The 57392-nt window shown below is 41.6% G+C and carries 60 protein-coding genes and 1 tRNA gene (2 of these 61 cut by a window edge); 26 read left to right on the top strand and 35 right to left on the bottom strand.

Annotated features, from left to right (window positions below):
• Positions 1-67: the 5' portion of an ABC transporter permease gene (locus KJK34_RS13540; protein ID WP_223054430.1), read on the bottom strand. It extends 1169 nt beyond the left edge of the window; the window shows 67 of its 1236 coding nt (coding positions 1-67); its start codon is at positions 65-67; its stop codon lies beyond the left edge, outside the window.
• Positions 68-73: 6 nt separating this feature from the next.
• On the opposite strand from KJK34_RS13540, the gene KJK34_RS13535 reads away from it, so the two are divergent.
• Both KJK34_RS13535 and KJK34_RS13530 read left to right on the top strand, forming a co-directional pair.
• Positions 74-1342, top strand: coding sequence for an exo-beta-N-acetylmuramidase NamZ family protein (locus tag KJK34_RS13535; protein ID WP_223054429.1), 1269 nt, complete (start codon positions 74-76; stop codon positions 1340-1342).
• An 87-nt stretch (positions 1343-1429) separates the two neighbouring features.
• Positions 1430-1642 (top strand): hypothetical protein, encoded by a 213-nt coding sequence (locus KJK34_RS13530; protein WP_223054428.1) that lies wholly within the window; start codon positions 1430-1432, stop codon positions 1640-1642.
• Here KJK34_RS13530 and KJK34_RS13525 read toward each other — a convergent pair.
• The 3 genes from KJK34_RS13525 to KJK34_RS13515 are packed head-to-tail and all read right to left on the bottom strand — an operon-like array spanning position 1632 to position 2839.
• Positions 1632-1889 (bottom strand): hypothetical protein, encoded by a 258-nt coding sequence (locus KJK34_RS13525; RefSeq protein WP_223054427.1) that lies wholly within the window; start codon positions 1887-1889, stop codon positions 1632-1634. The two genes, KJK34_RS13530 and KJK34_RS13525, sit on opposite strands and share 11 nt — an antisense overlap.
• 51 nt (positions 1890-1940) lie before the next feature.
• Positions 1941-2351: a PH domain-containing protein gene (locus KJK34_RS13520; protein ID WP_223054426.1), complete on the bottom strand. Its 411-nt coding sequence runs from the start codon at positions 2349-2351 to the stop codon at positions 1941-1943.
• Positions 2348-2839, bottom strand: coding sequence for a YkgJ family cysteine cluster protein (locus tag KJK34_RS13515; protein ID WP_223054425.1), 492 nt, complete (start codon positions 2837-2839; stop codon positions 2348-2350). Before KJK34_RS13515 ends, KJK34_RS13520 begins: the two co-directional genes overlap by 4 nt.
• 39 nt (positions 2840-2878) lie before the next feature.
• Here KJK34_RS13515 and KJK34_RS13510 point away from each other — a divergent pair, with 39 nt between their 5' ends.
• Positions 2879-3589 carry a class I SAM-dependent methyltransferase gene (locus KJK34_RS13510; protein WP_223054424.1) on the top strand — a complete coding sequence of 237 codons (711 nt, stop codon included), beginning with the start codon at positions 2879-2881 and terminating at the stop codon, positions 3587-3589.
• A gap of 45 nt (positions 3590-3634) precedes the next feature.
• Here KJK34_RS13510 and KJK34_RS13505 read toward each other — a convergent pair whose 3' ends face one another.
• From KJK34_RS13505 to KJK34_RS13470, 8 genes are all read right to left on the bottom strand, one after another.
• Complete coding sequence (locus KJK34_RS13505) at positions 3635-4039, bottom strand: DUF2059 domain-containing protein (RefSeq protein WP_223054423.1); 405 nt, start codon at positions 4037-4039, stop codon at positions 3635-3637.
• Between the two features lie 20 nt (positions 4040-4059).
• Positions 4060-4692 (bottom strand): 7-carboxy-7-deazaguanine synthase QueE, encoded by a 633-nt coding sequence (locus KJK34_RS13500; RefSeq protein ID WP_223054422.1) that lies wholly within the window; start codon positions 4690-4692, stop codon positions 4060-4062.
• Positions 4693-4789: 97 nt separating this feature from the next.
• Positions 4790-6493, bottom strand: a complete 1704-nt coding sequence (locus KJK34_RS13495) for a tetratricopeptide repeat protein (protein WP_223054421.1) — start codon at positions 6491-6493, stop codon at positions 4790-4792.
• 28 nt (positions 6494-6521) lie between these two features.
• A complete protein-coding gene (locus KJK34_RS13490) occupies positions 6522-7466 on the bottom strand; it encodes a PstS family phosphate ABC transporter substrate-binding protein (RefSeq protein ID WP_223054420.1) in 945 nt (314 codons plus the stop codon).
• Positions 7467-7721: 255 nt separating this feature from the next.
• Positions 7722-8555: an energy transducer TonB gene (locus KJK34_RS13485; RefSeq protein ID WP_223054419.1), complete on the bottom strand. Its 834-nt coding sequence runs from the start codon at positions 8553-8555 to the stop codon at positions 7722-7724.
• A gap of 33 nt (positions 8556-8588) precedes the next feature.
• Positions 8589-9155: an ExbD/TolR family protein gene (locus KJK34_RS13480; RefSeq protein WP_223054418.1), complete on the bottom strand. Its 567-nt coding sequence runs from the start codon at positions 9153-9155 to the stop codon at positions 8589-8591.
• A gap of 20 nt (positions 9156-9175) precedes the next feature.
• Positions 9176-9826 (bottom strand): ExbD/TolR family protein, encoded by a 651-nt coding sequence (locus KJK34_RS13475; RefSeq protein WP_223054417.1) that lies wholly within the window; start codon positions 9824-9826, stop codon positions 9176-9178.
• Between the two features lie 90 nt (positions 9827-9916).
• Entirely contained in the window at positions 9917-10759 is an 843-nt protein-coding gene (locus KJK34_RS13470; RefSeq protein WP_223054416.1) for a MotA/TolQ/ExbB proton channel family protein, read from the bottom strand.
• A gap of 433 nt (positions 10760-11192) precedes the next feature.
• Between KJK34_RS13470 and KJK34_RS13465 the strand changes: the two genes are divergently transcribed.
• A complete protein-coding gene (locus KJK34_RS13465; protein ID WP_223054415.1) occupies positions 11193-11558 on the top strand; it encodes a cupin domain-containing protein in 366 nt (121 codons plus the stop codon).
• 8 nt (positions 11559-11566) lie between these two features.
• Here the strand turns inward: KJK34_RS13465 and KJK34_RS13460 are convergent, their stop codons facing one another.
• Complete coding sequence (locus tag KJK34_RS13460; RefSeq protein ID WP_223054414.1) at positions 11567-12910, bottom strand: FAD-dependent oxidoreductase; 1344 nt, start codon at positions 12908-12910, stop codon at positions 11567-11569.
• A 184-nt stretch (positions 12911-13094) separates the two neighbouring features.
• Here KJK34_RS13460 and KJK34_RS13455 point away from each other — a divergent pair, with 184 nt between their 5' ends.
• Entirely contained in the window at positions 13095-13253 is a 159-nt protein-coding gene (locus KJK34_RS13455) for a lmo0937 family membrane protein (protein ID WP_223054413.1), read from the top strand.
• A 54-nt stretch (positions 13254-13307) separates the two neighbouring features.
• On the opposite strand, the gene KJK34_RS13450 is transcribed toward KJK34_RS13455, so the two are convergent.
• On the bottom strand, positions 13308-14906 hold the full coding sequence (locus tag KJK34_RS13450; protein WP_223054412.1) for a T9SS type A sorting domain-containing protein: 1599 nt from the start codon (positions 14904-14906) through the stop codon (positions 13308-13310).
• A gap of 187 nt (positions 14907-15093) precedes the next feature.
• Here KJK34_RS13450 and KJK34_RS13445 point away from each other — a divergent pair, with 187 nt between their 5' ends.
• Entirely contained in the window at positions 15094-16494 is a 1401-nt protein-coding gene (locus tag KJK34_RS13445) for an exonuclease domain-containing protein (RefSeq protein ID WP_223054411.1), read from the top strand.
• A 4-nt stretch (positions 16495-16498) separates the two neighbouring features.
• Here the strand turns inward: KJK34_RS13445 and KJK34_RS13440 are convergent.
• The 15 genes from KJK34_RS13440 to mraZ all read right to left on the bottom strand — a co-directional run bounded on the left by KJK34_RS13440 (position 16499) and on the right by mraZ (position 32847).
• Positions 16499-16571 (bottom strand) — tRNA-Arg (locus KJK34_RS13440).
• Positions 16572-16592: 21 nt separating this feature from the next.
• The gene (locus tag KJK34_RS13435; RefSeq protein WP_223054410.1) at positions 16593-17045 is read right to left on the bottom strand and encodes a GatB/YqeY domain-containing protein; all 453 of its coding nucleotides are present in this window, start codon (positions 17043-17045) and stop codon (positions 16593-16595) included.
• Positions 17046-17135: 90 nt separating this feature from the next.
• Positions 17136-19085 carry a cell division protein FtsZ gene (gene ftsZ / locus KJK34_RS13430; RefSeq protein ID WP_223054409.1) on the bottom strand — a complete coding sequence of 650 codons (1950 nt, stop codon included), beginning with the start codon at positions 19083-19085 and terminating at the stop codon, positions 17136-17138.
• Positions 19086-19098: 13 nt separating this feature from the next.
• Entirely contained in the window at positions 19099-20499 is a 1401-nt protein-coding gene (ftsA, locus tag KJK34_RS13425; protein ID WP_223054408.1) for a cell division protein FtsA, read from the bottom strand.
• A 3-nt stretch (positions 20500-20502) separates the two neighbouring features.
• Positions 20503-21225 carry a cell division protein FtsQ/DivIB gene (locus tag KJK34_RS13420; protein ID WP_223054407.1) on the bottom strand — a complete coding sequence of 241 codons (723 nt, stop codon included), beginning with the start codon at positions 21223-21225 and terminating at the stop codon, positions 20503-20505.
• Positions 21212-22564 carry a UDP-N-acetylmuramate--L-alanine ligase gene (gene murC / locus KJK34_RS13415; RefSeq protein WP_223054406.1) on the bottom strand — a complete coding sequence of 451 codons (1353 nt, stop codon included), beginning with the start codon at positions 22562-22564 and terminating at the stop codon, positions 21212-21214. Before murC ends, KJK34_RS13420 begins: the two co-directional genes overlap by 14 nt.
• A gap of 19 nt (positions 22565-22583) precedes the next feature.
• Complete coding sequence (gene murG, locus KJK34_RS13410) at positions 22584-23678, bottom strand: undecaprenyldiphospho-muramoylpentapeptide beta-N-acetylglucosaminyltransferase (RefSeq protein ID WP_223054405.1); 1095 nt, start codon at positions 23676-23678, stop codon at positions 22584-22586.
• A 54-nt stretch (positions 23679-23732) separates the two neighbouring features.
• Positions 23733-25040, bottom strand: coding sequence for an FtsW/RodA/SpoVE family cell cycle protein (locus KJK34_RS13405; RefSeq protein WP_223054404.1), 1308 nt, complete (start codon positions 25038-25040; stop codon positions 23733-23735).
• Between the two features lie 77 nt (positions 25041-25117).
• Complete coding sequence (gene murD / locus KJK34_RS13400; RefSeq protein ID WP_223054403.1) at positions 25118-26455, bottom strand: UDP-N-acetylmuramoyl-L-alanine--D-glutamate ligase; 1338 nt, start codon at positions 26453-26455, stop codon at positions 25118-25120.
• Between the two features lies 1 nt (position 26456).
• On the bottom strand, positions 26457-27683 hold the full coding sequence (gene mraY, locus KJK34_RS13395) for a phospho-N-acetylmuramoyl-pentapeptide-transferase (RefSeq protein WP_223054402.1): 1227 nt from the start codon (positions 27681-27683) through the stop codon (positions 26457-26459).
• 6 nt (positions 27684-27689) lie between these two features.
• Positions 27690-29150, bottom strand: coding sequence for a UDP-N-acetylmuramoyl-L-alanyl-D-glutamate--2,6-diaminopimelate ligase (locus KJK34_RS13390; protein ID WP_223054431.1), 1461 nt, complete (start codon positions 29148-29150; stop codon positions 27690-27692).
• The gene (locus tag KJK34_RS13385; protein ID WP_223054401.1) at positions 29150-31150 is read right to left on the bottom strand and encodes a PASTA domain-containing penicillin-binding protein; all 2001 of its coding nucleotides are present in this window, start codon (positions 31148-31150) and stop codon (positions 29150-29152) included. Before KJK34_RS13385 ends, KJK34_RS13390 begins: the two co-directional genes overlap by 1 nt.
• Entirely contained in the window at positions 31141-31488 is a 348-nt protein-coding gene (locus KJK34_RS13380; RefSeq protein WP_223054400.1) for an FtsL-like putative cell division protein, read from the bottom strand. The genes KJK34_RS13385 and KJK34_RS13380 overlap by 10 nt, the downstream gene beginning before the upstream one ends.
• A gap of 2 nt (positions 31489-31490) precedes the next feature.
• Complete coding sequence (gene rsmH, locus KJK34_RS13375) at positions 31491-32399, bottom strand: 16S rRNA (cytosine(1402)-N(4))-methyltransferase RsmH (RefSeq protein ID WP_223054399.1); 909 nt, start codon at positions 32397-32399, stop codon at positions 31491-31493.
• Positions 32377-32847: a division/cell wall cluster transcriptional repressor MraZ gene (gene mraZ / locus KJK34_RS13370; RefSeq protein WP_223054398.1), complete on the bottom strand. Its 471-nt coding sequence runs from the start codon at positions 32845-32847 to the stop codon at positions 32377-32379. The genes rsmH and mraZ overlap by 23 nt, the downstream gene beginning before the upstream one ends.
• 392 nt (positions 32848-33239) lie before the next feature.
• Between mraZ and KJK34_RS13365 the strand changes: the two genes are divergently transcribed.
• The gene (locus KJK34_RS13365) at positions 33240-34001 is read left to right on the top strand and encodes an alpha/beta fold hydrolase (RefSeq protein ID WP_223054397.1); all 762 of its coding nucleotides are present in this window, start codon (positions 33240-33242) and stop codon (positions 33999-34001) included.
• A gap of 39 nt (positions 34002-34040) precedes the next feature.
• Complete coding sequence (gene yihA / locus KJK34_RS13360) at positions 34041-34658, top strand: ribosome biogenesis GTP-binding protein YihA/YsxC (protein WP_223054396.1); 618 nt, start codon at positions 34041-34043, stop codon at positions 34656-34658.
• A 3-nt stretch (positions 34659-34661) separates the two neighbouring features.
• On the opposite strand, the gene KJK34_RS13355 is transcribed toward yihA, so the two are convergent.
• The 3 genes from KJK34_RS13355 to gldB are packed head-to-tail and all read right to left on the bottom strand — an operon-like array spanning position 34662 to position 36464.
• Complete coding sequence (locus KJK34_RS13355) at positions 34662-35129, bottom strand: GNAT family N-acetyltransferase (RefSeq protein WP_223054395.1); 468 nt, start codon at positions 35127-35129, stop codon at positions 34662-34664.
• Between the two features lie 28 nt (positions 35130-35157).
• The gene (gldC, locus tag KJK34_RS13350; RefSeq protein WP_223054394.1) at positions 35158-35502 is read right to left on the bottom strand and encodes a gliding motility protein GldC; all 345 of its coding nucleotides are present in this window, start codon (positions 35500-35502) and stop codon (positions 35158-35160) included.
• Positions 35502-36464 (bottom strand): gliding motility lipoprotein GldB, encoded by a 963-nt coding sequence (gene gldB, locus KJK34_RS13345; RefSeq protein ID WP_223054393.1) that lies wholly within the window; start codon positions 36462-36464, stop codon positions 35502-35504. Before gldB ends, gldC begins: the two co-directional genes overlap by 1 nt.
• A 117-nt stretch (positions 36465-36581) precedes the next feature.
• On the opposite strand from gldB, the gene nadE reads away from it, so the two are divergent.
• The 6 genes from nadE to KJK34_RS13315 all read left to right on the top strand — a co-directional run bounded on the left by nadE (position 36582) and on the right by KJK34_RS13315 (position 41956).
• Complete coding sequence (gene nadE / locus KJK34_RS13340; RefSeq protein ID WP_223054392.1) at positions 36582-37388, top strand: NAD(+) synthase; 807 nt, start codon at positions 36582-36584, stop codon at positions 37386-37388.
• 86 nt (positions 37389-37474) lie between these two features.
• Positions 37475-38104, top strand: a complete 630-nt coding sequence (locus tag KJK34_RS13335; protein ID WP_223054391.1) for a response regulator transcription factor — start codon at positions 37475-37477, stop codon at positions 38102-38104.
• A 90-nt stretch (positions 38105-38194) separates the two neighbouring features.
• A complete protein-coding gene (locus KJK34_RS13330; RefSeq protein WP_223054390.1) occupies positions 38195-38698 on the top strand; it encodes a DUF6702 family protein in 504 nt (167 codons plus the stop codon).
• A 5-nt stretch (positions 38699-38703) separates the two neighbouring features.
• Positions 38704-40956, top strand: a complete 2253-nt coding sequence (locus KJK34_RS13325; protein ID WP_223054389.1) for a M1 family metallopeptidase — start codon at positions 38704-38706, stop codon at positions 40954-40956.
• Between the two features lie 92 nt (positions 40957-41048).
• Positions 41049-41342 (top strand): Sec-independent protein translocase subunit TatA/TatB, encoded by a 294-nt coding sequence (locus KJK34_RS13320; protein WP_223054388.1) that lies wholly within the window; start codon positions 41049-41051, stop codon positions 41340-41342.
• The gene (locus KJK34_RS13315) at positions 41342-41956 is read left to right on the top strand and encodes a phosphatase PAP2 family protein (protein WP_223054387.1); all 615 of its coding nucleotides are present in this window, start codon (positions 41342-41344) and stop codon (positions 41954-41956) included. Before KJK34_RS13320 ends, KJK34_RS13315 begins: the two co-directional genes overlap by 1 nt.
• Here KJK34_RS13315 and KJK34_RS13310 read toward each other — a convergent pair.
• Positions 41915-42556, bottom strand: a complete 642-nt coding sequence (locus KJK34_RS13310) for an O-methyltransferase (RefSeq protein ID WP_223054386.1) — start codon at positions 42554-42556, stop codon at positions 41915-41917. The genes KJK34_RS13315 and KJK34_RS13310 overlap by 42 nt on opposite strands.
• Before the next feature lie 132 nt (positions 42557-42688).
• Between KJK34_RS13310 and KJK34_RS13305 the strand changes: the two genes are divergently transcribed.
• The 10 genes from KJK34_RS13305 to dnaG all read left to right on the top strand — a co-directional run bounded on the left by KJK34_RS13305 (position 42689) and on the right by dnaG (position 54890).
• Positions 42689-44305 (top strand): T9SS type A sorting domain-containing protein, encoded by a 1617-nt coding sequence (locus KJK34_RS13305; protein ID WP_223054385.1) that lies wholly within the window; start codon positions 42689-42691, stop codon positions 44303-44305.
• A gap of 33 nt (positions 44306-44338) precedes the next feature.
• Positions 44339-45391 carry a dual-specificity RNA methyltransferase RlmN gene (gene rlmN, locus KJK34_RS13300; protein WP_223054384.1) on the top strand — a complete coding sequence of 351 codons (1053 nt, stop codon included), beginning with the start codon at positions 44339-44341 and terminating at the stop codon, positions 45389-45391.
• 81 nt (positions 45392-45472) lie between these two features.
• Complete coding sequence (locus tag KJK34_RS13295; RefSeq protein WP_223054383.1) at positions 45473-46450, top strand: polyprenyl synthetase family protein; 978 nt, start codon at positions 45473-45475, stop codon at positions 46448-46450.
• A gap of 210 nt (positions 46451-46660) precedes the next feature.
• Positions 46661-48484: a T9SS type A sorting domain-containing protein gene (locus KJK34_RS13290; RefSeq protein ID WP_223054382.1), complete on the top strand. Its 1824-nt coding sequence runs from the start codon at positions 46661-46663 to the stop codon at positions 48482-48484.
• 218 nt (positions 48485-48702) lie between these two features.
• Positions 48703-49263, top strand: a complete 561-nt coding sequence (locus KJK34_RS13285) for an RNA polymerase sigma factor (RefSeq protein ID WP_223054381.1) — start codon at positions 48703-48705, stop codon at positions 49261-49263.
• Entirely contained in the window at positions 49244-50065 is an 822-nt protein-coding gene (locus KJK34_RS13280; protein WP_223054380.1) for a hypothetical protein, read from the top strand. Before KJK34_RS13285 ends, KJK34_RS13280 begins: the two co-directional genes overlap by 20 nt.
• Before the next feature lie 37 nt (positions 50066-50102).
• Positions 50103-51125, top strand: a complete 1023-nt coding sequence (locus KJK34_RS13275) for a hypothetical protein (RefSeq protein ID WP_223054379.1) — start codon at positions 50103-50105, stop codon at positions 51123-51125.
• Positions 51126-51296: 171 nt separating this feature from the next.
• Positions 51297-51722: a hypothetical protein gene (locus tag KJK34_RS13270; protein ID WP_223054378.1), complete on the top strand. Its 426-nt coding sequence runs from the start codon at positions 51297-51299 to the stop codon at positions 51720-51722.
• 68 nt (positions 51723-51790) lie between these two features.
• Entirely contained in the window at positions 51791-52876 is a 1086-nt protein-coding gene (locus KJK34_RS13265; protein ID WP_223054377.1) for a hypothetical protein, read from the top strand.
• Between the two features lie 34 nt (positions 52877-52910).
• Positions 52911-54890, top strand: coding sequence for a DNA primase (gene dnaG / locus KJK34_RS13260; protein ID WP_223054376.1), 1980 nt, complete (start codon positions 52911-52913; stop codon positions 54888-54890).
• A 2-nt stretch (positions 54891-54892) separates the two neighbouring features.
• On the opposite strand, the gene KJK34_RS13255 is transcribed toward dnaG, so the two are convergent.
• Positions 54893-55603 (bottom strand): hypothetical protein, encoded by a 711-nt coding sequence (locus KJK34_RS13255; RefSeq protein ID WP_223054375.1) that lies wholly within the window; start codon positions 55601-55603, stop codon positions 54893-54895.
• Between the two features lie 23 nt (positions 55604-55626).
• Positions 55627-56316 carry a peptidase associated/transthyretin-like domain-containing protein gene (locus tag KJK34_RS13250; protein WP_223054374.1) on the bottom strand — a complete coding sequence of 230 codons (690 nt, stop codon included), beginning with the start codon at positions 56314-56316 and terminating at the stop codon, positions 55627-55629.
• Positions 56317-56418: 102 nt separating this feature from the next.
• Here KJK34_RS13250 and pepE point away from each other — a divergent pair, with 102 nt between their 5' ends.
• The gene (gene pepE, locus KJK34_RS13245) at positions 56419-57126 is read left to right on the top strand and encodes a dipeptidase PepE (protein ID WP_223054373.1); all 708 of its coding nucleotides are present in this window, start codon (positions 56419-56421) and stop codon (positions 57124-57126) included.
• Between the two features lie 108 nt (positions 57127-57234).
• On the top strand, positions 57235-57392 hold the beginning of the coding sequence (locus KJK34_RS13240) for a BlaI/MecI/CopY family transcriptional regulator (protein WP_223054372.1). 214 nt of this gene lie beyond the right edge of the window; 158 of the gene's 372 nt are visible here — the first part of the coding sequence; it begins with the start codon at positions 57235-57237; the stop codon falls past the right edge of the window.

Below are 57392 nucleotides of genomic sequence, written 5' to 3'. Positions count from 1 at the left end.
CCGATATACTACTTTTATGGTTTTTGGCAGAAACCAGCCTGCGGGCAATAAAATATTCTAAATTCAACTTATTATGAGGTCTTTTTCGTTATTCAAAAATACATTATTATTCTCATTAATATTAATGACATCGTGCGGAATTTCGTCTAAGAGCCTGAAGAATTCGGCAAACTCTGCTGATTATGAAGACCCTGTTACAGATGTAAGGGCCGCTATAAAAACCGGCGCGGATAATTATGAACAGTACCTACCCCTGCTAAAGGGAAAAAGGACAGGCATTGTTACTAACCAAACAGGCATCATTAAATATATCGCCAAAGATGAAGATACCATCAGGACAATAAACATTGTTGACTTTTTATACACGGTGCAAACGGAGAATGGGGAAATAAACATTACTAAAATTTTTGCCCCTGAGCATGGCTTTCGCGGTACTGCCGATGCCGGAGAACTTATCAAGGACGGAAGGGATACTAAAACAGGTTTGCCCATAATATCTTTATATGACAATAATAAAAAACCTAAGCCCGAACATTTACAGGATATCGACATTATGGTTTTTGACCTGCAGGATGTTGGGGCGCGCTTTTATACTTATATATCTTCTTTGCATTATGTAATGGAAGCCTGTGCTGAAAATAATATTCCGCTTATTGTTTTAGACAGGCCTAACCCCAACGGGAGGATTATAGATGGCCCGATACTGGAGCCGGAGTTTCAGAGTTTTGTAGGGATGCACCCTATACCTGTTTTACATGGCATGACCATTGGTGAATATGCCAGGATGATAAACGGGCAAAACTGGCTTGCCAATGGTGCGCAGTGTAACCTTACAGTAATATCCTGCAGCAACTACAAGCGCACCATGCAATATAACCTGCCCGTAAAACCCTCGCCTAACCTGCCGAACAGCCAGGCAATAAAGCTATATCCAAGCCTGTGCTTTTTTGAAGGTACAGATGTAAGTGTGGGCCGTGGTACAAACATGCAGTTCCAGATTTACGGGGCACCTTTTTTACCGGACGATGGCTTCAGCTTTACACCCGCGCCAAATGAGGGTGCAAAATCGCCGAAGCATAATGGTGTTACCTGCTATGGTGAAGATCTTACAGATGTAAGAAGAGTAAAAAGGCTGGAGCTGAAATGGCTGCTAAAAGCGTATAATGATACTAATGACAAAGCAAATTTCTTTACTCCATTCTTCACGAAACTTGCCGGCACCAAATTATTGCAGCAGCAAATAGAATCGGGCATGAGCGAAAGCGAAATACGCCGGACATGGGAAGACGGACTGGATGCCTTTAAAGAAATGAGAAGGCAGTACCTTATTTATCCCGAATAGTAAAATTCTTAATATTTATACAAAGTGTTTCGGGTTGTAAAGCTGCTTTTGTAATTTCACTCTGTAAACATAATAAACACCGTTACCATGAATATTACAGAAAAAATAGACAGCCTGATACAGTATGTAATTTCTTTCATCGAAAGAATTAAAGGTTACATAGAAGATGTTATCGACTTTTTAACCGACCTTAAAGATAAAATAGAAGGTTTACTGGATTATATACAGGATAAAATTCACAGTATAGAAAGTTTAGTGGGCGAGCTTAAACAACATAACGAAGAAGAAGCTACTGCTTAATTTCTGTAGAGCCTTCCGTACCGGAGGGCTTTTTCTTTTTAACCGCCTTCAGCGTTTTTACCACCAACCTGTTAACTATATATAGCAAGCTTAGTACCAAAAAAACCGGTATACTTATTAAAGCTGCTTCTGCCAGCCTGTCTTCAAGGCGATAATTTACAACAAGGGTGTCATTAATAAATGTACTGCCCACTGCTGTAATAAATGACAAAATGTAAATCAGGAAAAGGTTTCTTACCGTTTTCATTATGATTAAAATTATGCGCGGTAAAACTACAAAATTTTGCTTCCGGAAATATTACACATCTACTTTTATAGACGGATTAATTTTGAGGAGATCTTCTATAAAGGCATCCCTGTCTTTCGGAGAAATCAGGATGTAATCAAAACTTTTGCCATACCGCACTTCAAGACGCTTTAAAGAAAGTGCAGGCGCGCTAAGCGGGTTATTTGTTTTTCTTACGGCGGTAATGTTGCTTATTTTTATATGATAATAACGGATAAAACCAATATTAACCTGTAATGAATTGTTATCGATTACATATTTAGTGGTTGTAAACATATATACCATTACAGCAATAATGACTGCAATTAAAGCAACCAAGCCCCACGTGAATGTAACTAATACCTGCACTAAAACAGCAAGCAGAGGAACAAACACCACTGCTAAAAGCCATATATCAATTTTTGATTTATATACCTGCCTCATGATATCTTCTTTTTCATTTCTTCCACAATGTTATAGGCAGCCGGGCAAATAGCAACATTCTTTAAAGTAAGATTGCTTATCTGCTGGAACTTCTTCCTGTCGGTGTGCGGGAACTCCCTGCATGCCTTTGGCCGCACGTCATATATCATACAGTAGTTTTCATTATCAAGGAAAGTGCACGGCACGCTTTGCAGCACATAATCATTATCTTCATCAATGCGCAGGTAGTTTTCTATAAACTGTTGCGGCTTCATCCTGAAATGCTTTGCAATACGCTCTATATCGGCTGTTGTAAAAAGCGGGCCGGTTGTCTTGCAGCAGTTGGCACAGCTAAGGCAGTCTGTTTTTTTAAACTCCGCCTCATGCAGGTCCTGCATAATGTAATCCATGTTTTTAGGGGCTTTCTTTTTAAGCCTGTCAAAAAACTTTTTATTCTCGTTATGCTTATCTTTGGCCAGCTTTGGGAGCTGCTTTAAAAAATCATCCATTACTATCCATTTCCTCTCAGGCTGTAAAAGTATAAAATAATGAAAGACCTTTTCGGAAAAGCCATACTCGATTACCAAACAGGCAATGCCCCTGAGAATTTAGTTACAGAAACTTCTATATCCGAAGAAGATGAAATGAGCGTTGCCTACCTTTTCAGGAGTTATGAAGAAATGCCCGAGATAGAGCAAAAAGCATTGCAGCTTGCTAAGGGTAGAGTGCTCGATGCCGGATGCGGGGCGGGCAGCCACAGCCTGTACCTGCAGAACGAGCGAAGTTTAGCGGTTACAGCGATAGATAAATCAGCGAAAGCAATTGAAGCCTGTAAATTAAGAGGTTTGAAAGATGCACGCAACGCTGATATCATGGCACTTGAAGGTGAAAAATTTGACACTATACTTTTGCTGATGAATGGTGCAGGCATGTGCGGCAGGCTAAACAACATAACTGCTTTCCTGCAAAAAATGAAATCCTTACTTAATCCCGGCGGACAAATACTGGTTGACTCCAGCGATATTATCTATATGTTTGACGAAGATGAAGATGGCGGAAAGTGGATATCGGGTGATGTTGACTACTATGGAGAGGTAACTTTTACTATTAGCTACAAAGGTGAAACAGAAGAGCCTTTTGACTGGATGTATATAGATTACAACACACTGCAAAATGCGGCGCATGCTAACGGGCTTGACTGTGAGTTAATAACCGAAGGCGAGCATTATGACTATCTTGCTAAACTGTCTTTAAAATAAAAACCCGGCTTTAAGCCGGGTTTTTATTTAGTAAGCATGCTGCTGTTACTGCATGTATTTCATCATTAGGCCCTGAAGCTCCATGCTCCACTCCTGCATTGTCTGGATGTTTGCTTCTGCCAGCTTTGTGTTTTTCTCAGCGAATTTTTTACCAACCGGAGATTCGTAGAATTTGATTATCTGCTTTATCTCATCATGAGTAAACTCAGTAAGATAAAACTTTTGTTGTTTCTCAATTACCGGCTTTAAAGATTCTTCAAAGTCTTTGCTGAATGCCGCCTGCTTATCGGCAGGAATCATTGCAATAACCTGTTTTTTTGCCATATCCATCTGGTCTGTACTGCCAGAAAGTTCCATCAGTTTTTTAACATCAGCCTTAAAAGCATCAGACTGTGCAAAGCCAACGCTTGTTGTAAGTATAAATGCAGCAATTAATAATAGTTTCTTCATCTTTTTAGTCTTTAAAATTGTTATGGAATATTTAAGTATTTATGTGTTTGTAAAGATACACGCCATTTCGGATTATTCATTACATAATCTACAATAAGTGGTGTCATCTGCTCTTTTTTGCTCCACTCCGGCTGAAGAAACAATATGGCATTATCATTTACTTTTGCGGCCTGTTCTTCCGCAAATAAAAAGTCGTGCCTGTTGTGTATAATTACCTTTAGTTCATGAGCTGCGTTATATGCTTCCTGCACAGGCAACTTTGTTTTTTTAGGTGACAGGCAAAACCAGTCCCAAATACCGGTTACAGGATATGCACCGGAGGTTTCTATATGCACCTTTAGACCCCTTTCCTTAAGGGCTGCGGTTAGGGGCTGCATGTCCCACGTTAAAGGCTCACCGCCTGTAACCACAATTGTTTTGGCATGGGCAGCCGCATTATTCACTATGGTGGCTACACCTGTTGGCGGATGCAGCTCTGCATTCCAGCTTTCTTTTACATCACACCAGTGGCAGCCCACATCGCATCCCCCTACACGGATAAAATAGGCAGCAGTGCCGGTATGGTAGCCTTCTCCCTGAATGGTATAAAACTCTTCCATAAGCGGCAGCATTTCGCCTTTTTCTACTGCTATCTGTATTTCCTTCTTCAGCATTCTTTCAAAAATAGGATGCAAAGATACACATTAAAATTTTGGGTATAAAAAAACCGTTCCGGTAAGCCCGAAACGGTTCATTATATTAATTGTCAACTTAATTTTTAAGTTTTTGCAGCTCCTGCTTTGCAAATGCATCATTAGGATCCAGCTCAAGCACTTTATTAAAATACTCTTTACCTTTCGCCTTGTTTGTTATAGCGTAGTAAGCACCGGCATTGCTGTAAGCTTCAATCAGGTTTTTCTTCTCGGCATCTGTACGTTGTGCTTTCGCGGCAACAATCTCTATGTATTTGTCATAAGCTTCCGACATTGTTGCATATGATTCTTCTGAACCAATAGCCTGGTTTATCCTTGCTTTATAAAGGAAAGCATCCGGAGCTTCAGGTGAAAGCTTAATTACATTGTCCAAAGCCGTGCTCGCCAACTTAAGGCGCTCTGTATTGTTTTTCTTAGCCTCCTCTGTCATATTCAGGTGATCGTAATATATTGAATATGCAAGGTAGAAGTTATCATAAAACGCATTCCTGTTATCAGGGTTTGAAATTGCCGTTTCAAAAACATAAGAAGCAGGGCCGTAAAGTTTTTGTGCAAATAGTTTTTTACCTATCGCATTAAACTCGTTGGTGATATCAATATCAAGTTCTGCCGCTTTCTGTATATCTTTAATTGCCTGGTCAAATTTAGCCTGATCTGTAATGGTGGTATTGCCTTCTGCATCAGTATTTACAGTTGAAGCCATTTTGGCAAGGCCAAGATAGAGGTAGTCACGGGCAATAAGCCTTGCTTTTTCTACTTTTGCCATAAACTCATTCATTGCATCAAGGCTCGCCTTAAAGTTACCGTTCTCATAAGCAGAGTAAGCAAGGTAGCGTAAGATTCTCGGGTTTACTTTATCAAGCTCCTGCATTTTTTTAGCCTCAGCTTCAAGCGCTTTGTAATCTCTCGCAAGTACTAAGAAGTCAGCATGCCTCATACGCGAGTTAAGCGAGTAATCAGTAAGCTGCATGTACTTTTCATAGTTCTCAAGCGCTTTTTTCATATACTGGTCATACTTGGCAGTATCAGTATTTGCCCATAGGTAGTATGTTTCTGCAAGCTCCCTGTATGCAGGGCCATAATTAGGGTCTTTTTTCAGGATGTTCTCAAAAGCACTAACCGCTTCCGGAAACGCAGCCCTTGTGTTTTTAGTGATTACCGCCATTTGAAGGCTTGCCCTTTGTGCTGTATTATCGAGTGCAACTGCATCACGATATGCCTGGAAAGCCTCGTTGTATTTGGCTGCACCAACATAAGCATCACCGAGTGTTATGTAAGCCTGTGCATTTTTATCGTCTTTCGCAATAGCACGCTTTAAAACCTCTATGGCTTTATTGTAGTCAGGATTTTCAGCGTTTACATAAGCGCGGCCTATATATACAAGCTGCTCACTGTCTTTACGCCTAAGGCCGTCTTCTACTGCTTTAAATTTAGACTGTGCTGCGGCAGTATTGCCTTTATTAAGATCTATATGCCCAAGGCCTATAGTATTATATTCAGGATCCTTTTTTACAGCTTTGCCTTTATTGAAATAAATGGCTGCAGAATCCTGCTCTTTTTGCTTAAGATATACATCGCCTAACAGAAAGTAATTTTTACCTTCTTCCGGCTCAGATGCAATAAGGTTCTTTAAAATCGTTTTGGCCTTCTGAAATTTTTCAGCATCAATAGCCTTTTTAGCTTCATCGGCACTTTGGGCATTTGCCGCTCCGAATAGCAAAAGGGATAAACCAAGGAATTTTAAATCTTTCGTCTTGATCATTTTATACTCTTTTATAATTATTTACAGTTTATAGTTCGTTTCTCACGTTTATTTCCCTCGGGGGAATCTCTTCTGGCAGCAATCCTGACTTCAGGATTATGCGCTGTCCTTCGCGTGCACTTAAGTAGGTTGCAAACCCCATGCCTAAACCCTGCTTACCCTGATAATTTAACAAATAGAGCTTTCGGGTAAATGGGTATGCGCCCGTAGCTATATTGGTTTGAGAGGGCTTGTAGTACCCTGCGGCAGTAGTGTCGGTTTTAACATTTTTTACTGCCATGACAGTGACATCTTCTACAGTTTTTTGCAGGTTTAGCGGAGGCTGCACCAGCCAGTTTACTCCTACAATTCCGACTGCTCCATTGTTGTCACGCACATATTCTATAACTTCCCGGTTAGACTTTAAAGCAAACATTCCCTGTGCAGGGAGTTTGCCGGCATTTGCTTTTTTCAGCAGGTATTGTACCGTACTTGAGCCGGGGTTATCAAAAACAAGTTTGCTTATTGTTGAAGGCTCTCCCCTTAAAGCTTTGTAAAGTTCTTCGGGGTCAAGAAGGGTGTCTGTTGCCTTATTGTTTACTACAAATGCAACGGCATCTGTTGCAAAAGGCGTTACACGCGGGGTAATTTTCCTTTTTTCAAAGTAACGTGCCTCATCATCTGTAAGCATGCGGGGTAAAACCGCAACACTTGCAGAATCTGAAAGCAGGGCATTGATTATTTCGCTTTCAGTCCTATTCACCTGCTGTATAGTAGCCCTGTCGTAAACACTATGGAATACCGCAAGTACATCTTCAACTATCGGCTGAACTGTAGTATCTACATACAAATTAACCCTGCCTGAGGTTAATGTTTCCGGTATTTCGGCATTAGCGCCATCGCTTCCGCTGCCCTCGCCTTTGCAGGCAAAGAAAAGCGTAAAAGCAAAAACCACCGTCAGCAGTCCGAAATATATACTTCTTAGTTTCTTCATCTGCTATTAATTACCTGCCTTTTTGAAGCAGCCTTATAAACCTGATGAAAGCATATACAATTAATAAACCCCCAAAGGCAAGCCTGCCGTTGTGAGTAAGATTAAATGGAAGCGCTTTCCAGAAAATTATAATAAGCCCCAAAACAAGGTACATTAAAAAAAACACTATCCCTAAAACAAACAGAAATCGCTGTACGGGCGATTTCTGTGTTTCTTGCCGAGATCTTCTGTTGTTCAGCATCCCGCTTTATTTTATTATGACCTGATATTAATAGTGATAGGCAGGTTGTAAGAAGCCCTTACAGGCTTACCGTTCTGGATACCCGGCTGCCACTTTTTCTTCATTGACTTAAGCACACGCTCAGCTTCTTTACCAAGTCCGTAACCAGGGTCCCTAAGTACTTTTATACCTGTCATTGAACCATCTTTTTCTACAACGAAAGATACATATATCCTCGCTGTCATATCCTGGTCTATATCAGGAATCCTGAAGTTCTTGTTCACATAGTTGTAAAACTCATCCATACCACCAGGGTATTGTGGTTGCACCTGAAGGCCGGCAGAGTTATATACCGTGTTATCAGGAGCCTCTACACCTTTGTCAAGGTCACCTGCAGGCTTACCAATATTGATATCACCTGTCGGGCTTGCCTCAGCGTTACGCGAACTTGGGTCAGCAACCTCAAGTTTTTCCTTTGTAGGCGGTTCTTCAACTACTTCATCCTTTTTCTTCACTTCAAGCGGCTTGAACTTTACTTCTTCCACAACCGATTTTGGTGCCTGGTATTCTTCTACCGGTGGCGGTGGCGGTGGTGGCGGAAGCTCTTCTGCCGGTGGTGGTGGCAGGTCTACCACTTCTATAACCTTATCAAGGTTCTCTTCTTTGTCAGCTGTTCCTAAGTTATCACTGATGTAGCGTGATATTAGCGGTGAAGCTATAGCGGCTGAGAAAAGCAATATACCCAATATCATAGCCCTTACTGTTGTTTTCGGGTTTTCCGAACGCAGCTGGTAAGCACCATATTTCTTGTTACGGCCTTCAAAAACCATATCAATCCATTGGGTTCTAAATATGTTTAACTTAGACATAATCTCTAATGTTTATTGTTAGTTAAAAAGGAATTAATCCATTCCTTTTTCTTTCAGTAACTCTACCTCAGGCTTGGTTATATCTCCAATCGCATATATGCTTATATTGGTAATAGCCATTTCATCAAGGATATCTATAAGGTTCTTATAGTGTGTTTTATCACTTGCCTTAATAATAACAATAAGCCCTTTCTGGTTACCGTTATCATCAAGCTGACCTTTATAAGCTGCTTCAACTGCAGCCTTTCTCTGTAATATTACCTGACGGATACCCTCTTTACCATAAGCACTTTCTGTAGGCTCGATAATAGGAGCAGCAAATTCACCGAAATACCACAGCACACTGTCATCTTTACCAAGCAAAATGGTCATGGTACGGTCGTTTGCTACAGCTTGTGTATCAGTTGGCTCTTCTTTATTTTTATCTGGCATAGCCAGATTCATTGATTGCGGCTTAGACAGGGTTGTGGTAAGCATAAAGAAAGTAATCAAAAGGAATGCCAAATCCACCATCGCGGTAAGATCGACACCCGGGTTCATTTTCTTACTTCTTACTTTTTTGCCTTTGCCACCGTCGCCGCCGGTATTTAATTCTGCCATTTTACAGTAATGCTTTTAAATTAAAAATTTTCATCCCTTAAACCAGTCACAAGGAAGAATTTGTTCTTCTTTTGTTCCTGTAGTATGTCTATTACCCTCTTAATTACAGGATAATCTTCTTCGGCATCACCTTTTATCGCGATATCAAGGTCTTTAAAAACAACGCCTTCTTCACCCTTGCTCATCCTTTCTTCAAGAACCGCTTTGTGGGCTTCCCTTGCTGCTTTTACCCAGCTTCCCAACTGGTTATTAACAGAGTCAAAAGGAATACCGCCCTGCAGGCCTTCTTCCATCCTTTCAGATGGCTCCATAGCTAACAGCCCTTTAAGCTGGTTTAACGGAACACCAAAACCCTGCAGGTTTGCAAAAGCCTGGTATTCCTCATCAGTAAATGTTACATTATATTCCTGAGATATACGCTCAAGCGCACCTCTCCTTACTTCAGGACTCATCATAGTAAAAAACGCCTTGTCATCACCCACAGTTATGGTTGCCAGGTTTTCTTCCGGCAGCTTTGTCTGTACGGTAGAAGCAGGAGTATCTACCGGATGCGGCTCGGGCTGCTTTGCAGTAGCCGTCATGATAAAGAACGACAACAGAAGGAATGCCACATCACACATTGCGGTCATATCTATCCTTGTGCTCTTTTTAGATACTTTAACTTTAGCCATTTATATTATCAGCTTGTTTGTACAGGCACGGGGGAAATTCTTCTCCCCCGGAGCCGGCACTAATTATTTATAAGTTAACTACTCTTAATATTAAGCGTTGTTGGCACGAGCCCTGAAACGCCTGTAAGTCTGGGTGATTGTAAAACCAGCCTCATCAATAGAGTAAGTAAGCTTGTCTATCTTAGAAGTAAACGAGTTGTAAGCAATAATTGCTACTGTAGATGTTGCGATACCTGTAGCAGTGTTGATAAGTGCTTCAGAGATACCGTTTGCAAGCTGAGAAGAGTCCGGCGTAGAACCTGCACCAAGAGCAGAGAACGCCTTAATCATACCTGTTACCGTACCTAATAGACCGCAAAGCGTACCGATAGATACAAGTGTAGATATTACTACAAGGTTTTTCTCAAGCATCGGCATCTCAAGAGAAGTAGCCTCCTCTATTTCCTGCTGTATAGCAGCTTCTGCCCTTTCGCTGTCAAAACCTTCCCTTTTAACTTCTTCATACTTTAAAAGACCGGCTTTAACTACGTTAGCTACAGTACCTTGTTGCTTGTCGCACTCAGCCATAGCTTCGTTTATGTTTCCTGCAGCAATCTGGTTTTGTACTTTCCTTACAAAAGTTTCTACATTACCTTTACCTGCAGCTTTGTTGATAACAAATAGACGCTCGATAGAGAAAACCACCGACATAAGGAATAAGCCCATAAGTACCGGTACCACATAACCTCCTTTGTAAACCATACCAAGGTAGTTACCAGGCAGCGGGTGCCCTTCAGGGTTATTATCTTCAAAGTTTGATGGGTGGCCCATGATGAATTTCCACACTAGTATACCTACAATAATACAGATAACGATAGCCAGTGCCGCGAATACATTAGATCCTTTAGAAGAACCACCTTTAGTTTCAACCTTCTGAATAGATGCGTTTGCCATTTTTTGAAAATTTAATTTTGATTTTTTTAAATAATAGTTTCTTGCTGTTTAACAACTTAATTTTTGATAAGATGGGCAAATTTAATTTATTAAGACATAAAAAAAAATAAAAAGAATTTTTTTATCGCTTCTTAACATTAATTTTATATTGGAGCGGTAACCTTAATTTTACAAATCATGCCCTTTTATTTACAATTTTTTGTTTTTAGCAAACCGAAACCGATTTTTGTTAATAATAATTTTAAATTAAAATAGAATACTTATAAATAACATAATTCATATTCATTTATTGTGCAGGCATTGTATTTTTTCTTGAGTATCTTGTTTTATGTTTATTTTGACACATCTGCAGGCAGCATTTTCTAAATTTACTATATATACAACAAGTGCCGGACCCCACATTCCTGCTACTGTTATTAATTGTAATTGAAAAATGAAAAAATATTTTATTCAGGATAAACCGTTTGTAGTACCCACAACCGACGGCAAGCTTATTGAAGAACATTTTGGAAGGGCATCTTATGGTAATGATGCATTATCTATAGCCTACATGGTTGCACCACCGGGATGGAGCGAACCTCACCAAAACCCGGAGTTTGATGAATATACTTATATTATAAAGGGCAAAAAACAGTTTATGATTGACGGCGAATGTATTATACTAACAGCCGGCCGCTCAATAAAAATAAACCGTGGTGCGCGGGTACAGTATTCTAACCCGTTTGAAGAGCCGTGCGAGTACCTGGCAATTTGCACGCCTGCATTTAGCATGGAGAAAGCACACCGGGAAGAAAGGTAATTTAGCGATTACACTTCTAAAAGCTGTAATATCTTCTGCTCAACTTCTACAGTGTCCCAAATCGCCTCAATGTTCTCCATTTTCATGACTTCGTCCATTATGGCTTTTTGCCTGTCGCCAATAGCAAGTGCCTCGCTATACGGGCTGTAGCTGAATGTTACGCGGCTGTATAATGGCAGCCATTTGTCGGGGTATTTTTCAGAGAAGTGTTTTTCAATTTTTTTCTGCAGCAGAAAATCAGCGTCAGCCGTTTTAGAGCTCATCTCCATAAAATTACGGTAGCTTAGCTCTGCTATAGCATCCGCATTAGGTTTGCGGCTTTTTTCATATTCTTTAAATATGGTAAGCCAGTCATTGCCATACTGGTTAATAAAGCTGTTTAACACCGTAATATCTTCAAAACCAGCATTCATACCATGTCCGTAAAAAGGAACTATGGCGTGGCAGGCATCTCCAATAAGGGCAACCTTATCATTATATGTCCACGGGTAGCACTTCATGGTTACCAGTGTACTTGTAGGGTTTTTAAAGAAATCCTCGACCAGTTTTGGTATTACATCTATGGTAGAAGGGAAATGTTTAGCAAAAAAAGCCTCAAGGGTTTCTTTATCCTTTAATGATTCAAAAGAATTTTCGCCTTCAAAAGGCATAAAGAGTGTGCATGTAAAACTGCCATCTAAATTTGGCAATGCAATAAGCATGAACTCTTTTCGCGGCCAAATGTGCAGCGAGTTTTTATCAAGTTTGTGGGTGCCGTCTTCATTTGCCGGTATATTGAGCTCTTTGTAGCCAAGGCTTAAAAACTCCTGAGAATAATTAAACATGCTTTGGCGCTGCATGCGGTGACGGATACGGCTAAAAGCGCCATCGGCACCAAAAACAATATCATACTTTAATTCTTCCCACGGGCCGCGTTCGGTTTCACCTTTAAGTAAGGTAGCCGTGGCGAGGTCAACGTCCCATATGCGGACACCAAAAAAGAACTCTACACCTTCTTCTTCGGCAAGGGTTACCATTTTACGGTTAAGTAAACCGCGCGATATAGAGTATATACTTTCACCGTCTTTACCATAATACTGATATGCCAAAGGTTCACCAACCAGGTGTATGGCACGCTTATCCATAGGTATGGCTATCTCCCTTATTTCATCACCAAGACCTATATCATCAAGTGCTTTCCAGCCGCGGTGCGACATAGCAAGATTTATTGAGCGTCCTGAAAATTGTACTGTCCTGATGTCCTGGCTACGGTCATACACATGTACAGTATGCCCGGCTCTTTTTAGGTATATTGCCAGTAGCGATCCTACAAGTCCGGACCCTACTACTGCAATTTTTAAGGGAGTTTGCATCTAAAAAAATTGTAATACTTTACAAAGGTACTTAATAAAAAAAATATTAATCTCAGATTGAAGCATTTATTTAACACACACTAAAATTATTAAGAAAACATTTACTATTAAAGTATTCTTAATTAATAAACAAGCCTCATTTATAATAAGTAATTTTAATCTGCTAACATTAAAAACACTTATTATGAGAGATTTAATCTGGTTAATCGTTGTAATCCTTATCATAGGATGGCTGGTAGGATATTTCGGGTTCGGGGAATCTGTAGGAGCCCTGATACACATTTTACTTGTACTGGCAATAATCGGTATTTTGTACAGGCTTGCAGTAGGCAGGAGGCCGTAAAGTAACAAAAGCAAAAAATAAAAAATCCCTCAGCAGAGGGATTTTTTATTGTACTTATTCTTTAATGATTTTATGAACCCGGCTACCCTGCTGCGTTACGGTTTTTATAAAATAAATGCCCGGGCTTAAAACAGATGTATCAATATTATCTCCTGATTTTTGCTGTATCACCAACCTTCCGTTATTATCGGTAACTGAAACCGAAAGTACAGTTTCTGCCGCGGTGATATTTATAACATCTTTAGCCGGATTTGGATAAAGCGTTACCGCAGACTTTGTAAATTTATCTGCTCCTGCTGTTGCATCTTCATATACAAACTTACCAAACCAGATGTTGTAAAATGTTTCCCCCTGCCTCTCGTATGTAATATCGCCTAATTGCAATGATGGTATCTGCATGTGCCCAGCAGTATAAATAGTATTGTCTTCTCTTGCAATAACCATTATCTTATTATTGATGTCTATCTCTCCTGTTGCAACAGCCCATTGTGCATCGCCTTCTGCATCATAAAGTGCTACATACTGTCCCGAACCTGTACTGGTAAGGCTTACATCATTTCCAAAATCTATACTATTAAGAAAGCTGCCCGCTGCAATAAGATTGCCGTCGTTATCAATATCAATTGACTGCATAACATTATAAAGTCCGGATGGAGATGTTTTTGTCCAGATGACATTACCTTCACTATCATATTTTACAAGAAAATATTTAGATCCGGTTACTGAATTGAGCACATTACCATCAAAATTTATGGTGTTACAATAGTTCCCTGAAAGGTAAACATCTCCGTTGCTGCTAACAGAAATATCATAGGCATCGTTAGCACAACTATTGTTCCCGGCGGCCTTTGCCCATTGTGCAACACCTTCCGGGCTGTACTTTACCACAAAACAATTAAGGTTAGTGGCCGGGTTAAGCGTAATATCACCAAAAGAAACATCTAAATGAATAAACCTTCCGCACAGGTATAAATTTCCGTTATCATCTATTTCAATGTTATTAACGTATGATGACTGGTTGGTGCTTGGCTCTGCCTCAGCAAAAACTTCTGACCAGAGATAATCGCCGTCATTGCTCAGTTTGATTGCAAAATAATTATTGTAGCCTCCCGGTAGCGTAACATCATCATATACAAAAGAGTCGGCAAAACTTCCGGCCGCATAAATATTACCGGTTGCATCAACAGTAAGATAATTGATGTTCGTAAAAGTGCAGCTTTTTATCCAGACACGGTTACCATCAGTATCATATTTAGCAAAAACACTCCCAATTCCGCTAAAACTATCTGACCCGATAGTAATACCATTGTTATAGCTACAGGTTATATAAACGTTGCCATCAGCATCTGTATCCATTCCCCATATTGTTTCACCGCCATTACCCTGAATATGCTTTATCCAGGTAAACGTGCCATCATTATCAAACTTCGCAAAATAAGAATCCCTGCCTACAGGATTTAGCTGATAATCATCAGTCACAATATCTTCTGTAAATGCAGCATAAGTATATATATTTCCTTCAGCATCCATGGCAATGGGTTTGTGAGGCTCATCAAAAGAAGCCCCTATACCTGTTACCCATTCCCAGTGCGGATTTTGAGAATGCAGGACAGCAGTAGTGAAAATTACGGCTAAAACGTAGAGTTTTTTCATGTTGGTTTGGTTTTGGTTTGTATGCAAATATAACAGAATAGGCATTTGGCTAACTAACTGTTTATTAGTATTTATAAATTTCATCTGATTTTCAGTTAAAAATATCCGATACCTCAATTACTAAAAGAAAATAATCTACATTTGCAGTAGTGTATCAGTCAATTTATTAGAATAAATTATTCATAAAATGAAGTCTCAGGAATATGCCGTAGTAGATATTGAAACAACGGGAGGTAATGCCGGTGGCAGCCGCATTACAGAAATTGCTATTATCATACATGACGGGCTTAACGTTATTGAACGATTTGAGACGCTCGTAAACCCTCAGAAAGAAATACCTGTGCCTATTTTTGCCCTGACAGGTATAGATAATGAAATGGTAAGCAATACACCTGTTTTTGATGATATTGCCGAAAAGGTATATGAACTTTTAAATGACCGTATATTCGTTGCGCACAATGTAAACTTCGACTATTCTTTTGTAAAGCACCAGCTTGAGGAAGCAGGGTATAAATGGGCAGCAAGAAAGCTATGTACCGTAAGGGCTGCACGTAAAATAAAACCGGGACTTTATTCGTACAGCCTGGGCAACCTTTGCCATTCACTTGATATACCGTTGGTAAACCGCCACCGTGCCGGGGGCGATGCCGATGCTACCGCTCTGCTTTTATCGCGCCTGCTGCTGTGGGATACCGAAGGAGAGATCATCAAAATGATAAAGAAAACATCTCATGATCAGCGCCTGCCACCCAACCTGCCACCCGAAGATTTTGAGGAACTACCCGAAAAACCGGGCGTATATTATTTTTATAACCAGGCAAAGAAAGTTGTTTATGTTGGCAAGGCTGTAAACCTGCGTAAACGTGTTGCTTCTCACTTTAGCGGCCACAAGACCTCACGCCAGCGGCAAAATTTTTTACGAGATATCTATTCAATATCTTATGAAATTTGTGCTACTGAACTTATGGCGCTGCTGCTGGAATGTACTGAAATAAAAAAACTATGGCCCGTATATAATACCGCACTAAAACGTTTTGAACCGAAATACAGGCTGTACAGCTACGAAGCACGTAACGGCTTCAGGTACCTTGCAATAGGTAAACTGGGTAAGTATCAGGACAGCATTGAAGTTTTTCATTCGCAGTATGACGGTGTAACTTTTTTACGCAACATTGCTGTCCAATTTGAAATAGACCACCGCTTTTGTAAATATGGAAGGCAGGACCATGACGGCCTACCCATAATAGCACAGCAAGATTTGCCTGATATTGAAGAACACAATATAAAAATTGACGAGGCTATTGCTTCAGTCAGCAAGAACAGGCCAAGTTTTGCTATCATAGACAAAGGCCGCACCGAAGATGAGCGTAGTTGTATTTGGATAGAAAACGGACAATTTTATGGGATGGGCTACATTCCTTCAGACGTGGCGATAGCAGACATTGAAGAAGTAAAAGATTATATCAACCAATACCCGTGCAACCAGTACATAATGCAACTGCTTTATTCTTTTGCAGAGAAATATCCGGGCAAGGTAGTTTATAAAAAACACGATAAAAAAAATCCGCAACAAATTGCTGCAGATTAAAAAGTGACCCCATCGGGATTCGAACCCAAATCGTCAGAACCGGAATCTGATATTCTATCCAATTGAACTATGGAGCCTGTAATAGTTGTATAAAACTCTTAGCTGTTAAGCGCCTTTTTAACGACATTGCTTATTGTTTTACCATCAGCGCGGCCTGCAAGTTCTTTAGATGCCATACCCATTACCTTACCCATATCTGCCATACCGCTAAAACCGTTTTCGGCAATAATTTTATTTACGGCAGCCTCCACTTCCGCTTCAGAAAGCTGGGCAGGCAAGAACTTTTCAATAACAGCAGCCTGTTCAATTTCAGGGTCAGCTAAATCCTGTCGTCCCTGCTCTATATATATGGCAGCACTGTCCTTACGCTGTTTTACAAGCTTCTGGAGCAGTTTTATCTCATCTTCTTCTGATGGTTCTTCTTTAGCCCCGCTTTCGGTCTGAGCCAGCAATAATGCTGATTTTACAGCCCTTAAAGCCTCTAATGATACTGTATCTTTACTCTTCATGGCTGCCTTCATCGCATCCATTATTTCTGCTTGTAAACTCATAGGTAATGGTTTAAATTTTAGAAATGCGAATATAAAAAAATAACCCGAAAATATCATTCTATTTTCGGGTTAAGGATCACGTTGGGTTAGTTAATCCACGTTGTCGTGAAGGAACGAATTGTTAGAACGCAACTGTAGGTCGTCGTTACTGTCTGTCCCTAACGAAAAGCGTGATTTGCTGTTATCTGTGCGCGATTCGTGCAGGTCTATGCCCATTCTTTTATAGGCGGGTTCTTTCTCAAACTCATCTATACGCGCAGAGCTGTTATGAAACTTATAGTTGAATTCCTTCATTTTCTTTCTGCGCTCTTCTGCCCTTACCCTCAGCGTTTCTTCTATTGTCATTTCAACAGGAGAAATATCTTCATGGTGAGCGGCAAACTTAGGCTGTTGTGGCTCTTCAGATTTTTTAAGCGTAAGGTTAAGCTCAGGGCTTACAGGCTCTTCAGCTTTTGCCGCAGGCTTAGAATCTAAAAGTTCTTTTTCCTTCTCAAGATAATCTTCAAGAGAATACCTCACAACGCCCGACTGGTTAACTTCTGTAACTGGCACAACCCTTACAGGCTCATTAACCTTTATATCGCGTGCATCATCTGTAAGGTTAAAAAACTGCTTCTCTTCGCGCTTAACATTGTCTGTAGCCAGGTCAAAAGAAAAACTTATCTGCTCTTCTTTCTTCACCACTACAAACTCCGGGTCTATAACCTCAATGTCCCTTACATCTTTTACCTGCTGCTTTTGCATTTCTGCCGCAGGCGAAACAATTTCAAAGAACACATCAAGATTATTTATAAAATCTGAAGTCGGCAGCGCTTCCTCTTCCGCTTCAGTCACGGGCTTTTTTTCGGTAACCTCTTCCTCAAGGGCATAAACTATTTTTTCTTCCTCAGCAGCAACTTCCTGCTTTACCTCTTCTTTAGGCTCTTCAGCTATAGGTGCCGAAAAATCAAATGCAGCCAGGCCTTGCTTTTTACTAAGGTCTGTTACCAGCCTTTGGTCTTCCTCAAGTGCATGTATTATCTTTTTAGGCTCAGTATTAACTATCTCGTTTTGCTGCTCTACATTAAAGCCCGTAGCAATAACAGTTACCGCTATAGCTTCGCCTAACGACTCATCTTCACCAACACCCATAATAATGTTGGCATTGTAACCCGCTTCTGACTGGATATGATCGTTAATTTCACCTATCTCATCTATTGTAATCTCGCTTGTACCCGATACGATAAGCAACAATACATTTTTAGCACCTGTAATCTTATTATCATTTAACAGCGGAGAGTCAAGTGCACTCACAATAGCATCTTTTGCCCTGTTCTCGCCTGTTGCCGTAGCCGAACCCATTATAGCCGTACCACTGTCAGAAAGTACAGTCTTGGCATCTTTAAGGTCGATGTTTTGTGTATAGTGGTGGGTAATAACCTCTGCAATACCGCGGCTTGCTGTTGCCAACACTTCGTCAGCCTTGCTAAATCCGGCTTTAAAGCCCAGGTTGCCATATACTTCTCTTAATTTATTATTGTTGATAACGATTAAAGAATCTACCTGCCTTCTTAGCCTTTCTACACCGGCAAGCGCCTGCTCACCACGCACTTTACCTTCAAACTGGAAAGGAATGGTTACTATACCAACGGTAAGTATCTCCCTTTCTTTGGCAAGCTGTGCTATTACAGGTGCGGCACCTGTACCGGTACCACCGCCCATACCCGCAGTTATGAAGATCATTTTGGTATTGGTATCAAGCATCTTCTCAATGTCATCTATGCTCTCAAGGGCAGCCTGCTGGCCTACCTCGGGGTTGGCACCCGCGCCAAGACCTTCGGTAAGGCTAACGCCCAACTGTATCTTGTTTGGCACAGGGCTGTTTTGCAATGCCTGGCTGTCAGTATTACACACTACAAAATCTACTCCCTTTATCCCTTGCTTAAACATATGGTTTATCGCGTTGCTTCCGCCCCCGCCTACACCAATTACCTTGATTACGTTCGACTGGTTTTTAGGCAGGTCAAACGAAATGCTTCCAAAATCTGTGTTACTCATCATATCCATCGGGTTTTTATTCTGCGTTATCTAAAAAATCTTTAATCTTATCTATATACTTGTCGAAAAACGAACGCTTTACACGTTTTTCTGTCGACTCCTGCACTTTATGTACAGGCTGTTGTACCGCCACCTCTTCAAGCTCCTGCTCCGGTTCGGGCTGTGCCACTGCCTGTGGCTGTTCCTGCTGCTGGTAACGCATTGCAGGCTTAGGCTCAGGCTTTTGCAATTCTACTAAAGGCGTTGCACTGCGTGTATTGTTGCGGGCACTGTTCATTACAAGGCCAACTGCCGTAGCATAAAGCGGGCTTGATATCTCCTCGTCAGAGTTACCTGCAAGGTGCTCGTTAGGGTAACCTATACGGGTATCCATACCGGTTATATACTCTACAAGCTGCTTGATGTGCTTTAGCTGAGAGCCTCCGCCTGTAAGCACAATACCTGCTATCAGCTTTCTGCGTGGGTCTTCGTGGCCATATGCCTTTATTTCAGCAAATACCTGTTCTATAATCTCTACCACGCGGGCGTGGATTATCTTAGAAAGGTTTTTAAGCGAGATCTCTTTTGGCTCACGGCCCCTTAGCCCCGGTATAGAAACGATTTCATTATCCTTATTTTCGCCCGGCCATGCAGAACCAAACTTAACCTTTAGCAGTTCGGCCTGCTTCTCTATAATAGAGCAGCCTTCTTTAATATCTTCCGTAATAACATTACCACCGAAAGGTATTACTGCCGTATGACGGATGATACCGTCTTTAAAAATGGCAAGATCTGTAGTGCCGCCGCCTATATCAATAAGCGCTACACCGGCTTCTTTTTCTTCCTGGCTAAGCACCGCGTCGGCAGATGCAAGCGGCTCTAACGTTAACCCCGAAAGGTCTAAGCCCGAACTTTTGATGCAACGCCCAACGTTACGGATGCTTGATGCCTGCCCCACCACTACATGAAAGCTGGCCTCCAGCCTGCCGCCATACATGCCTATAGGTTCTTTTATTTCGGTTTGACCGTCTATCTTAAACTCCTGCGGCAGTACGTGGATTATCTCCTCGCCCGGCAGCATGGCAAGTTTGTGCACCTGGTTTATCAGCAAATCAATATCAACATCGCCAATTACTTCTTCAGGGTTGCTCCTGCTGATGTAATCGCTGTGCTGAATGCTGCGGATGTGCTGGCCGGCAATGCCTACCACCACATCGTTAATCTTGTAACCGGAATCAGCTTCTGCTTCCTGTACCGCCTCCTGAATACTTTGAATGGTTTGGGTAATATTGTTTACCACGCCCCTGGCCACGCCAAGGCTTTTGGATTTACCCACACCCAGTATTTCGAGTTTACCGTACTCGTTCTTTCTTCCTATCATTGCCACTATCTTGGTAGTACCAATGTCTAAACCTACTGCAATGCTGTCTCTTTCCATATTCTATTTTTTGGTGCACACAACCTGTTGTGTAAATTTCAGATTCACTGTTTTGTAATTTTCTATCACGCTGTCTTTTGCCGCATCCTGCAAAAAAGCCATATAGTTCTTAAACTTCCGTTCAATATTCAGCGGCCTGCCAAACTGTATGTCGTAGCCGTAACCACGGCTCTTCATAACAAGGCTGCCAGCCGGCTTTACTGCTATGCCGATTATATTTTTACTTAAAAACCTGTTGTTGTATATGTACAGCAACAGTTCCTGAAGCTTTTCTTTTTTTATTTCAGAAAGGCTGCCTGTTAAAAGCGGCACCCTTGCCGTATAGCTTTCAGACAGCGGCATGCGGTTTCCGTTGCGGTCTATGTAGTATGATTCTGCGCCCTCATACACCCTTGCAACCGGCGTTTTTTGTGTGATAACCGCCTTAATTTTACCATCAACCGTTGCATAAACCTCTGCCTTCTCAATCATTGGATTTGACTCGACAGATTTTTCCAGTTTATTCAAATCTAATTTATCTTTCCTTATATCGGTGATGGTATCATAACTTTGTATCAACAACTTATTAACTTTATCAAGCGTAATAAAGCTCTCTTCCTGAACAAATTCTACCTCGGCACTTTTAATCCACCGCGCCTCGTTCCTGCTACCCGAAAAAGAGTACAGGAATACCACAACGAGCACCATAACCACCAGCCGTATGTTGTTCCAGTTAAGCTTTTTCATCCAACACTCTTTTAATTTCGGGCACCATTTCACCTATATCCCCTGCGCCTATTGTTACCACCACTTTTGCATCTGTCATCTTCAGCAGCGGTATCAGGTCGGCCTTGCTTACAAGGCGTTTTTCTGGGTTCTCAATCATATCCAGAAGCCACTGAGAAGTAACCCCCTCAATCGGTTCTTCGCGCGCCGGATAAATATCCAGCAACACTATGTTCTCGAATGCCGACAGGCTTTTTGCGAAGCCTTCAGCAAAATCTTTGGTGCGGCTGAAGAGGTGCGGCTGAAAAACGGCCAGTACTTTTTCATCAGGATATAACTCTGTAACCGCCTGATGAACCGCATTTATCTCTGTAGGATGGTGTGCATAATCATCTATATACACCATGCCCGTTTTTTTTATCTGATAGGAGAACCTTCTCCTTACACCCCTGAAAGATTGTAATGCCTCTGCAATACCTTCCGCAGCCACCCCATAGGTGTAAGCCATGGCAAAAGCCAGCAGCGCATTGGTAAGGTTATGCCTGCCCGGTAATGCAAAGCGCAGGTTTTTAACCGTTTCTGATGGTGTCAGCACATCAAATACATACCAGCCGTTATCTATGCTGATGTTTTGTGCAGAGAACTGTGAATCGTCATTTATACCTATGGTTACTGCCTGTAGCGTCAGCCCCGCGGGAACAAACAGGTGTTCTTTGTTTTCTACTTTGGCGGCAAATTCCCTAAACGATTCTTCTATTGCTTCTGTATTGCCATATATATCAAGATGATCGGCATCCATGCTGGTTACACAGGCAATATCCGGGTGCAGGTGCAGGAAAGAACGGTCGAATTCATCGGCCTCTACCACCGTTACCGTCTTGCCGTTACCGATGATGTTTGAATTATAATTCTCTACAATACCACCTAAAAAAGCGGTAACATCTACGCCGTTTTGGTGCAGTACATGCCCCAGTATGCTTGATGTTGTTGTTTTACCGTGAGTGCCTGCCACTGCGAAGCAAAATGTATCTTTGGTTATAATACCTAAGACTTCCGCCCTTTTCTTTATTTCGAAGCCATTCTGTACGAAATAGTTCCATTGCAGGTGGTGTTTCGGCACTGCGGGTGTTACCACAACAAGCGTGTGTTCTTTGTTAAGGTAGGCCAGCTCTATCAGCTCTACCTTATCGTCAAAGTGGATGTGTATTCCTTCTGCCTTTAGCTCATCGGTAAGATGTGTGGGTGTACGGTCGTAACCGGCTACATTTTTGCCTATAAATTTGAAATAGCGGGCAAGAGCGCTCATGCCTATGCCGCCAATACCAATAAAATAGACGTTATGTATGTTATCCAGTTGCATATATTTTACTGTCGCGGGTTTATCGCTTTAACAGCTTTATAATTTCTTCTACAATATCGTTTGTGGCATTTGGCCTGGCCAACTTTTTTATAGTACTGCCCAGCTTATGCCGCTTCTCTTCATTTCCCAGTAAATCCTGAAACACGGGCTGAAACTGTGTATCAAGCTGCGACTCCTTCAGCATTACAGCACCCTGCTTATCTGCTATTGCCTGCGCATTTTTTGTCTGGTGGTCTTCCGCCACGTTGGGCGACGGTATAAACAAGACCGGCTTGCCCACTACACAAAGCTCTGACACTGATGATGCCCCTGAACGGGATATTACCACATCTGCCGCGGCATACACCAGATCCATCCTGTCAATAAAAGAAAGTATATTAACCCCCTCTTTGTCACCATGATGGCGGTATTCTTCATAATATAATTTGCCGCATTGCCATATCAGCTGCACATCCTGTGCAAGCAGCCAGCTTATTTCTTTATCTATTAGCTGGTTAATGCGCCTTGAGCCCAGGCTGCCGCCCAGCACCAGCACGGTTTTCTTATCAGGGTTTAACCCGAATGTCCCCGCGGCCTCTTCTTTTTTGGCTGCCACATCAAGCAAATCCTGCCTTACAGGGTTACCGGTAAGTACAATTTTGCCTGCCGGAAAAAACTGCTCCAGCCCTTCATAAGCAACACAAACTTTATAAGCATTTTTAGCAAGCCATTTGTTCGTTATGCCGGGGTAGCTGTTTTGCTCCTGCACCACTGTTGGCACCCCCATACCGGATGCTGCCTTTAACAATGGCCCGCTTGCAAAGCCACCGGTACCAATAACAACATCGGGCTTAAACTGCTTTACTATTTTGCGCGACTTTAGCAGGCTGCTCATCAGCTTTATCGGAAACATGGCGTTATCAAGCGTTAGCCTGCGCTGTATGCCTGCTATCCACAAACCGATAATTTTATATCCTGCCTGCGGCACTTTCTGCATCTCCATTTTATCGCTCGCACCCACAAATAATATTTCGCACTGCGGGTAGCGTTGCTTTAATTCATTCGCAATGGCTATGGCAGGGTAGATATGCCCCCCTGTGCCGCCGCCGCTTAAAATGAATTTCGGATTTGCCATTTTTTTATTTCTACTTTTTTCTGTTACTTTTCTCTTTTGCCTCTTGCCCAAAAATTATTTACCCATCACTGCCCGCATAGGGTTTGCAGCAGCATCTTCTATACTGTAAGAAGGTTCTGTACCCATAGCCTCTGCTTCTTCCTTCTGCTTTTCGCGAAGTATATGCTCATCTATTAATTGCTGCAAAGCAGCTTCGCGTTCTTCTTTCTCCGCCAGTTCCTGCGCTATTTCTTCCTCTTTCTTGGTAACGCTGATTATAATACCAATGGCAATACATGTCATCCAGATGGAACTACCACCGCTACTGATAAGCGGTAACGTTTGCCCTGTTACCGGAAGCAGCTCTACTGCCACACCCATATTGATTAATGCCTGGAATATTATCGGGAAGCCAAGTCCCACAATAAGTAATTTTCCAAACAATGATTTTGCTTTGTGTGCCGATACCAAAAACCTGAAGAACAGCATGAGGTATAAGAACAATACTGCAAGCCCTCCCACAATGCCATACTCTTCTACTATAATGGCAAAAATGAAATCGGATGATGACTGCGGCAAAAAGTTTTTCTGCACACTCTTGCCGGGGCCAAGCCCGTATACCATTCCTGATGCGATGGCTATCTTGGCTTTTTCTATTTGGTAATCGTCTTCGTTCGGCGCATCAGATGTAAAGCGTTCTATACGGCTTATCCAGGTATCGACCCTGTTAGGTAATGCCTCCGGAAATGCCTTCGCAAACAGCACAAACAGTGTGAGCCCTGCTATACCCATACCCATTATCATGGCAAGGTAGCGCAACGGATACCTGCCAATAAATACCAGCATGCACACCATAGAAAATATTAGTGCAGCGGTAGAAAAGTTAGCAGGCAGTATAAGTGCCAGTATTATAAATACAGGCATCCATAATTCAAAGAGCGACGATTTAAAGGTAACGGGCTTATCTTCCATCTTGGCAAGGTAGCGCGCCACATATATCATAAGCACTATCATTGCCAGTGCCGATGTCTGGAACGTTACCCCAATAAAAGGTACTTTTATCCAACGGCTTGCGTTAGCACCGTCTATAACCGTGCCCTGCATAAAGGTGTAAACCAATAACAGGCCTACTATGGGCAGGGCAATTTTAGATAGCCCCCTGTAATAATGATACGGCACCTTGTGCACAAAATAGATAAGGGCAAAGCCTATAAAAATATGAACGAGGTGCTTAACAAGGTACCCGATAGTAGAGCCCTTGCCGATAACATACACAAGGTTGGTACTTGCGCTGAAAACCGGCATGAACGATATAAGGGCCAGCAGCATCACGAATGACCATATGCCCTTATCTCCTTTCAGGTTGTTAATTAATTCTTTCATATTGATTCTATTTTCATCGTTTAGCAGGTTTTGCTATTCCCTGCCAATTGATTGGGTTGCCTGTCTTACAGGCGGTATTATAAATTTTGTACTGCGGCTTTAAACTGCTTGCCGCGGTCTTCATAGTTTTCAAACAGGTCGAAACTTGCACATGCAGGCGATAGCAATACTGTATCACCTTTCTCAGCCAGTTTTTGCGAAGCTTTTACTGCTTCTGTCATGCCTGCTGTTTCTACCACTACATCTACCACATTGGCAAAAGCATTTATAATCTTTTGGTTATCTACACCCAGGCATACTATTGCTTTTACTTTTTCACGCACCAGCGGCATAAGCTCATCGTAATCATTACCCTTATCTACACCGCCTACTATCCAAACAACAGGCGTAGTCATACTGTCAAGCGCGAAAAATGTAGCGTTTGTATTGGTTGCCTTGCTATCATTAACATACTGTACGTTTTGTATTTTAAGCACTTTTTCAAGGCGGTGCTCCACACCCTGAAAGTTTGAAAGGCTTTCCCTTATGGTTTGTTTACGTATGCGCATTAACTGGGCAACCGCAGTTGCCGCCATGGCGTTCTTCACATTGTGTTTTCCTTCTAATGACAGTTCGTTAATTGGCATGGTAAATTCTTTATTTCGTATTGTGCTTATAATATTATTGTCTTCTACGTATATCCCTTTTTTGTTACTACCGGAAAGCGAGAAAGGGATTAACTTCGCTTTTACCGTATTGTGCTCAAGCCACTTGCTTATCGCTTCATCATCGGCATCATAAACCAGGTAATCATCCTCTGTCTGGTTCATGGTAATCCTGAACTTGGCTTCTATATACAGGCTGTAGTCATACTCATACCTGTCAAGATGGTCAGGGCTAATATTGGTTATCACCGCTATGTGCGGGCGATAGTCCTTTATCCCGTCAAGCTGAAAGCTGCTCAACTCTAAAACATAGCCTTCGCATTTGTTATCGGCTACCTGCCAGGCAAAGCTTTTGCCTATGTTGCCGGCAAGCCCTACACCCAGTCCGCCCTGCTTAAGCAGGTAATGTGTGAGCATTGTGGTGGTGGTTTTACCGTTACTGCCTGTAATGCCTATGGTCTCTACATCTGTAAAATGAGAGGCAAATTCTATTTCAGATATTACCGGTATCCCTTTTTCCTTCAGCTTTTTTACTATGGGCGACTTATCGGGTATGCCCGGGCTTTTCATCACCACATCGGCGTTAAGCACCAGCTCTTCTGTATGCTTACCCTCTTCCCATTCTAATTTATTAAGTGCAAGAACTTCTTTATAGTTTTCTTTTATCTGACCAAAATCAGATACAAATACCTCATACCCCTTCTTTTTCCCGAGTATGGCAGTGCCTACACCACTTTCGCCTCCGCCAAGTATTACCAGCCGCTTTGCCATACTACCTCAGTTTTAATGATACAAGCGAGAATATGGCCAGCATTATAGCCACAATCCAGAAGCGGGTTACAATTTTGCTTTCGTGGTAACCCTTTTTCTGGTAATGGTGGTGCAAAGGCGACATCAGGAAAATCCTGCGGCCTTCTCCGTACTTTTTCTTGGTATATTTAAAGTAGCTTACCTGTAATACTACCGAAAGGTTCTCTGCAAGAAATATCCCGCACAGCACCGGTATCAGCAGTTCTTTTCGCACCGCTATGGCAAGCACGGCTATTATGCCCCCTATTGTAAGGCTGCCTGTATCGCCCATAAAAACAGATGCAGGATAGGTATTGTACCACAGGAAACCGACCAGCGCACCCGCAAAGGCGGCTATATACACCGTCATTTCGCCTGAGTTGGGTATATACATAATATTCAGGTAATTGGAGAATATTATGTTACCCGATACAAATGCAAAAATACCCAGCGTGAGCACCGCAATGGTAGATGTACCCGCCGCGAGCCCGTCTATACCATCGGTTAGGTTGGCGCCATTAGATACTGCAGTAATGATAAATATCACAATAGGGATGAATATCAGCCATGCGTAATTTTTATAATCATCGCCTGCCCAGGACAGCAGCTCTGCATAATCAAGCTCATTATTTTTAAAGAACGGAATGGTAGTGGCAGTCGATTTTTCCTCTACAGGAAGCTGCGACAGCACCGGCTGCTGCTCTGCATAAATATCAATCCTTGAGGTATCGGTACGTACCGTTACTGCCGGATGGAAATACAGCACATAGCCTACAATAAGGCCAAGCCCTACCTGCCCAACAACCTTAAATTTACCTTTGAGGCCTTCCTTATCTTTCTTGAATATTTTAATGTAATCGTCTATAAAGCCTATGGTACCCATCCATAAAGTGGTTACTATAAGCAGCATTACATATATGTTATCAAGCTTTGCCAGCAATATAACCGGTATAAGCGTAGCCATGATAATGATAAGCCCCCCCATAGTTGGCGTTCCCGCTTTTTGCGACTGCCCCTCAAGGCCAAGTTCTCTTACCGTTTCACCTATCTGTTGCCTGCGAAGGAAGTTGATGATCCTTTTACCGAAAACCGTAGAAATAAGCAACGACAATATTACCGCCAGTCCCGAACGGAACGTGATGTACTGGAAAACACCTGTTCCCGGCACATCAAGCTGTTTATCCAGATATTCAAATAAATAGTACAGCATAAGCGGTTATTTGTTTAATTGGGCTAATATCTCTTTTACAGTTTCCATGTCGTCAAAATGGGTGCGCTCACCCTTTGTCTCCTGATAGGTTTCGTGGCCTTTGCCGGCTATCAGTATTATATCATTTGGCAGGGCAAGCTGGCATGCAATTTTTATGGCCTGCCTCCTGTCTACCACTGCTACGGTTTTTTTATAATTTTGAGGTTCTACGCCCTGCTCCATATCGGCAATAATATCTTCAGGTACTTCATTACGCGGGTTATCGCTGGTAAAAATGGCCTGGTCGCTCATAGATGAGGCTATATGGGCCATAAGCGGGCGTTTGGTCTTGTCCCTGTCACCACCGCAGCCAACAACCGTAATCAGCTTTTCGTTGCGGGTGCGTATGTTTTCTATTGTTTTCAGTACATTTTCAAGCGCGTCCGGTGTGTGGGCATAATCTACAATAGCTGTTATGTTGGTATCCGATACTATAAACTGGAACCTGCCGCTCACGCTCTCCAAACTGCTCATAAGCGTTAGTACTTCCTGTTTTTCCAATCCCAGGTTAACCGCTGCCGCGTAAATGGCAAGCAGGTTATAGGCGTTAAAAGTGCCTATTAGCTTTACCCAAACCTCCTGCTCGTTTATTTTTAAAAGCAGGCCGCTTAGCTGGTTTTCCAGTATCTGCGCTTTGTAATCAGCATAGGTTTTAAGGGCATAGGTAAGCTTTTTTGCTTTGGTGTTCTGCAACATCACCAGCCCGTTCTTATCATCTACATTAACCAGTGCAAAAGCATCTTTAGGCAACTGGTCAAAGAATGTTTTTTTTACATCACGGTACTCCGCAAATGTTTTATGGTAGTCTAGATGGTCATGGCTCAGGTTGGTAAAAATACCACCTGCAAACAGCAGCCCTTCTGTCCTGCTCTGGTGTATGCCATGCGAACTTACCTCCATAAAACAGTACTCTACACCTTCCTCCGTCATTTGATGGAGATAGCGGTTAATGGTAAGCGAATCGGGCGTGGTGTGCGTGGCCTTATGCTCTGTATCGCCCACCATAATTTTTACGGTAGAAAGCAACCCTGTTTTATAGCCTGCGCTTTTAAACAACTGGTACAGCAAAGTGGCAATTGTTGTTTTGCCGTTAGTACCCGTTACACCAACCAGCTTTAGGTTATGTGATGGATTACCATAATAGTTGGTTGCCATAAAAGCAAGTGCCGCAGCAGAATTTGCCACCTGAACATAAGTAACACCTGCATGTGCATTTTCAGGAAGGTCTTCGCAAACAATGGCTTTAGCACCCTGTGCTAAGGCTTTTTCTATATACTCATGTCCATCTGAAAGCGTACCCTTTATCGCAACAAAAACATCATCCTGTCCCACCAGCCTTGAGTCAAATTCCACCTTACCCACTTTAATATCGGTAGGGCCTTTAACAGCTTCAATAGCTGTTTTGTATAATATGTCTTTTAGCTGCATCACGATAATTCGAGTACTATTTGCTGATTCTTTTTAACTGATTCGCCCGGCTTAACCGATTGCTTTTTTACTTTGCCGATGCCATGCACCTGCACTTTAAGTCCCATGTTGCCTAAGAGGGCAACGGCATCCATGCCGCTCATGCCTATAAGGTTGGGCACAACATCTTTTACATCCTGTGCTTTTTTGTAATAAGAGGCGTATAGTTTTTCCTGTGTGTTTATTTTTTCGTCCAGTTTCTTTATATGGTTGGTGCTTGGCACATCGGTAAATATTTTTTGCGCTATGCGCTTAAATACCGGACCGGAAACATCTGCACCATAATAACCTTTTCGTGTACTCGGCTTATGTATCACCACTATGCACGAATACTGCGGATTATCTGCCGGGAAATAGCCAACAAAGGACGAAGAGTAATACATATTATCCCCTTTACCGCCACCATAGTTTACCTGTGCCGTACCTGTTTTGCCTGCCATAGAAAAATTAGGCGAGTACAGCTTGGAACCGGTTCCGCGCTTAACAACATTCTCCATTACCGCCTTTACCTTATCAATAGTTTCCTGAGAGGCTATCCTGTCTTTTATTACCTGCTTGTCAAAGCGCTTTATGGTTTTGTTCCACTCCCTTATTTCCTGTACAAAAAGTGGCCTTACCATTTCGCCGTTATTGGCAACTGCATTATAAAATGCCAGTGTTTGCAACGGTGTTAAAGACAGCCCGTAGCCAAAACCCATCCAGGGCAATGACAGTTTAGACCAGTTGGCATCATCAGGATGCGGTATTTTTGGCTTGCCTTCGCCTATGATAGAAACACCAAGCGGCTTACTAAGCCCGAAATCATCTATGTGCTTTACAAAAGCACGTGGATCATCTTTATAGCTGTCATATACCGCCTGCACTAAAACGGTGTTTGACGATACTTCAAATCCCCTTGCCAGGGATATTTTGCCGTACCCGCCCTTATGCGAGTCACGCACCTTTCTCCTGAAATAGGTTATCTCTCCTCCTTTAGAGTCATATACCTCGCTGGTATCTACTTTTTTGTCTTCCAGCAGCGCCATAAGCCCTGCCAGCTTAAAGGTAGAACCCGGCTCCTGAGACTCTGCAACTGCATAGTTTACCGTCTCATAATAGGTGCTGTCTTTAGCACGCCCAAGGTTAGATATTGCCCTTACATAACCCGTTTTGGTTTCCATAACCACCACACAGCCGTGGTCGGCTTCATAATACTGTAACTGTTTCAGTAATGCGTGGTGCGCAATATCCTGTATATAAACATCTATTGTAGATACTATGTCACAGCCGTCAACCGGCTCAACTTCATTATTATCATTTATAGGCTTCCACTGGTTCTTTGCAATTTTCTGCATCATGCGCCTGCCGTCTTTTCCGTTAAGGTATTGTGCAAAAGCGCCTTCTATGCCCACTTCAAGATTTTCGCCGCTGTGGCTAAGCCTTTCATAACCAATGGTACGTTCGGCAATTTTACCAATCGGATGCTCCCTAACGGTTTTTTGTTCGGTGATAATACCACCCTTAAACGCCCCAAGCGAAAACAACGGGAAGTTCTTAATGCGAACATATTCGGTATAGGTTAGCCCTTTTGTTATAAACATATACCTGTTCTTATTGGCACGTGCCTTTCGCATCTCGTTATAATAGTAAGAAGATGGCTTACCAAGCATAACAGAAAGCGAATCAGCCAGCGGCTCTAAATACTTATCAAAGTCTTCTTTTTTAGGCGCCAGTGCGTCAAACCTTACTGTATAATGCGGAATTGAAGTCGCCAGAAGGCTGCCATCGCTACTGTAAACATTACCCCTGTTGGCAGGAATGGTAAAGTTGCGCACGGTGCGCTCTTCAGCCAGTTTGCGGTAATAGTCGCCCTCTACCCACTGTATGTTGGTGAGCTTAACCACAATGAGTATGGCCATCACAAAAATTGCGAAGGCCACAAGGTAGATCCTGTAAGATATTTTCTTATCCTCTACTCCCATATCTTTTCAAACCAGCTTTTTTCTTTTGTCTTTACTACTTTTATCTTTTTTGGCGGAACAGATGATGGGAATATCTCCCTCTCTTCCATTTTGCGCGCCACTGTCGATTCCATTTTAAGCTCCATAAGCTGCGAACGCCTGTCCACAAACTCAGAACGGAGCACCTTTACCTCTTCTTCAAGTGCCTTGATGCGGTACACCTTTTGTTCATAGTTATGGGCATTGGCTATCATCAGCATGGCTATGGCAACCAAAAAGATGATAAAGCCCCAGTTTTTCATTGAGCCTTCCTCTACCAGGTATTTTGCTTTCAGTAAACTGTAAACGCCGCCTTTCATAGCTATTTATTTTTTTCAGCGACCCGCAGTTTTGCACTGCGCGCCCTGTTATTTACTGCAATCTCTTCTTCACCCGGAACAATAAGCTTTTCTATGATTTTGAACGGCACTTCAAAATTGCCGTACATATCGCGCTCCGGCTCCCCTTCAAACATGCCGTTGCGCATAAAGCGCTTTACAAGCCTGTCTTCGAGCGAGTGGTAGGATATAACACTTAGCCTGCCACCCGGCTTAAGCAGTTCCTCCGTTTGCAGCAGAAACTCTTTAAGCACCTCTATTTCCTGGTTCACTTCTATGCGTATAGCCTGGTATATCTGTGCGAGTATTTTATTGCTGCGGTGCGGCGGCAAAAACCTGCCCAATGCCTGCTTTAGCTCCTCTGAGTTGCGAATAGGCTTTTCCTGCCTTGCCGCCACTATGGCTGCCGCAAGCCCTGCTGCATTTTTAAGCTCGCCATACTCAAAGAACATTTTTTTAAGATGCTGCTCGTCATATTCGTTTATTACCCTGCCGGCGTTCAGTTCGTTCTTTTTGCTCATGCGCATATCCAGCTCGGCATCAAAACGGGTAGAAAAACCACGCTCTGCCACATCAAACTGATGCGATGAAACACCCAGGTCACCCAATATGCCATCTACTTCTTTAATTCCATAAAAACGCAGGTACCTTTTTATAAACCTGAAGTTTTCCGGAATCAGCATAAAACGACTGTCATCCAGTGCATTTGCCTGCGCATCCTCATCCTGGTCAAAAGCAAAGAGCTTTCCGTTTGGCCCGAGCCTGCTCAGTATTTCACGCGAGTGCCCCCCGCCGCCAAAAGTTACATCCACATAAACCCCGTCCGGCTTTACCGCCAGCCCGTCAACTGTTTCCTTTAGCAATACAGGGTTATGATATTCCGTCATCATCATTTAAATTTCCCATTACGTCTTCAGCCAGGTCGGCAAAATCTACCGCTGAGTCGTCAATCGACTGCTCATACCTGTCTTTATCCCAAATCTCTACAATATTTACCGCCGAAGACAGTACAATATCTTTATCTATCCCGGCAAACACTACCAGGTCTTTTGGTATCAGCAGCCTTCCGGCAGCATCTACCTCAACTATTTTTACACCGGCGGTAAAACGCCTGATGAAATCGTTATTCTTTTTTACAAAACGGTTCAGCTTATTAATTTTCTGCATCATCTTTTCCCACTCTGCCATCGGGTACAACTCCAAACAAGGCTGAAAAACTGAGCGTTTAAGCACAAAACCATCATCTATGCCAACCGCAAGCTGCTTCTTTAAAGGCGCAGGCATCATCAGCCTACCCTTTGCATCTACCTTACATTCATATGTTCCTATAATGGTATTCAAGCAGTTACGATTTACTCCATTTTAAAGCAAATATATACATTATTTACCACTTCCTACCACTTTCTACCACATTGTTAATAAGTTTTACCACTGCTTTCCCACTTAAGCTTTTCGATAGCTTAACCCGCTGCTATTCATCTGTTAGAATATATTTTGAGTTAGCGCGCCACATGCATAAAACCCGTAAAATTTTAGCATTATTTAACGCTTCTTTTGCAGAATTTTAAAAAAGTGGGAGATTTTTATACTACGAACTATTATTACATATAAATTAATGATATACAGTTTGTTATGATTTAACTATCTCAAAAAATAATGCAGGCATATAAAAAAAGGCTGTATAAACATTAAAATCATATATTTGCGATACCTGATACAGTTGAGAATAAAACATGCAAAGCACTAATACAGAGGGTAAATACAGCTATTTTGAAGCTGGTGAGGGTACGCCTGTTATCATACTTCACGGCCTTATGGGCGGATTAAGCAATTTTGACGGTGTTGCCGAGTATTTCCCGAAACATGGATATAAAGTTATAATACCGGAACTGCCTATATACACCCAAAGCATTTTGAAAACCAATGTTAAGGCTTTTGCCAAATGGGTAAAAGACTTTATTACCTACAAGGGCTTTGACAGGGTTATTTTACTTGGTAATTCATTGGGTGGGCACATTGCGCTGTACCACACCAAGATGTATCCTGAAAAGATGCTTGGGCTTATTATTACCGGCAGCTCGGGGCTTTATGAAAGCGCAATGGGCGACAGCTATCCGCGCCGTGGCGACTATGAATATATTCAGAAGAAAGCGGGCGATGTGTTTTATGACCCTGCCGTTGCCACCAAAGAAATTGTAGATGAAGTATATGCCGTAGCCAACGACAGGCTAAAGCTGATAAAAACGCTTACCATAGCCAAAAGCGCTATAAGGCACAACATGGCTAAAGACCTGCCCAAAATGCACGTACCAACCTGCATTATATGGGGCAAGAACGATACTGTAACCCCGCCCGATGTAGCAGAGGAATTCCATAAGCTGCTGCCGAACTCCAGCCTGTACTGGATAGATAAATGCGGGCACGCCGCCATGATGGAGCACCCGGACGAGTTTAACCGCCTGATGCACGAGTGGCTGAAGAAAATGAATTTGTAGCCTTTTGCTTAGGCAGCATTTTCATAAAAAAGTACTATTATGAAAATCAATACCGCCGAATTTATTATAAGCAATTCTGATGTAAAGAAATGCCCTAAGGACAACCTGCCGGAATATGCCTTTATAGGCCGGAGTAATGTGGGCAAGTCATCACTCATCAACATGCTTACCAATAATAAGAACCTGGCAAAGACTTCTGCAAGACCCGGCAAAACCCAGCTTATAAACCACTTTAAGATAAACAGCAACTGGTACCTTGTAGATTTACCGGGGTATGGTTATGCCAAGGTATCTAAAACAACCAAAGAAAAGTTTCAGAAATTTATTACCGAGTATTTTGAGAAACGCGAACAGCTTGTTTGTGCTTTCGTACTGATTGACATCAGGCATGAGGCACAAAAAATTGACCTTGAGTTTATCAACTACCTTGGGGAGGCACAGGTGCCGTTTTGCATAGTGTTTACCAAAGCTGACAAGATCACTGAAAAAAAGGCTGAAGAAAACATTGCCGCTTACCGCGAAAAATTGCTTACAGGCGATTGGGAAGAGATGCCGAAATATTTTGTTACCTCATCATCAAAATCTGTAGGGCGCGAAGCATTGCTGGAATATATTGGTGAAATAAACAAGGAGATATTTAACCGTCAGGGCGCATAATGCTTACAATACCTTTTCCATAAAAAAGTTAGTAAACTGCTGCCCGTTAAAAGTTACTTGCTGCTCCCGTACCACATTGTATCCTTTTTTTAGAAAGAATGGCTTTGCCGTTATGGAAGCGGCAACTGTGATGACATTGTGCCCCTGAATGCGTGCATGCTTCTCAATTTCTTTCTCTATTAATGTTGCCACGCCACAGCCCTGATAATCTTTATGCACAAACAGATGGTCTAAATAGCCCGTGGCATCAATATCGCCAAAGCCGCACAGGGTATCATTATGCCATGCAACAACTGTATGGCTTTTCAGTAGTTTCTCTGCCCATTTATCTTCATAAATAACATCCGGTGCCCACGCTTTTATCTGTGCCTCATTATAATGCTGTGCATTAATTATACGCACTGTACTCCTGAAAAGCGCTACTATAGCAGGGGCATCTTCCGCTTTAAAAAGTTTTAATTTTATTTCCATAAAAAAAGCGGCCTGAGCCGCGTTTATATTAATCCTTTTTTAATTCCAGCTTTTCCGCAAAGTAATCACAGAAATCTTTCATCGTGTCGGTCATTTTCTTATCGCCTGTGGCGCGCTCAAATGTGTCGGCCATAGAAACAAGGGTTTGATGAAAAAAAGTTTTCATTTCATCTACGGGCATATCTTTTGTCCAAAGGTCTATGCGCATGCTCTCCTGGTTTTTATAATCCCAAACGCTAAGCATTACCGCTTTAGACTCTTCATTATTTACCCCACCGTCCGGCGCCGACCAGTACAGCTTTTCCGGCACGCGGTTTTCGTCAAGTTCTATAGTAAGGTTAATTTCAGATGTATGCAGGTTTTTATCAGGCATTATTTCTTAGGTTTATATTTAGAGTTCTCAAACAGTGTTTTGGCATCCATTGCCAGCATTTGCTGCAAAGGTACATCTTTATTGTTTTCCATATACGATCGCACTATCTGCCAACCCAGCCAGCGCCCTATGCGCCCCGGAGATTCATTATCAAGCGCAAGATAAAATTTAGAGAAAGGCGCAGGGTTTATAAAACGTCCCGGCAGCTTAGGGTCGGTATCATACAAAAGCTTGTTCTCTATAAAGTAACGCCACATTTCTTCTTCGTTAGCGTTGGCCCATTCAATGTTCTCGGGTGTGTAGCCTATCTTAACCGCATCTGTAGCATCGGGCAGCAGCACATCCTGCATGTACAGCTCTTTACCAAAATACACCATAAGCGAAAGCAGAGTCCTGTCCTGCGGTGGTGCAATCTTATCTTCAGAGAAAGATGTAACCACATCCGGCAGTATCTGTTCGGGCACAAACTGTTTTACCTGATATTTTGGCAATCCTTCATACAGGTAGTTATCTGCACCGAGGTAAAGGCTAAGCGGTATAAAGAGCAGGTCGCCTGCATATAATGCCTTTGTTTCCAAATCGTCTGAAACTAATGTTATTACTTTTGGCTCCTTAAATTCGGGATAATATAATTTAATATGCCTGAAGAGGTTTTCCAGCCCGTCTTCCAGCTTATTAGTGTTAGGATACTTTTTCTGAACTTCCTCATAGAGCTTAAGCTGAAAAGGGTCGCGCATCTTTTCAATCCATACGGCATCTTCATTGTCTTTGGGGAACAGGTATGGGAATTCAGCTTTAAGCTGCGGCAGGTCTTCGGCCTTGCCGCCAAAGAACTTTTGGTCAAAGCGGGCTATCTTAACTTCCTGAACCGGTATTTCGGCAACTTTCTCTTCATTTTTACCCTCTTCCTTACACGAAACCATAAGTGTAAGCAGGCCAAGCATGAGCACAAAATTTTTCATTTTTGTAATATTATTTTGTATTCTTATTAAGATTCTCTCTTTTTATATTTTGTAATTTTATAGAATAATTTCGTGCAAATATACACCAAACCTTAACTACTAATACATTCTGTTACTATGACAACCACTAACGGGTTTAATGCCAAAGCGGTAAACGATTACATTGTAAACTGGCTTAAAGACTATGCCACTAACGCAAAAGTAAATGGTTTTGTTGTAGGCATATCCGGCGGAATAGATTCTGCTGTTACCTCTGCGCTTTGTGCACAAACCGGGCTGCCCACCTTATGTGTGGAAATGCCGATTCACCAGGCGCAAAGCCACGTGCAGCGTGCGCAGGAGCATATTGCCATGCTGAAGGAAAAATACCCTAATGTATCGGGTACCGAAGCCAACCTTACGCCCGTTTTTGAAGCTTTCCGCGAAGTGGTGCCGCAAAGTGATGATGAACACCTTAGTAACCTGACACTTGCCAATACCCGGGCAAGGCTGCGTATGACTACGCTGTACTACTTTGCAGGTATTAACAGGGCACTCGTTGCCGGAACAGGCAATAAAGTAGAAGATTTTGGCGTAGGCTTTTATACAAAGTATGGCGATGGCGGGGTTGACATAAGCCCGATAGCCGACCTGATGAAAAGCGAGGTGCGGGCAATAGGCAGCTATATTGGCGTACCGCAAAGCATACTGGCAGCCAAGCCTACCGACGGGCTTTTTGGTGATGACCGGTCTGACGAAGACCAGCTTGGCGCAAGCTATGATGAACTGGAATGGGCAATGCATGAAGATGAAAAAGGCAGCACCCGGGAGCAGTTTGAAGGCAGGCAAAAAGAGGTATTTAACATTTATAAAAGGCTTAACCGTGCTAACCAGCACAAGATGAACCCAATACCGGTTTGCGAAATTCCGGCAGAATTGAAATAAAATTCTTTCATTCACAATACTTTAAGAATTAAAAAGAATTTAATTACTAAATTTACTATTAGTGTTTAACAAAAAATTGCAAAATCATGATTAAACTATGCTTGGCGGATAATCATCCTGTCGTCCACTATGGGATGAAAGTTTATTTTAAGGAAAATCCGGAATTCAGTTTTGTTGGTGTTGTAAATAACCTTGAAAGCCTGTTAGACACGCTCTCTAAAAAAGATGTAGATGCGGCAATTATAGATCTTGAGCTTGAAGGGCTTACCAGCATAAGTGCGGTTAAATCGTTGGTTAAAGATTTTCCCGATACTAAAATTGTGATATTTACCAATCTTGCCGAGCAGATATATGCGCCAAACGCATTAAAGGCCGGCATAGCTGCCTATGTGCATAAAAGCGCTAAAATGGAGGAGCTTGAAAAAGCGCTTAAAAAGGTAAACGACGGTGAGGTTGTGTTTAGCGATGCCGTTAAAAAGAACCTTGCTCTGCTAAACAAAGGCAAAAAATCCGAAAGGCTGTACCGCAAGCTCTCCTCACGCGAAATTGAGGTACTGCGCTACCTTAGCGAAGGTAAAAAGAACAAGGAAATTGCCAAGCTGCTCGACCTGAATGAAAAAACTATAAGCACCTATAAGCTAAGGCTGCTTACCAAGCTGCATGTTACCAATCTTGTAGATTTAGTTAATAAAGCAAAAACGCTGGATATAGTATAACATTACAATTGTATAATTTACCTGCTTTATAACAGTTGCATATCATTAACAGGATAGGCAAATACAATAACTTTTTATTATTTTTGGAAAATGAAGCATACAAAAACCTTTATTTTCCTTTTTTTACTTGCGTTTGCATTAACGGGTGCAGGGGCACATAAATTTTATGTAGCTATCTTTCAGCTTGATTATGTGCCAAAAAAGCAGGTAATCCAGATGACATCACGTGTTTTTATTGATGACCTTGAGCGTGCTTTCGAAAAAAAATACGAAAAAAAATTCTACATAGCCACTTCGCGCGAAGCAGCGGATATAAAGCAATACCTCGGCAATTATTTCTCTGAAAACATACAGATAAAAGTAAACGGAAAGCCGGCCGCTATAAAATATCTTGGTAAAGAAACCGAAGATGATGTGCTAGTATGCTATTTTACCATTGCAGCCAAAGAAAAGGTAAAGAGCATTGAAATGAAAAACACTACCCTTCTTGACACCTATCACGAACAACAAAACATGGTGCACACCGATGTGAACGGTAACAAAAAGAGTATTTTGTTTACTAATGAAAAAACATCCGGCAGGCTTGACTATTAATTATGATGAAAAAAACACTTTATATTTCGCTACTGGCTTCATTGCCGCTACTGGCACAGGAGACACCACGCGAACCCGGCCATACAGACAATAACAAATTCAGCCAGATGTACGACCTGATGGCTACGCCAAATATGTTCCGTACGGCATCAGGCGCACCCGGCCCTGCCTATTACCAGCAAAAAGCAGACTATAAGATTGATGTTGAGCTTGATGATGCCAACACAAGATTGTATGGTACTGAAACTATTACTTATCATAACAACGCCCCTGAACCCTTAGAATACCTTTGGGTACAGCTTGACCAGAACCGCAGGGCCGCAGATGCCAAAGGTCCATTAATTGAAAACCAGCGTGTGGATGCCTCATACTCATCTGAAGGCTTTACACGCCGTTACCTGGAACAGGAATTTGACGGTGGCTTTAAAATAGAGTACGTAAATGATGCTAACGGCAAGCCGATGCGCTACATCATTAACCAGACCATGATGCGCATTGACCTTGATAAACCGTTAAAGCCGGGCGAAAAAATAAGCTTTTCCATAAAGTGGTGGTATAACATTAATAATTACCATGTTATTGGCGGGCGCTCGGGTTACGAACATTTTGATGCGGATAATAATAACATATATGTAATTGCACAGTTTTACCCGCGTATGGCGGTTTACAATGATGTTGAAGGCTGGCAGAACATGCAGTTTTGGGGTGCGGGAGAGTTTGCCCTGCCTTTCGGTGATTTTGAAGTGAATATCACAGTTCCTGCCGACCATATTATGGAAGCTACCGGCGAACTGCAAAACCGTGCCGATGTTTTTACCCCTGCACAGCTTAAACGTTATGAGCAGGCTACCAAAACTTTTGATAAGCCTGTTGTTATTGTAACCCAGGAAGAAGCAATTGCAGCCGAGAAGAACAAAAGCAGCAAAAAGAAAACCTGGAGATTCAGCGCTAAGAATGTGAGGGATTTCGGTTTTTCTACCTCGCGCAAGTTTATATATGATGCTATGGCAGTACAGCTTTCGGGCAAAACGGCAATGGCGGTATCGGTATATCCTAAAGAGAGTAATCCGCTATGGGGAGAGTACTCTACGCGAGTTGTAGCTCATACATTAAAAACCTATTCTAAATATACGTTTGATTATCCTTATCCTAAAGCAGTGTCGGTATCGGCAGAATCGCAGGGTATGGAGTACCCGATGATATGCTGGAACTTTGGCCGACCTGATAAAGACGGATTTGTGAGCGACCAGCTTAAATATGGCATGATGAGCGTTATTATACATGAGGTTGGACATAACTATTTCCCTATGATCGTAAACTCTGACGAGCGCCAGTGGACATGGATGGATGAAGGCCTTAACACTTTTCTACAATACCTTGCAGAGAAAGAATGGGATGAAAATTACCCTTCGCGCCGTGGGCCGGCAGCTAAGATTGTGCCTTACATGAGCGGCGACCAGAAGTTTTTGGAGCCTATCATGTCAAACTCGGAAACAATACACCAATTCGGGAATAACGCTTATGCTAAACCCGCAACCGGGCTTAATATTTTACGCGAAACCATAATGGGCGAAGAGCTTTTTGACTATGCGTTTAAAACCTATGCAAACCGCTGGAAGTTTAAGCACCCAACGCCTGAAGATTTTTTCAGGACTATGGAAGATGCTTCGGCTGTTGATCTTGACTGGTTCTGGCGTGGATGGTTTTACAGTACAGACTATGTAGATATAGGCATTGCAGATGTAAAACAGTTTTATGTAAGCAACGAAAAGCCGAAAGGCTATAAGGAAGATAACAGGCAACAGGGGCGCAGGAGAAGAAGCGAATCTGAAAACGCTAAGTATGTGTATATGGTTTCAGAAGGCCCCGAGTTTAACAAGCGGTTAAAGAAACCTTTGGATATAAATAGTGTAAAAGAGCTTGAAGAGTATGTAAATGAAAAATTTACGGCTGCTGAAAGGCAAAAACTGAAAGCGCCTAAGTATTTCTATGAGGTTACCTTTAACAAGCCTGGAGGTATGCTGATGCCGATTATTGCAGAACTTGAGTATGAAGACGGTACGAAAGAAAAGCATATTTTCCCGGTGCAGATATGGAGGAAGAACAACCAGGCTGCTTCAAGGGTGTTTGCTACAGAAAAAGTTGTAAAGAAAATAACCGTAGATCCTGAGCTAAAGACAGCCGACATAGACATAAGCAATAATGTATGGCCTGCTGAAGCAGTAAAGTCTAAATTTTCTGAGTTTGAAGAAGATTAACCGTTAATTATCATTAAAAAGAGGTTAAACCAAAGTCCGGGCATGCTAAAAAATCGTAAATAAATGTACATTTGTATAAAATTTTATAGATTATGTTCGGAATAGGAGGAGGAGAGCTTTTCGTAATTATATTGCTTGTTCTGATGCTTTTTGGTTCTGACAAAGTACCTGAAATGGCACGCAATATAGGCCGTGGTATGCAGCAGCTTAAAAATGCCACGAACGATATTAAGAGCGAAATAAACAGAAGTGCAGAAGTGCAGGACATAAAGAAAACAATTACCGAAATTGGCGCCGATAACGCCCATAAAGATATGCAGCAGGAAGTAGATAAGCTTAAGCAGGATGTTGAAGATGTATCGGGCCCGATAAAAAGATCACGCTGATGCTGGACTGGCTTCTGGAACTTGACAGAGATGTATTTGTTTATCTTAACGGGCTTGGCTCTGAAGGATGGGACAGTTTCTGGCTTTTTATAACAAAGCAGTTTAACTGGATACCCATATTCGCCATAATATTATACCTTGCCTTTAAGCGCCTGGGCTGGAAGCATGCCGTACTTGTAATTGTACTTGTAGCTTTGCTTATTACCCTTACAGACCAGACTACTAACCTTATTAAAAATACTTTCCAAAGGCTGCGCCCGGGCAACGACCCGTTGCTTACAGATATAATGCGGGCAGTGCAAAAGCGCAAATCATTCAGTTTTATATCAGGCCATGCCTCCAACTCTATGGCGGTGGCTTATTTTCTTTACCGCATATTAAAACCGTACTTAAAATATATGGGCTTCATATTTTTATGGCCTCTGATATTTGCCTACAGCCGTATTTACCTGGGGCTGCATTATCCGGGCGATATACTTATGGGGTACCTGTACGGCATTTTAATGGCGAGCCTTATGCTGTTGCTGTACCGCTACCTGCGGGATAAATTCTTCCCTATGGAAAGGGAATACTTAGACCACCCTACTAACAGTGAGCCCATCTCTGATAGGTAATAAAACCGTTTCAACCCTCGGGTCTTCCTTAAGCAGGCGATTATATTCCAATAGTACTTTAGTGCTTTTATCGTTAGGTTTTAGTTCTTCAAGCACTTTACCGCTCCACAGTACATTATCACTTATAATAACACCGCCCCTGTTCATAAGCGGTACTATCATCTCATAATAGTTGATGTAGTTCTCCTTATCGGCATCGATAAATACAAGGTCAAATTTTTTATTTAATGTGGGGATTATGTCAAGCGCATTACCAAGGTGTTGCTTTATTTGGGTAGCCCACTCAGATTTATCAAAATACTTGCGCTGAAAATCATACAGCTCTTCATTATTGTCTATCGTGTCAAGAGTACCGTTCTCCTTTACCCCTTCGGCAAGGCACAGTGTTGCATAACCCGTATAAGTACCTATTTCAAGAATATGCTCCGGTTTGATAAGTTTAGACAATATGCTTAATAACCTGCCCTGCAGGTGTCCGCTAAGCATACGGGGCTGTAATATTTTCTGGTGTGTTTCCCTGTTCAGTTGTGCGAGCAATTCCGGTTCGTTCTCACTATGCTTCGCGGTATAATCTTCAAGTTCTTCAGAAATAAAATGCATTAGTGTAAATTTTTGGTATAAAGTTAAAAAAATGTAGCAGTAAGACAATTTAACTATATTAAACTTAAGGATTTTAGCGTTATATTGATAATTAACTTAAATTTACGGTTTTATTAATCATTTAATTTTATCATGAAATACAGAATTACTCTATTATTATTGTTAATCGGCTACATTGCAACAGCTCAGGTAACCAACGAGGGTAAACCGGTGAGTTGGGAGCTTAACGATATGGAGCCTTTAGCAGCAATTGAAATGCCTTCTTTTGATCTTGAAAAGCTACAAGAGGAAGATAAGGCCAATGAAGGTAGAAAGGATATTCCGTGGCGATTTGGGCATGAGTTTACCGTTGATTATAACCTTAACAACAGCGGAAGCTGGCATACACTTGCCGATGGCAGCAAAATATGGAGGATAAGGTTTTACAGCGAAGGCGCTAAAAGCATGAACTTTTTATTCAGCGACTTTTATATGCCAAAAGGTGCTACGCTTTATTTATACAATAATGACAGGAGCGATCTGCTTGGCGCTTATGACTCTAGCCAGAATAATACAGAGCGTGTTTTAGGTACATGGCTGGTAAAAGGCGATGATATTTTGCTTGAATACTACGAACCGGCTGAAGTGGCAGGACAGGGAAAACTGGAAGTGTTTAAACTTATTCACGGTTACAGGACAAGTGAAGACTATACAAAATCTACTCAGGATCTTAACGACTCGGGTGATTGTAATTATGATGTGGATTGTGTTATCAATGACATCCAGGCTCTTAAGGAAATTAATAAAAGATCTGTAGCAATGATTGTTACAGGCGGTTCAGGTTTCTGCTCGGGTGCACTTATCAATAATACAAGTAACAACGGTACACCATATTTTCTTACTGCAAACCACTGCTACTCAAACCCTTCATTCTGGGCATTTCGCTTTAACTGGATTAGCCCCAACCCGATTTGTGCAAGCTTTTTAAGCAGCACCAATAATTCTAACTTTAATCAAACCGCAAGTGGCGCTACGCTTAGGGCCAGAAGGGCAGCTACCGATTTTTGCCTTGTAGAAATTAATGCTAACCTACCTTCAACATGGGATTTGGTATGGGCCGGATGGGACAGGAGTGATAATGTTCCTTCTTCTACATTTGGCATACACCACCCGTCAGGAGATATCATGAAAGTATGTAGGGATTATAACCAGCCAACAAAGCAAAATGGTGGCGGCGAGTTTATGTGGCAGGTTAACGACTGGGATCTTGGTGTAACAGAAGGCGGCTCATCAGGCTCTCCCCTTTTTGATAATAACGGACGTATTATAGGCCAGTTATTTGCAGGTACGGCTGCCTGCAACGGTACTTCAGACAATGGCGGAAGCGATATTTACGGCAGGTTTGGTATTTCATGGAATGCAGGATTCAGTTCAACAAGTAGGCTGAGAGAATGGCTTGACCCTAACAATACCAATGCTGTAACACTTAATTACTATATTCCTACCAACTCTGTTGAGGAAGTAACACCGTTAGCAGATACCTTCAAATTGTATCCTAACCCATCGCAAGGTCTCTTCAATATCTCTGTAACAGGCAGTAACACTATCAACTACCAAATGTACAACATGCTGGGACAGCCTGTAGCATCAGGAAGGTTTAGCGCTGGCGATAACAGCCTTGATCTTTCTCAGGCAGCTGACGGGGTATATATACTTCAGGTGACAGACGATGCAGGTAAAACCGCTAATATTAAGCTTGTTAAAGAATAAACAGGTTTATAAAATACTCATTACCTTTGCGCAATGCAAACGGAGAAGAAAGACATAAGGGCGCTGACGAAGGAGCAATTGCGTGATTTTTTTGTATCGAGAGGCGATAAAGCCTTTAGAGGAAACCAGGTTTACGAGTGGCTTTGGAACAAAGGGGCACATTCTTTTGAGGATATGACCAATGTTGCCAAAGCCACCCGGCAACTGCTGGAAGATAACTTTGTTATCAACCACATACGGGTAGACCAGATGCAAAAAAGTAATGACGGTACTGTAAAAAATGCTGTAAGGCTTCATGATGGGCTTGTAGTTGAATCGGTATTGATACCCACCGAAACCCGTACTACGGCCTGTGTGTCGAGCCAGGTAGGGTGCAGCCTGGACTGTAACTTCTGCGCTACGGCACGCCTTAAACGTATGCGCAACCTTAACCCTGATGAAATTTATGACCAGGTTGTAGCCATAGACAGCGAAAGCAGGCTTTACCACAACAGGCCGCTATCTAACATTGTTTTTATGGGAATGGGCGAACCGCTTATGAACTATAACAATGTTATCAAGGCTATAGATAAAATAACATCTCCCGAAGGTTTGGGCATGTCTGCGAAGAGGATAACAGTATCTACATCGGGCATCCCGAAAATGATAAAGAAACTGGCTGATGACGAGGTTAAGTTTAAGCTTGCGGTTTCATTACACTCGGCAATAGATGAAGTACGCTCGCGCATAATGCCGTTCAGCGAAAACTTTCCGCTACAGGAATTAAAAGAATCTTTGCAGTACTGGTACACAAAAACAAAAAGCCGTGTTACCTATGAGTATGTGGTATGGAAAGGAATTAATGACCGAAAAGCTGATATTGATGCCCTTGTTAAGTTTTGCAAATATGTTCCCTGCAAGGTAAACCTGATAGAGTATAACCCCATTGATGATGGTGAGTTTCAGCAGGCAGACCCACAGGTTATAGACAACTATATTAAAGCTTTAGAGCAAAACGATATTGTAGTAAAAGTAAGGCGCAGCCGCGGTAAAGATATTGATGCTGCCTGCGGGCAGCTTGCCAATAAAAATGAAGCCACCACATAGGTGGCTTTTTTAATGCCTTACAATGTTTTTTAAAATTGTTTTATAAATACAATCCTGCAATTTCCGTACATTTGGGGCACAATGAAAGTTGTTGAGCAAATAAAGCAGCCTATAGTAAAAGAGATGGAACTTTTTGAGAAAAAGTTTCATGAATCCATGTCCTCTAAAGTGGCATTGCTTAACCGTATTACTTATTACATTGTAAACCGAAAGGGTAAGCAAATGCGCCCTATGTTCGTTTTCCTTACGGCAAAAATGGTAAGCAGCGGCACGGTTAACGAACGTACTTACCGCGGCGCCTCTGTAATAGAACTTATACACACCGCCACCCTGGTGCATGATGATGTGGTGGACGACAGTAACAGGCGCAGGGGGTTTTTCTCTATAAATGCTTTATGGAAAAATAAAATAGCCGTGCTGGTGGGTGACTACCTGCTAAGCAAGGGTTTACTTCTTTCTATTGATAATGGCGATTTTGATTTATTACGTATTATATCTGTTGCAGTAAGAGAAATGAGCGAGGGTGAGCTTTTGCAGATAGAGAAAGCCCGCAGGCTGGATATTACCGAAGATATTTACTATGAAATTATAAGGCAAAAGACCGCTACACTTATAGCGGCATGCTGTGCATTAGGAGCATGCTCGGTAAATCCCGAAGGCGACCATACCGAAAAGATGCGCAGGTTTGGAGAGTTAATAGGAATGGCTTTCCAAATTAAGGATGACCTCTTTGATTACACAGAAGATTCTATTGGTAAGCCAACGGGTATTGACATCAAAGAGCAAAAGATGACTTTACCGCTTATCTATACGCTTAACAACTGCTCAAAAGAAGAAAAAAAGTGGCTTATTAATTCGGTTAAGAATCATAATAAGGATAAAAAGCGGGTGAAAGAAGTAATTGCTATTGTAAAAAAGACAGGCGGCCTTACTTATGCTGAACAAAAAATGGCTGAGTTTCGTGAAGAAGCGCTGCTTTTACTTTCGGATTATCCATCATCCGAATATAAAGACGCCTTAACACTGATGGTAAATTATGTAATAGAACGTAAAATATAATGTTTTACCTCAACATCACCACAACAACAACGTTGTAATTACATTTTCGACAGCTAAGCAAATTCAGCAAACTTCCCATAATTAAAGGCCTCACACACCACAACATCAAAGTAATTTTCATATTTTATATGTATAGTTATTATATCATTACACTTTTAACAGTGTAGATGAATTTATTGTAGTTTAACACAAACAATAAAACAGATAATTATGAAAAAAATTTACTTTGCTGCACTTGTAATCGGGTTTACATTAAATACCCGAGCGCAGGAAAACATTAATTTTGAAACCGGGGGAGCCGGTTTAGATTACACCTGGAACATTTTTGAAAATGACACCAACCCGGCATTGGAATATGTAGCTAACCCAAGCATGACCGGAATCAATACATCGGCTACGGTTGCAAAATATACAGTAATGGCAACAGGTATGCCATGGGCAGGATGCGAAACATCTCATGATAACGGTATGGCAGATTTTGTTTTAACTGCAGATAACGCCATCGTAAAAATCATGGTATATAAATCTGTAATCAGCGATGTGGGTATAAAACTGGTAACACCTACCGGGGCGGCGCTTCCTGAAATTAAAGTACCAAATACTGTTGTGAACCAATGGGAGGAGCTTACTTTTGATTTCTCTTCGCAAATTGGCTTTTTTGCAGAACCTTTTGACCAGGTTGTTGTATTCCCTGATTTTTCTGGAAACCCGAGAACATACGGCACTATTGCCTATTTTGACAATATTACCTTTGGTGTAGATGAAGTAATGGATGATGTACCTATGACCGCCGCACCAGACCCTACACTGCCACAGGAACAGGTTATTTCATTATTCAGCGGTGTGTACAACAACGTTCCTGTAGATACCTGGCTTACCCCTTGGTCTTCTGCTGCGTTACAGGATGTACAGATAGCAGGTAATGACACCAAAAAATATGTAAACCTTAATTTTGCAGGAATAGAAACTATTGCCCAGCAAATAGATATTACAGGTATGACGCATTTTAACTTTAATGCCTGGTCGGCTGATTTTACACAGCTACGTGTTAAGCTGGTAGATTTTGGTGCTGATGCTGCTTTTGGCGGTGGTGACGATACTGAGCATGAAATTATGTTTGATGCACCTGAGCAAAGCACATGGCTTACCTACAACATAAATCTTGATGATTTTGCCAACCTTATTAACCGCGACCACATATCACAGCTTATTTTCTCAAGCAACGGTACATCTACCGTATATATAGATAATGTGTACTTTAGTAATGAAACGGTTGTGGTTGAAGAACCAATGACTGCCGCACCGGACCCTACCCTGCCACAAAACCAGGTGATTTCATTATTCAGCGGCGTATATGATAACGTTCCTGTAGATACATGGTTAACACCGTGGTCATCTGCTTCACTGGAAGATATACAAATAGAAGGTAACGATACTAAAAAGTATGTAAACCTTAACTTTGCTGGTGTAGAGACTATTGCACAGCAGATAGACATTAATGAGATGACACATTTCAACTTTAATGCATGGTCGGCAGACTTTACACAACTACGTGTTAAACTGGTAGATTTCGGCGCTGACGCTGCTTTTGGTGGTGGTGACGATACCGAGCATGAGCTTACATTTGATGCGCCTGAACAAAATGCATGGCTTACCTATAACATCAACCTTGATGATTTTGTAAATCTTGTTAACCGCGACCATATTGCACAGCTTATCTTTTCAAGCAATGGCAACTCTACAGTATATATAGATAATGTGTACTTCAGCACTACAGAAGTATCTTCTGCAGATACTTTTACCAATAATGCTTTTGTAGTTTACCCTAACCCGGCTACAGATATGGTTGCTGTAAAAGGCAATGCAGTTATAGATGCTATAACCATTTACAATACTTTAGGCCAGCAGGTTATGCAAAGTAACCCTAAAGCTGAAACAGCTGTATTGAATGTAGCGTCACTAAAAAGCGGTGTATATATCATCAGCACCACGTCAGGCAAAGCTGTTTCTACTCAAAAATTCATTAAGCAGTAATACATACGCAATTCTTTTTCATAGAGCCACCCGTTTAGGGTGGCTTTTTTATTATGTATAAACTAATCAAAAACAGAACGTTACAATCTCTAATCAAAAAAAATGCAATATTTTTACAGCCGCATGCAACCATTTTAAAACATGGCTCGTCTATGCTAATAGAAGTCGGTTACAAAAATATGAAGCCGCCTTTGCAACAACCAATTAAAAACAGCATTGTGAAAGTAATAGCCTTACATGAGCAGGAACGCGATATCATTCGCCAGGCAGCCGAAAACAACCGGCACGCCCAGCAAAAGATATACAACAAGTATGCTCCTAAAATGCTTGGCGTTTGCAGGCAGTATATAAAAGACCTGCACCAGGCAGAGGATATTATGATCACTGCTTTTATGAAGGTTTTTACCAACCTGCGGAACTTTGAGCACAAAGGCAGCTTTGAAGGATGGATAAGGAGGATAATGGTGAATGAATGTATATCGTGCCTGAGGGTACAAAAAAAGACAGGCTTTCTGGAAGATGAGTTTTATGTAGAGGATACCTTTAACAACATTGAGAGCCACTTTTCTGTTGAGGATATACAAACGCTGATAGATAACCTTCCGGATGGCTACAAAATGGTTTTTAACCTTTATGCGATAGAAGGTTATAAGCACCAGGAAATTGCAGAGATGCTGGGTATCAGCGAGGGGACTTCTAAATCGCAACTGTCGCATGCACGCAAAATGCTACAGGAGCAGGTTAACAAATTTAAGAATTATGAAAATGGAACCGAATAGTAAATTAGAGCAACAGATAAAAGAAAAGTTTGCAGAGCGCACCATACAGCCCCGCCCTATAGCATGGGACAGGCTTGATGCCATGCTTACGGTTGCCGAAGAGAAACAGGCAGCCCCGGCAGAGGTTAAAAAGAAGCCAAGGAGAGACTGGCTATGGGCTGCAGCGGTTTGTTCAGGCTTTTTAATGATGGGGGCAATAATGCTTAATGCAGAAAAAGAAAACAAAGGCAACATTATAATTAATGAAGAAGATACATTTGTAGCCACTCCACAACACATCGACTCAACACACAGCAGCACGCTAAACAGTGCTTCAGGCAGCCATGAGAATGAAAATACAGGTGTAGCGGTTACCGCTGATAAGGAAAACCCAGTAACTGCAAACCCTTACAGCAGCACACCACAAACAACTTCAAAAGCTACGCAGCCTGTAGCCGGAACAAATACCGCCAACATCAGCAAAACAGTCAGTACAAGCCAGGCTCTTGCAAATAACGCTTCAGCAGGCACTAAGCCTTCAGCTCCTGTGAGCAATACTGCCACAGCCGCCGCGGCAACACCTGAACAGACATCCGGTATATCTGTAAGCGCAAGTAAACTGCTGGCATCTGTAGAAGGCGACAGCAACAGCGGTATAAGCAATGCAGGTGCAGCTAAAACATCTGTAAAAGTAGATTCTAAATCCCTGCTCTCATCTGTAGAGGGTGAACTTAACGAAAGTTTCAGGAGCAAAGTGCTTAACTCCGCCATAAAAAATTACAATGCCGTAAAAACTTCGGTGGCAAACAGGAATTATCAGTAAAAAAAAACACTAATACATATTTAAAATCATCAAAAACATGAAAACAGTTACTTTTTATGTTGTGGCAGCGCTATGCCTGCTTGCAACAAAGCTAAACGCGCAGACTTTTAATGAAAAGGTAGAGGAAATCTCTAAAAACATAGAGAACATTACCAAGCAGGAAAAAGACTCGCTTAAAGTTGAAGTTGATAAAGTAAACAACATGCTTATCAACAACGAAATTACACAGGAAGAGGCTAATAAGCGCAAGCAGGAGTTTGCCGATAAACGTGCAAACAATATAGAAACCCGTATTGCTGCCGAAGAGGAGAAACTAAGCCAGCTTGTAAAAGATAAAGTTGACGGAAAAATAGAAGACGATAAAAACGCTTTCACTATAAAATTCGGCAATAAAAAAGATACTGCCGCGGTTAAAGATTATGCTTACAGGCGCACTACCTCTCAGTTTGTATTTGCGCTGGGTGTAAACAGGCTGGTTACCGATGGCGAAATCGATAACGACGGCTACAAATGGCGTTCAGACTTTTATGAGTGGGGTATCAGCTGGAACACAAGGCTGTTAAAAACCAACAACCTTTTACATTTAAAGTATGGCCTTTCATTACAATATAACAACCTGCGCCCGGACAACAACATGATGTTTGATAATGTAGATGGCAAAACTATTCTTGTAGATGCCGGCAGAGAACTTGATGTGGCACGCCTCAGGTATGTAAACCTTGTAATTCCTGCTCACCTTGAGTTTGACTTTACCAAAAAAAGGGTAACAGACGATAAAATGTATTTTCCTTCTCACAAAAGTTTCCGTTTGGGTATAGGTGGCTACACAGGTTTTAATGTAAAAGAAAAACAGATACTTAAATATAAAGACGACGGCAATAAAGTAAAGCATAAAGAAAAAGGCGATTTTAACGTAAGCGACTTTGTATATGGTGTGAGTGCTTATGTGGGTTATGGAGAATTTAGCCTGTATGCCAAATATGATTTACAACCGGTATTTACAAATAATGAAATAGATCAGAATAATTTGTCTCTTGGCATAAGATTTGATTTCAATTAAGAGTTAAGGGTTAGTTTTGTACTTTTGTTAAAGGTGTTCTCATGATCTCAGGGAACGCCTTTTTTTTGCATTATCATTAAGCATCAAACACATAACAATTAGGCTAAGTTTAAGATAACCTAAACATGCATTTGGCAAGCCGAATGTAAATTTGGTATAAACCTTACTGCTATGGATAATTATACCGTAACTTTTGTATATAACGGAGACTTTGACCTGCCTGATGACAAGGATGAATGCTTTGCAAAAGTGCCGGGAATGGTGCTTGATAAGCTTAGTGATAAAGAATTTGAACTGGTAGATTTTAATTACACAGAAAATTATAATGAAGAGCAGGCGGGCCATTATATATCCGACCCATTAGTGCACCGGTGCGTACTTGAAATTGTAACCGCACTTAACCAAAATCAACTGCAAAGCCGCGATGCCATATATGATAAGTGCGTAAACGACCTTGCAGAAGGCAATCTTTACCTGGGTTGCGCCTATGAGAACGACAACCCTGAAACCAATATGCTGCAAAGCATTATAAAGTTTGTAAACAACAGCCAAAAAGCAATATGTACACCCGTTTCTGCTGCTAAAAGTAACCAATAAGCTTACCAAGAATTGCCGCTTAGTTAATCCGATAATACTTTTCGAAAGCATTGCAAAACTTTGTATTTTTGAATAAACCATCAAAAATGCAGTCACATTTTAATTCAACTGAAAATTTAAATATAACTTATCTTCTTGGTGCAGGAGCTAGTTATAATGCTATCCCAATATGGAAACAGCAAGGTCATTCTATGATAGCTGTCGCACACAAATTAATTAATCGTCTTAGTAAAAACTATTCTGAGAAACCCTATACTTGGGATACTAAATTATTAATTGATTTTTTTACTAAACTTAAATATTTTGGTGATTATGCAGTTGAATTTGGCTCAATTGATATCTATGCAAGAAAACTTTATTTAACAGGAAAAGAAAGTGAATTAAATCTACTTAAACACTGTTTGAGCGTATATTTTGATATATGGGAAAATTTTTATCATCTCAACTTTACAAAGCCGGATGCTACCAGTTATGAAAAGATTGACAAGAGATATTACAGCCTATTATCGGTTATTTTAGAAAAGAGTGATATCAATCCAAAATTGAATTCTAACATATCATTTATTACATGGAATTACGATTTACAATTAGAAATGGCTTATAAAGATTTCATGTCAAATCAAGCTTCTTCTTTTGATGAGATAAATAGTAGCTTAAAATTTATGAATTCTGAAGGTAATAATGTGATTCATTTAAATGGCTTCAGGGGCATTTTTAATGATAAAGGTGAAATATATGAAAATGTTGAATTTGGTAGTTTATCAAACCTGGAAAATTATCTAATAAAATTAAATGAAAATTTAAAAGATTTCAAACATGCTGACTATTCTCAACATATAAAATATGCTTGGGAAAATAATTCAAATGCAATTGAAGAAGCAAAGTCAAGAATGAAAAAAACAAATATCCTAATAATAATAGGTTATTCATTCCCTGCTTTTAATAGAAAGGTTGATAAGGAATTAGTAGATAGCTTTGGAGAAGGATTAGAATATACAAGAGTTATATATCAGGATCCATTCGCAAACACAGATATAATAAATTCTATATTTACTAACCCCGATATGGTAGAATTACAAAGAGAAAATCAAGCTCAGTTTTATATACCTCATGAATATTTATCACCTACAAAGGTAAAAGAGATGTATTTTTAATATGTAACTTTGGCGTTCAGATAAAAAATAAGCCTTGATAACCAAAAACACCATAGATGCCGTATTTGAAACTGCCCGGGTGGAAGAGGTTATTGGTGATTTTGTACAGCTAAAACGCTCCGGCACCAACCTTAAAGGGCTTAGCCCTTTTACGCAGGAAAAGTCGCCATCATTTATGGTATCGCCCGTAAAGCAGATATGGAAGGATTTTAGTAGTGGCAAGGGTGGCAACGCTGTGGCGTTTCTTATGGAGCATGAGCACTTCTCTTACCCTGAAGCCATACGCTATCTTGCCAAAAAATACAACATCGAAATAGAAGAAACCGAACAGTCTGATGCCGAAAAAGAACAGGCTAATGAAAAAGAAAGCATGTACCTGGTTTCTGAATTTGCACAAAAGTATTTCCATAATACCATGCTTACCACCGATGAAGGGCAAAGCATTGGCTACAGCTATTTTAAAGAGCGCGGCTTTACCGGAGATACCATAAAAAAGTTCGGGCTTGGCTACTCGCCCGAAGTTTGGGATGCCTTTACCAAAGAGGCGTTGGGCAAAGGCTACAAGCTGGAGTACCTCGAAAAAACAGGCTTAACGATTCCGCGTGAAGACGGCCGCCATGTCGACAGGTTCAGGGGCAGGGTAATGTTCCCTATACAAAGTATGTCGGGCCGCGTGCTGGGCTTTGGCGGGCGCATACTGGGAAATGATAAAAAAGTTGCCAAATATCTTAACAGCCCCGAAAGTGATATTTACCACAAGAGCAAGGTATTGTATGGCATATACCATGCTAAGCAGGCTATTGCCAAGCAGGACAACTGCTACCTGGTAGAAGGCTATACCGATGTTATACAAATGCACCAGGCAGGTATAGAAAACGTTGTGGCTTCATCGGGAACGGCCTTAACACCCGACCAGATAAGGCTGATAAACAGGCTGACTAAAAATATAACTGTTTTATTTGACGGTGATGCGGCAGGGTTAAGGGCATCCATCCGCGGTATCGACCTGATATTGGAAGAAGGCATGAACGTTAAGGTATGTACTTTTCCTGAAGGCGAAGACCCTGATAGCTTCGCCAAGAAAAGCACTCACGAAGAACTGGAGGCATACCTGAAATACAACGCAAAAGATTTTATACAGTTTAAAGCTTCGCTTTTAGTAGATGAAGCCAAGAATGACCCGGTTAAAAAAGCGGGGCTTATCCGGGATATGGTAACGAGCATTGCCAAAATACCCGACCTCATCCAAAGGCAGGTGTACATACAGGAAACAGCTCATATTATGGATATATCCGAACAGGTGCTGGTAAGCACGCTGGCGCAGCTTGTGCAAAAAGATATAGCAGATGCAGGCAAACGCCTTAAAGAAGAGCAAAAGGCCAAAGCGTTGCAGCCTGTAGAGACTGCTGAGCAGCCCAGGGAGAAGATAGATATAATGGACCTGCTGGAGCGGAAAATCATTGAAATACTGTTATTGTACGGCAATACAGAGCAGGAGTTTGAGGACATCTATATTAAGTATGATGAGTTTGGTAAGGAATATGAAGAAACCGAACGCAAAACATGCAAGGTTTATGAAAGGATATACCTTAACCTTCAGGAAGATGAAATTGAGTTTACCAACCCTGTGTTCAAACAGCTTTATGCCTATATTATTAATTACTATTTAGAGAACAACGAACTACCGGTAGATACTTTTATCAACACCCTGCCACCGGAATTACAGTCTATAGCCGCAGATATTTATATGCAGGATGAAAAATACCACCTGCACGAATGGGAAGAGAAAAAGCAAATTCCGGTTAAAGACAAACTGATGTCGGTAGCTAATTATACCGGAGAGCATATTGCCGACCTACGTTGGCTGCTTTTGGGTAAGCTTATCCAGGATTTAAAAATGCAGGTTAGCCCGGAGGCAGATAACATGGAGATACTCACTGCCGTAAAAGATTATAATATGCTGATTAATTACCTGTCCCGCAAGCTAAGCCGTATCAGGAGCAGCTTCTATTAGTATTATTCAGCAATAAGCTTAAGGTATTCCGGTGCAAGGCCATTCATAACAAAGCGTGCCAGTTTGTAGTTCTTATCCTGAAAGGCTTCTTTAAACTTCGGGTTTTCTATAGCATAAAACAAAAAGCCTTCTACATACTCTGCCGGTATTTTAAGGTCATTTATTATCTCATCTTCCTTAATAACATATTTTACATCCTCTAAAAGCATCTGTTTCCTTTCAACCTCAACCTCTTTTTTTAGCCTTTTTGTCCTGCCGCTAATGGCATTTATAATAGGGTCTAAAAGGCCGCTTGTAGCGGTAAAAACCCTGCGTTCGGCAGGCGTATATTGCTTTTGTCCTTCCGGAACTATACCCAGCGACTCTGCATCTATACTCCTGTCTTTATCCATTACCACCTCATTAAGTTCATATGCCTGCGCGTTTACTGTAATAATAAATGGCTGCTTTTTAAATGAGTCTTCATTTAAAACAAATTCCCTTTTGGTTATCCTGGGGCTATACACCACCAGTTTATCTCCCGGCTGCGCCACTATGGTAAATGAGCCTGACGTATTGGTTTTGGTTTCGGCCTGTGCCGATGCATTTATGATATAAACATCATTAAGGCCGACGTTATCAAGAAGCACTTTGCCGGAGAACATCTGCCTTTCCTGTGCAGAGGCAAAGGCGGCAAAGAAACTTAAAAACAACAGCAGCAGCTTATTTTTCATCATTCAGTAATTTTAAATAGTTTTCAGCAAGCCCGGCCATTAAAAAGGCTATCCTTTTTGTTGCCGGCTTTAAGTGCATCGGCAAGATACTTATTATCCGCGGCATAATACAGGAAACCTTTTACATAATCAGGCGGTATATTAAATTTAGTAATTATTTCTTCATCATTGTAAATGTTCTCAATATTCTGGATGATGTTTTCTTTCTTTTCTGCTTCAAACGCTTTCTTCAGCATGGCAGTCCGGCCAGATATCCAGTTGATAACAGGGTCGAGCCCCATAGGGTTCATTTTAGAATAAGAAGCGGTAGCTAAGCGGTGCTCTGCAGGCGAGTATTGCTTCTGCCCTTCAGGCACCAGTCCTAAAGATTCCTCGTTGATATGGCTGTAATCATTAATAACCAGTTCTTTAAGCTCCTCCACCTTTGGTTTAAGCATTACCCTTAAAGAATGTTGCATATCTTCTTCTGTTACAACACATCGGAATTTTTCAAATCGTTCGGATGCAAAAACAAGTGTATCTCCTGTACGTGCAGGCAGGGTAAAATAGCCCTGAGCGTCTGTAGTGGTATCTGCTTCGGTATTGCGGTTAATAACATATACGCCTCCTGTATCTTCAAATGCCGAAGTAACTTTACCTTTAAGCATCTGCCCTTGTGCGGCAGCCGTAAGTGAGCAGCAAACAAGTGCAATAATAAAGAGAGCTTCTTTCAAAGCGGTTGGTTTTTAAGGTGATGTTCAAAAAGGGCGCTTTACAGCAGTCATAGCTGCATTAAATGGCGTAACTTTACCTTTTCTTACAAGAATAATTAACGGATGAAAAAAATTATTATTGCAAGTACCTCTACTTTGCACGGCGGCACCTACCTCGATTATTTATTGCCAACATTAAGTAATTATTTCAGCAACTGCAAATCATTGCTGTTTGTGCCTTATGCACGCCCGGGCGGCATCAGCCATTACGACTACACGAAAAAGGTAGCCGAAACCTTTGCTCCAATGGGCATAAGCGTTACCGGGTTGCACGAGTATGAAGACGCCACAGCAGCAATTGCAAATGCCGAAGCTATCTTTACCGGAGGTGGTAATACCTTCCTGCTGGTTTCGCAACTGTATAAAACAGGCGCTATGGCAGCAATAGAAAAAGCTGTAAAGGCAGGGACTCCTTATCTTGGCACCAGTGCGGGCAGCAATATTTGCGGGCTTACCATGCAAACTACTAATGACATGCCCATCATCTACCCACCCAGCTTCCTTACATTAGGTGTAGTACCTTTTAATATTAACCCGCATTATTTAGATCCTGTTCCCGGCTCTACCCACATGGGCGAAACGCGCGAAACAAGGATAAACGAGTTTCACCAGTTTAACACACAACCTGTACTCGGACTAAGGGAAGGCAGTTGGCTCGACGTAAACGGCAGTACCATTATACTGAAGGGAGACCTGCCCGCAAGGCTTTTCAGGCAGGGAAAACCAGCCGAAGAAATAGCTGCCGGCACCGATATTTCATGGCTTAAATAGCAACTAAAAACTTGTAATCAGCTTTTTATAAAGAATTTATCTTCCTGAAAAATTGTTTTTTTAATTTTTTATTCTACATTTGTAGAAACAATTCTAAAATCGTAGAAGATGCAATTAACTAAAACCGAAGAGCAGCTAATGCAATACCTGTGGAAACAGGAAAAAGCATTTATGAAAGACCTGCTGGATATGTTCCCCGAACCTAAGCCTGCAACAACCACTGTGGCAACATTGCTTAAACGCATGACCGAAAAAGGTTTTGTGGG

It is taken from the genome of Flavobacterium coralii, from assembly GCF_019891545.1.
GTDB classification, from domain to species: domain Bacteria; phylum Bacteroidota; class Bacteroidia; order Flavobacteriales; family Flavobacteriaceae; genus Flavobacterium; species Flavobacterium coralii.
This window is presented reverse-complemented; position numbering and strand designations above follow the sequence as displayed.

What these genes read in the sequence shown, in the direction of transcription:
- KJK34_RS13460 (WP_223054414.1), bottom strand. Translation starts at nt 12,910, where the DNA reads ATGCAAACTCCCTTAAAAATTGCAGTAGTAGGGTCCGGACTTGTAGGA.
- murG (WP_223054405.1), bottom strand. Translation starts at nt 23,678, where the DNA reads ATGGCAAATCCGAAATTCATTTTAAGCGGCGGCGGCACAGGGGGGCAT.
- KJK34_RS13455 (WP_223054413.1), top strand. Translation starts at nt 13,095, where the DNA reads ATGAGAGATTTAATCTGGTTAATCGTTGTAATCCTTATCATAGGATGG.
- ftsZ (WP_223054409.1), bottom strand. Translation starts at nt 19,085, where the DNA reads ATGATGAGTAACACAGATTTTGGAAGCATTTCGTTTGACCTGCCTAAA.
- KJK34_RS13500 (WP_223054422.1), bottom strand. Translation starts at nt 4,692, where the DNA reads ATGCTGAAGAAGGAAATACAGATAGCAGTAGAAAAAGGCGAAATGCTG.
- KJK34_RS13290 (WP_223054382.1), top strand. Translation starts at nt 46,661, where the DNA reads ATGAAAAAAATTTACTTTGCTGCACTTGTAATCGGGTTTACATTAAAT.
- gldC (WP_223054394.1), bottom strand. Translation starts at nt 35,502, where the DNA reads ATGCCTGATAAAAACCTGCATACATCTGAAATTAACCTTACTATAGAA.
- KJK34_RS13530 (WP_223054428.1), top strand. Translation starts at nt 1,430, where the DNA reads ATGAATATTACAGAAAAAATAGACAGCCTGATACAGTATGTAATTTCT.
- KJK34_RS13310 (WP_223054386.1), bottom strand. Translation starts at nt 42,556, where the DNA reads ATGCATTTTATTTCTGAAGAACTTGAAGATTATACCGCGAAGCATAGT.
- KJK34_RS13495 (WP_223054421.1), bottom strand. Translation starts at nt 6,493, where the DNA reads ATGATCAAGACGAAAGATTTAAAATTCCTTGGTTTATCCCTTTTGCTA.
- KJK34_RS13420 (WP_223054407.1), bottom strand. Translation starts at nt 21,225, where the DNA reads ATGAAAAAGCTTAACTGGAACAACATACGGCTGGTGGTTATGGTGCTC.
- KJK34_RS13515 (WP_223054425.1), bottom strand. Translation starts at nt 2,839, where the DNA reads ATGGATGATTTTTTAAAGCAGCTCCCAAAGCTGGCCAAAGATAAGCAT.
- KJK34_RS13275 (WP_223054379.1), top strand. Translation starts at nt 50,103, where the DNA reads ATGAAAACAGTTACTTTTTATGTTGTGGCAGCGCTATGCCTGCTTGCA.
- gldB (WP_223054393.1), bottom strand. Translation starts at nt 36,464, where the DNA reads ATGAAAAATTTTGTGCTCATGCTTGGCCTGCTTACACTTATGGTTTCG.
- KJK34_RS13435 (WP_223054410.1), bottom strand. Translation starts at nt 17,045, where the DNA reads ATGAGTTTACAAGCAGAAATAATGGATGCGATGAAGGCAGCCATGAAG.
- KJK34_RS13465 (WP_223054415.1), top strand. Translation starts at nt 11,193, where the DNA reads ATGAAAAAATATTTTATTCAGGATAAACCGTTTGTAGTACCCACAACC.
- KJK34_RS13510 (WP_223054424.1), top strand. Translation starts at nt 2,879, where the DNA reads ATGAAAGACCTTTTCGGAAAAGCCATACTCGATTACCAAACAGGCAAT.
- KJK34_RS13390 (WP_223054431.1), bottom strand. Translation starts at nt 29,150, where the DNA reads ATGCAGCTAAAAGACATATTATACAAAACAGCTATTGAAGCTGTTAAA.
- KJK34_RS13525 (WP_223054427.1), bottom strand. Translation starts at nt 1,889, where the DNA reads ATGAAAACGGTAAGAAACCTTTTCCTGATTTACATTTTGTCATTTATT.
- KJK34_RS13255 (WP_223054375.1), bottom strand. Translation starts at nt 55,603, where the DNA reads ATGAAAAATAAGCTGCTGCTGTTGTTTTTAAGTTTCTTTGCCGCCTTT.
- KJK34_RS13485 (WP_223054419.1), bottom strand. Translation starts at nt 8,555, where the DNA reads ATGTCTAAGTTAAACATATTTAGAACCCAATGGATTGATATGGTTTTT.
- rlmN (WP_223054384.1), top strand. Translation starts at nt 44,339, where the DNA reads ATGCAAACGGAGAAGAAAGACATAAGGGCGCTGACGAAGGAGCAATTG.
- KJK34_RS13450 (WP_223054412.1), bottom strand. Translation starts at nt 14,906, where the DNA reads ATGAAAAAACTCTACGTTTTAGCCGTAATTTTCACTACTGCTGTCCTG.
- KJK34_RS13470 (WP_223054416.1), bottom strand. Translation starts at nt 10,759, where the DNA reads ATGGCAAACGCATCTATTCAGAAGGTTGAAACTAAAGGTGGTTCTTCT.
- KJK34_RS13475 (WP_223054417.1), bottom strand. Translation starts at nt 9,826, where the DNA reads ATGGCTAAAGTTAAAGTATCTAAAAAGAGCACAAGGATAGATATGACC.
- murD (WP_223054403.1), bottom strand. Translation starts at nt 26,455, where the DNA reads ATGGCAAAGCGGCTGGTAATACTTGGCGGAGGCGAAAGTGGTGTAGGC.
- pepE (WP_223054373.1), top strand. Translation starts at nt 56,419, where the DNA reads ATGAAAAAAATTATTATTGCAAGTACCTCTACTTTGCACGGCGGCACC.
- KJK34_RS13365 (WP_223054397.1), top strand. Translation starts at nt 33,240, where the DNA reads ATGCAAAGCACTAATACAGAGGGTAAATACAGCTATTTTGAAGCTGGT.
- KJK34_RS13270 (WP_223054378.1), top strand. Translation starts at nt 51,297, where the DNA reads ATGGATAATTATACCGTAACTTTTGTATATAACGGAGACTTTGACCTG.
- ftsA (WP_223054408.1), bottom strand. Translation starts at nt 20,499, where the DNA reads ATGGAAAGAGACAGCATTGCAGTAGGTTTAGACATTGGTACTACCAAG.
- KJK34_RS13520 (WP_223054426.1), bottom strand. Translation starts at nt 2,351, where the DNA reads ATGAGGCAGGTATATAAATCAAAAATTGATATATGGCTTTTAGCAGTG.
- KJK34_RS13305 (WP_223054385.1), top strand. Translation starts at nt 42,689, where the DNA reads ATGAAATACAGAATTACTCTATTATTATTGTTAATCGGCTACATTGCA.
- murC (WP_223054406.1), bottom strand. Translation starts at nt 22,564, where the DNA reads ATGCAACTGGATAACATACATAACGTCTATTTTATTGGTATTGGCGGC.
- KJK34_RS13405 (WP_223054404.1), bottom strand. Translation starts at nt 25,040, where the DNA reads ATGAAAGAATTAATTAACAACCTGAAAGGAGATAAGGGCATATGGTCA.
- KJK34_RS13335 (WP_223054391.1), top strand. Translation starts at nt 37,475, where the DNA reads ATGATTAAACTATGCTTGGCGGATAATCATCCTGTCGTCCACTATGGG.
- KJK34_RS13490 (WP_223054420.1), bottom strand. Translation starts at nt 7,466, where the DNA reads ATGAAGAAACTAAGAAGTATATATTTCGGACTGCTGACGGTGGTTTTT.
- KJK34_RS13505 (WP_223054423.1), bottom strand. Translation starts at nt 4,039, where the DNA reads ATGAAGAAACTATTATTAATTGCTGCATTTATACTTACAACAAGCGTT.
- KJK34_RS13330 (WP_223054390.1), top strand. Translation starts at nt 38,195, where the DNA reads ATGAAGCATACAAAAACCTTTATTTTCCTTTTTTTACTTGCGTTTGCA.
- KJK34_RS13385 (WP_223054401.1), bottom strand. Translation starts at nt 31,150, where the DNA reads ATGGGAGTAGAGGATAAGAAAATATCTTACAGGATCTACCTTGTGGCC.
- mraY (WP_223054402.1), bottom strand. Translation starts at nt 27,683, where the DNA reads ATGCTGTACTATTTATTTGAATATCTGGATAAACAGCTTGATGTGCCG.
- KJK34_RS13295 (WP_223054383.1), top strand. Translation starts at nt 45,473, where the DNA reads ATGAAAGTTGTTGAGCAAATAAAGCAGCCTATAGTAAAAGAGATGGAA.
- KJK34_RS13325 (WP_223054389.1), top strand. Translation starts at nt 38,704, where the DNA reads ATGAAAAAAACACTTTATATTTCGCTACTGGCTTCATTGCCGCTACTG.
- KJK34_RS13320 (WP_223054388.1), top strand. Translation starts at nt 41,049, where the DNA reads ATGTTCGGAATAGGAGGAGGAGAGCTTTTCGTAATTATATTGCTTGTT.
- rsmH (WP_223054399.1), bottom strand. Translation starts at nt 32,399, where the DNA reads ATGATGATGACGGAATATCATAACCCTGTATTGCTAAAGGAAACAGTT.
- KJK34_RS13315 (WP_223054387.1), top strand. Translation starts at nt 41,342, where the DNA reads ATGCTGGACTGGCTTCTGGAACTTGACAGAGATGTATTTGTTTATCTT.
- nadE (WP_223054392.1), top strand. Translation starts at nt 36,582, where the DNA reads ATGACAACCACTAACGGGTTTAATGCCAAAGCGGTAAACGATTACATT.
- KJK34_RS13380 (WP_223054400.1), bottom strand. Translation starts at nt 31,488, where the DNA reads ATGAAAGGCGGCGTTTACAGTTTACTGAAAGCAAAATACCTGGTAGAG.
- KJK34_RS13280 (WP_223054380.1), top strand. Translation starts at nt 49,244, where the DNA reads ATGAAAATGGAACCGAATAGTAAATTAGAGCAACAGATAAAAGAAAAG.
- yihA (WP_223054396.1), top strand. Translation starts at nt 34,041, where the DNA reads ATGAAAATCAATACCGCCGAATTTATTATAAGCAATTCTGATGTAAAG.
- KJK34_RS13535 (WP_223054429.1), top strand. Translation starts at nt 74, where the DNA reads ATGAGGTCTTTTTCGTTATTCAAAAATACATTATTATTCTCATTAATA.
- KJK34_RS13480 (WP_223054418.1), bottom strand. Translation starts at nt 9,155, where the DNA reads ATGGCAGAATTAAATACCGGCGGCGACGGTGGCAAAGGCAAAAAAGTA.
- KJK34_RS13445 (WP_223054411.1), top strand. Translation starts at nt 15,094, where the DNA reads ATGAAGTCTCAGGAATATGCCGTAGTAGATATTGAAACAACGGGAGGT.
- KJK34_RS13355 (WP_223054395.1), bottom strand. Translation starts at nt 35,129, where the DNA reads ATGGAAATAAAATTAAAACTTTTTAAAGCGGAAGATGCCCCTGCTATA.